Origin of the sequence: Flavobacterium sp. UBA7680, from assembly GCF_002482975.1 — a bacterium.
GTDB lineage: Bacteria > Bacteroidota > Bacteroidia > Flavobacteriales > Flavobacteriaceae > Flavobacterium.
This window is the reverse complement of record NZ_DLHA01000050.1, coordinates 115,344-173,014: the sequence shown is the minus strand read 5'-3', so window position 1 is coordinate 173,014 and position 57,671 is coordinate 115,344. Positions and strand designations below refer to the sequence as shown.

Annotated in this window: 49 protein-coding genes (2 of these 49 cut by a window edge); 26 read left to right on the top strand and 23 right to left on the bottom strand. The window is 32.7% G+C overall.

Translation table 11 applies throughout. From position 1 onward, the window contains the following. A protein-coding gene (gene mscL, locus B3C18_RS20890) for a large conductance mechanosensitive channel protein MscL (protein WP_291151296.1) crosses the window boundary here: on the bottom strand, positions 1-289 show its 5' portion. It extends 86 nt beyond the left edge of the window; 289 of the gene's 375 nt are visible here — the first part of the coding sequence; the start codon lies at positions 287-289; the stop codon falls past the left edge of the window. A gap of 68 nt (positions 290-357) precedes the next feature. Continuing rightward, positions 358-2,826 (bottom strand): bifunctional UDP-N-acetylmuramoyl-tripeptide:D-alanyl-D-alanine ligase/alanine racemase, encoded by a 2,469-nt coding sequence (locus B3C18_RS20885; protein ID WP_291151293.1) that lies wholly within the window; start codon positions 2,824-2,826, stop codon positions 358-360. A gap of 371 nt (positions 2,827-3,197) precedes the next feature. Here B3C18_RS20885 and B3C18_RS20880 point away from each other — a divergent pair, with 371 nt between their 5' ends. Further along, on the top strand, positions 3,198-3,803 hold the full coding sequence (locus B3C18_RS20880; protein WP_291151290.1) for a hypothetical protein: 606 nt from the start codon (positions 3,198-3,200) through the stop codon (positions 3,801-3,803). Here the strand turns inward: B3C18_RS20880 and B3C18_RS20875 are convergent. Continuing rightward, the gene (locus B3C18_RS20875; protein WP_291151286.1) at positions 3,798-4,505 is read right to left on the bottom strand and encodes a porin family protein; all 708 of its coding nucleotides are present in this window, start codon (positions 4,503-4,505) and stop codon (positions 3,798-3,800) included. The genes B3C18_RS20880 and B3C18_RS20875 overlap by 6 nt on opposite strands. A gap of 214 nt (positions 4,506-4,719) precedes the next feature. Here B3C18_RS20875 and B3C18_RS20870 point away from each other — a divergent pair, with 214 nt between their 5' ends. The 4 genes from B3C18_RS20870 (at position 4,720) to B3C18_RS20855 (ending at position 11,070) form a co-directional block, all read left to right on the top strand. Next, positions 4,720-5,073, top strand: coding sequence for a hypothetical protein (locus B3C18_RS20870; protein WP_291151283.1), 354 nt, complete (start codon positions 4,720-4,722; stop codon positions 5,071-5,073). 149 nt (positions 5,074-5,222) lie between these two features. Further along, positions 5,223-7,430 (top strand): TonB-dependent receptor, encoded by a 2,208-nt coding sequence (locus B3C18_RS20865; protein WP_291151280.1) that lies wholly within the window; start codon positions 5,223-5,225, stop codon positions 7,428-7,430. A 260-nt stretch (positions 7,431-7,690) separates the two neighbouring features. After that, positions 7,691-9,799, top strand: a complete 2,109-nt coding sequence (locus B3C18_RS20860) for a prolyl oligopeptidase family serine peptidase (RefSeq protein WP_291151278.1) — start codon at positions 7,691-7,693, stop codon at positions 9,797-9,799. A gap of 278 nt (positions 9,800-10,077) precedes the next feature. Further along, positions 10,078-11,070, top strand: coding sequence for a Gfo/Idh/MocA family protein (locus B3C18_RS20855; protein ID WP_291151275.1), 993 nt, complete (start codon positions 10,078-10,080; stop codon positions 11,068-11,070). A 313-nt stretch (positions 11,071-11,383) separates the two neighbouring features. Here B3C18_RS20855 and B3C18_RS20850 read toward each other — a convergent pair whose 3' ends face one another. Together B3C18_RS20850 and dnaE are read right to left on the bottom strand one after the other, a co-directional pair. Continuing rightward, a complete protein-coding gene (locus B3C18_RS20850; protein WP_291151272.1) occupies positions 11,384-12,316 on the bottom strand; it encodes an outer membrane beta-barrel protein in 933 nt (310 codons plus the stop codon). A 177-nt stretch (positions 12,317-12,493) separates the two neighbouring features. Then, the gene (dnaE, locus tag B3C18_RS20845; RefSeq protein ID WP_291151270.1) at positions 12,494-17,032 is read right to left on the bottom strand and encodes a DNA polymerase III subunit alpha; all 4,539 of its coding nucleotides are present in this window, start codon (positions 17,030-17,032) and stop codon (positions 12,494-12,496) included. A gap of 504 nt (positions 17,033-17,536) precedes the next feature. Between dnaE and B3C18_RS20840 the strand changes: the two genes are divergently transcribed. From B3C18_RS20840 to leuB, 6 genes are all read left to right on the top strand, one after another. Then, positions 17,537-18,340 (top strand): SDR family oxidoreductase, encoded by an 804-nt coding sequence (locus B3C18_RS20840; protein WP_291151267.1) that lies wholly within the window; start codon positions 17,537-17,539, stop codon positions 18,338-18,340. Positions 18,341-18,411: 71 nt separating this feature from the next. Next, positions 18,412-19,329 (top strand): helix-turn-helix domain-containing protein, encoded by a 918-nt coding sequence (locus B3C18_RS20835; protein WP_291151264.1) that lies wholly within the window; start codon positions 18,412-18,414, stop codon positions 19,327-19,329. 518 nt (positions 19,330-19,847) lie between these two features. Further along, positions 19,848-21,242 carry a 3-isopropylmalate dehydratase large subunit gene (leuC, locus tag B3C18_RS20830; RefSeq protein ID WP_291151260.1) on the top strand — a complete coding sequence of 465 codons (1,395 nt, stop codon included), beginning with the start codon at positions 19,848-19,850 and terminating at the stop codon, positions 21,240-21,242. A 166-nt stretch (positions 21,243-21,408) separates the two neighbouring features. Then, complete coding sequence (gene leuD / locus B3C18_RS20825) at positions 21,409-22,005, top strand: 3-isopropylmalate dehydratase small subunit (RefSeq protein ID WP_291151257.1); 597 nt, start codon at positions 21,409-21,411, stop codon at positions 22,003-22,005. A gap of 254 nt (positions 22,006-22,259) precedes the next feature. Further along, on the top strand, positions 22,260-23,780 hold the full coding sequence (locus B3C18_RS20820) for an alpha-isopropylmalate synthase regulatory domain-containing protein (RefSeq protein ID WP_291151254.1): 1,521 nt from the start codon (positions 22,260-22,262) through the stop codon (positions 23,778-23,780). A 172-nt stretch (positions 23,781-23,952) separates the two neighbouring features. Continuing rightward, positions 23,953-25,014, top strand: coding sequence for a 3-isopropylmalate dehydrogenase (gene leuB, locus B3C18_RS20815; RefSeq protein ID WP_291151252.1), 1,062 nt, complete (start codon positions 23,953-23,955; stop codon positions 25,012-25,014). Positions 25,015-25,155: 141 nt separating this feature from the next. Here leuB and B3C18_RS20810 read toward each other — a convergent pair whose 3' ends face one another. After that, on the bottom strand, positions 25,156-25,515 hold the full coding sequence (locus B3C18_RS20810; protein ID WP_053471494.1) for an RNA recognition motif domain-containing protein: 360 nt from the start codon (positions 25,513-25,515) through the stop codon (positions 25,156-25,158). A 125-nt stretch (positions 25,516-25,640) separates the two neighbouring features. Next, positions 25,641-26,135, bottom strand: a complete 495-nt coding sequence (locus tag B3C18_RS20805) for a DUF6252 family protein (RefSeq protein ID WP_291151248.1) — start codon at positions 26,133-26,135, stop codon at positions 25,641-25,643. A gap of 189 nt (positions 26,136-26,324) precedes the next feature. On the opposite strand from B3C18_RS20805, the gene B3C18_RS20800 reads away from it, so the two are divergent. The 4 genes from B3C18_RS20800 (at position 26,325) to B3C18_RS20785 (ending at position 28,822) form a co-directional block, all read left to right on the top strand. After that, the gene (locus B3C18_RS20800) at positions 26,325-26,897 is read left to right on the top strand and encodes a 30S ribosomal protein S16 (protein WP_291151246.1); all 573 of its coding nucleotides are present in this window, start codon (positions 26,325-26,327) and stop codon (positions 26,895-26,897) included. Positions 26,898-26,912: 15 nt separating this feature from the next. After that, the gene (gene rimM / locus B3C18_RS20795) at positions 26,913-27,437 is read left to right on the top strand and encodes a ribosome maturation factor RimM (protein WP_291151244.1); all 525 of its coding nucleotides are present in this window, start codon (positions 26,913-26,915) and stop codon (positions 27,435-27,437) included. 185 nt (positions 27,438-27,622) lie between these two features. Next, positions 27,623-27,976, top strand: coding sequence for a four helix bundle protein (locus B3C18_RS20790; protein ID WP_291151241.1), 354 nt, complete (start codon positions 27,623-27,625; stop codon positions 27,974-27,976). Positions 27,977-28,114: 138 nt separating this feature from the next. Next, on the top strand, positions 28,115-28,822 hold the full coding sequence (locus B3C18_RS20785) for a tRNA1(Val) (adenine(37)-N6)-methyltransferase (RefSeq protein ID WP_291151238.1): 708 nt from the start codon (positions 28,115-28,117) through the stop codon (positions 28,820-28,822). A gap of 45 nt (positions 28,823-28,867) precedes the next feature. Here B3C18_RS20785 and B3C18_RS20780 read toward each other — a convergent pair whose 3' ends face one another. From B3C18_RS20780 to B3C18_RS20750, 7 genes are all read right to left on the bottom strand, one after another. Beyond that, positions 28,868-30,499: a S41 family peptidase gene (locus tag B3C18_RS20780; RefSeq protein WP_291151236.1), complete on the bottom strand. Its 1,632-nt coding sequence runs from the start codon at positions 30,497-30,499 to the stop codon at positions 28,868-28,870. A 41-nt stretch (positions 30,500-30,540) separates the two neighbouring features. After that, entirely contained in the window at positions 30,541-31,836 is a 1,296-nt protein-coding gene (locus tag B3C18_RS20775; RefSeq protein ID WP_291151233.1) for an HlyD family secretion protein, read from the bottom strand. Between the two features lie 2 nt (positions 31,837-31,838). Beyond that, positions 31,839-34,031: a peptidase domain-containing ABC transporter gene (locus B3C18_RS20770; RefSeq protein ID WP_291151231.1), complete on the bottom strand. Its 2,193-nt coding sequence runs from the start codon at positions 34,029-34,031 to the stop codon at positions 31,839-31,841. A gap of 139 nt (positions 34,032-34,170) precedes the next feature. Further along, complete coding sequence (locus B3C18_RS20765; RefSeq protein ID WP_291151229.1) at positions 34,171-35,835, bottom strand: hypothetical protein; 1,665 nt, start codon at positions 35,833-35,835, stop codon at positions 34,171-34,173. Next, positions 35,807-36,811 (bottom strand): grasp-with-spasm system SPASM domain peptide maturase, encoded by a 1,005-nt coding sequence (gwsS, locus tag B3C18_RS20760; protein WP_291151226.1) that lies wholly within the window; start codon positions 36,809-36,811, stop codon positions 35,807-35,809. Before gwsS ends, B3C18_RS20765 begins: the two co-directional genes overlap by 29 nt. Positions 36,812-36,999: 188 nt before the next feature. Further along, positions 37,000-37,968, bottom strand: coding sequence for a grasp-with-spasm system ATP-grasp peptide maturase (gene gwsG / locus B3C18_RS20755; RefSeq protein WP_291151223.1), 969 nt, complete (start codon positions 37,966-37,968; stop codon positions 37,000-37,002). Positions 37,969-38,027: 59 nt separating this feature from the next. Further along, a complete protein-coding gene (locus B3C18_RS20750) occupies positions 38,028-38,153 on the bottom strand; it encodes a hypothetical protein (protein ID WP_291151221.1) in 126 nt (41 codons plus the stop codon). A 236-nt stretch (positions 38,154-38,389) separates the two neighbouring features. Here B3C18_RS20750 and B3C18_RS20745 point away from each other — a divergent pair, with 236 nt between their 5' ends. After that, positions 38,390-38,734, top strand: coding sequence for a helix-turn-helix domain-containing protein (locus B3C18_RS20745; RefSeq protein WP_291151218.1), 345 nt, complete (start codon positions 38,390-38,392; stop codon positions 38,732-38,734). 318 nt (positions 38,735-39,052) lie between these two features. Here B3C18_RS20745 and B3C18_RS20740 read toward each other — a convergent pair whose 3' ends face one another. Together B3C18_RS20740 and B3C18_RS20735 are read right to left on the bottom strand one after the other, a co-directional pair. After that, positions 39,053-39,229 carry a hypothetical protein gene (locus B3C18_RS20740; protein WP_291151215.1) on the bottom strand — a complete coding sequence of 59 codons (177 nt, stop codon included), beginning with the start codon at positions 39,227-39,229 and terminating at the stop codon, positions 39,053-39,055. 43 nt (positions 39,230-39,272) lie between these two features. Beyond that, positions 39,273-40,835, bottom strand: coding sequence for a vitamin K epoxide reductase family protein (locus tag B3C18_RS20735; RefSeq protein ID WP_291151213.1), 1,563 nt, complete (start codon positions 40,833-40,835; stop codon positions 39,273-39,275). 259 nt (positions 40,836-41,094) lie between these two features. On the opposite strand from B3C18_RS20735, the gene B3C18_RS20730 reads away from it, so the two are divergent. Further along, on the top strand, positions 41,095-41,244 hold the full coding sequence (locus B3C18_RS20730) for an rSAM-modified peptide (RefSeq protein ID WP_291151210.1): 150 nt from the start codon (positions 41,095-41,097) through the stop codon (positions 41,242-41,244). Between the two features lie 28 nt (positions 41,245-41,272). Here B3C18_RS20730 and B3C18_RS20725 read toward each other — a convergent pair whose 3' ends face one another. Beyond that, positions 41,273-43,033 (bottom strand): AraC family transcriptional regulator, encoded by a 1,761-nt coding sequence (locus B3C18_RS20725; RefSeq protein WP_291151208.1) that lies wholly within the window; start codon positions 43,031-43,033, stop codon positions 41,273-41,275. 170 nt (positions 43,034-43,203) lie between these two features. Here B3C18_RS20725 and B3C18_RS20720 point away from each other — a divergent pair, with 170 nt between their 5' ends. From B3C18_RS20720 to B3C18_RS20710, 3 genes are all read left to right on the top strand, one after another. After that, on the top strand, positions 43,204-44,385 hold the full coding sequence (locus B3C18_RS20720) for an acyl-CoA dehydrogenase family protein (protein WP_053471504.1): 1,182 nt from the start codon (positions 43,204-43,206) through the stop codon (positions 44,383-44,385). A gap of 86 nt (positions 44,386-44,471) precedes the next feature. Further along, a complete protein-coding gene (locus B3C18_RS20715) occupies positions 44,472-45,254 on the top strand; it encodes a DUF3050 domain-containing protein (RefSeq protein ID WP_291151204.1) in 783 nt (260 codons plus the stop codon). Between the two features lie 63 nt (positions 45,255-45,317). After that, positions 45,318-46,085 (top strand): SGNH/GDSL hydrolase family protein, encoded by a 768-nt coding sequence (locus tag B3C18_RS20710; protein WP_291151202.1) that lies wholly within the window; start codon positions 45,318-45,320, stop codon positions 46,083-46,085. Positions 46,086-46,241: 156 nt separating this feature from the next. Here the strand turns inward: B3C18_RS20710 and B3C18_RS20705 are convergent, their stop codons facing one another. From B3C18_RS20705 to B3C18_RS20680, 6 genes are all read right to left on the bottom strand, one after another. Next, entirely contained in the window at positions 46,242-47,261 is a 1,020-nt protein-coding gene (locus B3C18_RS20705) for a hypothetical protein (protein WP_291151199.1), read from the bottom strand. Then, positions 47,239-48,867: an NAD(P)/FAD-dependent oxidoreductase gene (locus tag B3C18_RS20700; protein WP_291151196.1), complete on the bottom strand. Its 1,629-nt coding sequence runs from the start codon at positions 48,865-48,867 to the stop codon at positions 47,239-47,241. The genes B3C18_RS20705 and B3C18_RS20700 overlap by 23 nt, the downstream gene beginning before the upstream one ends. Then, positions 48,842-50,362, bottom strand: a complete 1,521-nt coding sequence (locus B3C18_RS20695; protein ID WP_291151193.1) for a polyamine aminopropyltransferase — start codon at positions 50,360-50,362, stop codon at positions 48,842-48,844. The genes B3C18_RS20700 and B3C18_RS20695 overlap by 26 nt, the downstream gene beginning before the upstream one ends. Beyond that, positions 50,355-50,570: a DUF350 domain-containing protein gene (locus B3C18_RS20690; RefSeq protein ID WP_291151191.1), complete on the bottom strand. Its 216-nt coding sequence runs from the start codon at positions 50,568-50,570 to the stop codon at positions 50,355-50,357. The genes B3C18_RS20695 and B3C18_RS20690 overlap by 8 nt, the downstream gene beginning before the upstream one ends. A 194-nt stretch (positions 50,571-50,764) precedes the next feature. Continuing rightward, positions 50,765-51,994: a DUF4178 domain-containing protein gene (locus B3C18_RS20685; RefSeq protein WP_291151188.1), complete on the bottom strand. Its 1,230-nt coding sequence runs from the start codon at positions 51,992-51,994 to the stop codon at positions 50,765-50,767. 3 nt (positions 51,995-51,997) lie between these two features. Further along, positions 51,998-52,360, bottom strand: coding sequence for an S-adenosylmethionine decarboxylase family protein (locus tag B3C18_RS20680; protein ID WP_291151185.1), 363 nt, complete (start codon positions 52,358-52,360; stop codon positions 51,998-52,000). 219 nt (positions 52,361-52,579) lie between these two features. On the opposite strand from B3C18_RS20680, the gene B3C18_RS20675 reads away from it, so the two are divergent. The 6 genes from B3C18_RS20675 to B3C18_RS20650 all read left to right on the top strand — a co-directional run. Further along, positions 52,580-52,966 carry a helix-turn-helix domain-containing protein gene (locus B3C18_RS20675; protein ID WP_291151182.1) on the top strand — a complete coding sequence of 129 codons (387 nt, stop codon included), beginning with the start codon at positions 52,580-52,582 and terminating at the stop codon, positions 52,964-52,966. Between the two features lie 161 nt (positions 52,967-53,127). Next, the gene (locus B3C18_RS20670; RefSeq protein WP_291151180.1) at positions 53,128-53,952 is read left to right on the top strand and encodes an AraC family transcriptional regulator; all 825 of its coding nucleotides are present in this window, start codon (positions 53,128-53,130) and stop codon (positions 53,950-53,952) included. Between the two features lie 69 nt (positions 53,953-54,021). Further along, positions 54,022-54,987, top strand: coding sequence for a nitrilase family protein (locus tag B3C18_RS20665; RefSeq protein WP_291151178.1), 966 nt, complete (start codon positions 54,022-54,024; stop codon positions 54,985-54,987). 73 nt (positions 54,988-55,060) lie between these two features. After that, entirely contained in the window at positions 55,061-55,567 is a 507-nt protein-coding gene (locus B3C18_RS20660) for a GNAT family N-acetyltransferase (RefSeq protein ID WP_291151176.1), read from the top strand. Between the two features lie 190 nt (positions 55,568-55,757). Continuing rightward, the gene (locus B3C18_RS20655; protein ID WP_291151174.1) at positions 55,758-57,242 is read left to right on the top strand and encodes a sensor histidine kinase; all 1,485 of its coding nucleotides are present in this window, start codon (positions 55,758-55,760) and stop codon (positions 57,240-57,242) included. Between the two features lie 188 nt (positions 57,243-57,430). Continuing rightward, positions 57,431-57,671 carry the 5' end (the start) of an OmpA family protein gene (locus tag B3C18_RS20650; protein ID WP_291151171.1) on the top strand. The gene runs 770 nt beyond the window's last position, so only the first 241 of its 1,011 coding nucleotides appear in the window; it begins with the start codon at positions 57,431-57,433; its stop codon lies beyond the right edge, outside the window.

Genomic DNA, 57,671 nt, shown 5'->3' with positions numbered 1-57,671 from the left:
TAAGTTTGTTTATTCCTTTAATAACTAAGAATAAAACAAAAGCGACAATAGCAAAGTTAATTACTGCCGACAGAAAGAGACCATATTTTACACCGCCAAAAGCCGTAAGATCTTGAATTTTTTCTAAATGTGCAGCTTCTAAAGCCGGTTTTAATACTAGTGGCGTAATTACATCTTCAATAAATGAACTTACAATTTTACCAAATGCTGCTCCAATAATTACTGCAACAGCAAGATCAACCACGTTGCCTTTTATTGCAAATGCCTTAAATTCTGAAAAAAATCCCATATTGTATCTATTTACATTTATAATAAGTGAATACCGAAAATACGCAATTTTCTTGAAAGTTCTTAAAATTATCTAAAAAATACCCTCTTGACACGCTGCGAAATACTCGTCATAATCTCATACGGAATGGTTTTTAAAGCATCGGCCATTTCGATAACGGTTGGGCTTTCGCCAAAAATAATTACCGAATCGCCTTCTTTACAATCAATATGACTTACATCAACCATTAACATATCCATACAGACGCTTCCTACGATATAGGCTTTTTGATTTTTAATTGTTACAAAACCAACCTGATTGCCCCATAATCTCGAAATTCCATCCGCATAACCAATTGGAATTGTGGCAATTTTGGTTTCTTTTTCGGCCATAAAACGACGTCCATAGCCTACGCTGTCGCCACTTGGAATAGTACGAACCTGCGAAATAATCGATTTTAAGGTTCCCACATTTTCCAGATATTTTTGTTCTGACGGGTCGTTTGAAACGCCGTATAAACCAATTCCTAAACGAACCATATTATATTGTGCATTTGGAAAATTGCTAATTCCGGATGTATTTAAAATATGACGAATTGGATTTATGTTTAATTCTGTCATTAATTTTGAAGATAATTTTTCGAATAAATTAATCTGTTTAATGACAAAATCATAATGATTTAAATCGTCGCTTGTTGCCAAATGCGATAAAATACTTTGAACACGAACGGTTGAATTTCCTTTTAAAGTTTCAATTAACTCATCGATCGTATTGTCTTCAAAACCTAAACGGTGCATTCCGGTGTCGACTTTGATATGAATTGGAAAATCTTTTAAATTCTTTTCTCTGGCAATTTTCAAAAAGGCATTTAATCCTTTTATACTGTAAATTTCAGGTTCTAGTTTATATTGAATTATCGACGGAAAACTGGTCGATTCGGGATTCAAAACCATAATTGGCAGTTTGATTCCGCCGTTTTTCAGTGAAATTCCTTCATCGGCGAAAGCCACACCTAAATAATTTACTTTATTATGTTCGAGTAATTTTGCAATTTCAAGTCCGCCGTTTCCATAACCAAAAGCTTTTACCATAACCATGATTTTTACATCGTCGGCTAATTTTGATTTGAAATAATTTAAATTGTGATTTATGGCATCCAGATTAATTTCGAGAACCGTTTCATGTGTTTTTTCCTCCAGCAGCGAAACGATTTCTTCAAACTGAAACGATCTTGCTCCTTTTATTAAAATGGTTTCATTATTGAAATTCAGGTTTTCAATTTCGGCAATAAATTCTGCCGTATTTTGAAACATCGTACTGTTTGGAAATTTAGCTGCAAAAGATGAAATTGTCGTTCCAATTCCAATAACGCGGTTGATTTTATTGTCTGAAATTAACTGAGCAACTTTAGAATAGAGTTCTTCGTTTGAAAATCCACTTTGAAAAATATCTGATAATATAACAGCTTTTGAAGCATTCTTTTTCTGGCTTTCTAAAAAGTCTAAAGCAATTTTCAACGATTGAAAATCTGAACTGTAACTATCGTCAATTAAGCTGCAATTGTGAATTCCGTTTTTAACTTCAAGACGCATTTCGACCGGATAAAGCAATTTTACACGATTTTGAATAACCTCGAAATCATAGTTAAAACGCAGTAAAACCAATAAACAGGAAATGGTATTTTCTATAGAAGCCGAATCGCTAAACGGAATTTCTAAATTGAAAACTTCGTCTTTATATTGGTATTTAATTATTGTAGCATCGTTTTTAGTTTCTTTCATCAGAATAAAAACATCGGCAGAAGCGTCTGTAAAACTCCATGAAAATAACGTTCTGTTTTGAAGTGGAAATTCGGCAGAAAAATCTAAAAGACATTGATCTACCAATTCATTTTTTTGATAGATTATTACGGCTGATTTTTTGAAAAGCAGTAATTTTTCTTTGATTTTTTGAACCAGATTTTCAAAACCTTCATCGTGCGCAGAACCTATACTGGTTAAAACGCCAATATTAGGTTTGATGATTTTTTCGAGATTAACCATTTCGTTAACCGTTGAAATTCCGGCTTCGAAAATTCCTAAATTATGTTTTTCATTTATAGCAATAACAGAAAGCGGAACGCCAACTTGTGAGTTGTAACTTTTTGGGCTTCGGATAATATTATAGTCGGGACTTAAAAGGAAATTAAGCCATTCTTTTACGATGGTTTTTCCGTTACTTCCGGTTAAACCAATTATAGGAAAATCGAATAAATCACGATAATAACCCGCCAATTCCTGAAGTGCTTTGCGCGTATTTTTTACGACGAAAAAATTGGCTTTTCCTTTTACATTTTCGGGAATATACTGAACAACAAAATTCTGAACGCCTTTTTCTATCAATTCTGAAATATACAAATGAGCATCATTATTGACCCCGGAAAGAGCAATAAACAATGTTTTAGACCCGTTTTGCAAAGAACGGCTGTCGATCGAAATATGATCAACAAAAATATCAGAATCTGAACCTATCCATTCGGCGTTAAAAACCGGAATAAGGCTTTTTAAATTTATGCTCATTTAGAAATTTCTTTTTGTCAAATTTAAAAAAAGGTTTGCCACGAATTACACTAATATTTCTTAATTTATTTTGAAATGTAAAAAAGGGAGTTGCCACGAATTACACTAATTTCCACGAATTATTTTATTTGTTGGATGGTTAAAATATTAGCCACAGATTAAACGGATTTAAAGGATTTTCAATCTGTGAGAATCCTTTAAATCTGTGGCAAAAAATTAAAAAAATAATTCGTGGAAATTCGTGCAATTCGTGGCAAAAAAATAAATATTCGTGGCGAGAAAAAAATGCTAATAATTTGTGAAAATTTACTCCGTTAATTGCAAAAAACATTAATTGCTTATATTTGTTCAATACCACAAAATAATACGTTTTGAAAAAAATACTTCCATTATTCTCCTATATACTTCATCCGATTTTTATATCGATGTATGCCACATTATTATACCTTTATTGTAAAGAAGATATTTTTACAACGCAGGAAAAATACTTTGTTCTGTTTCAAATTTTGGTTATTACCATTATCGTTCCCATTTTGTTTTTCATGCTGTTACGTTCGACTGGACACGTAAAATCGATGATGCTTCCAGAAAACTCCCAGCGTCGCATTCCGCTTATTTTACAATGCTTTTTATATATTTTATTAGTAAAAAGAAGTATTGTCATTACTCGTTATCCTGAACTACATTTCTTTTTTTTGGGAGCGTTGTTTAGTACAATATTAGCATTGGTATGCTCACTTTTTAAAATTAAGGCCAGCCTGCACATGACTGCTATTACAGGGTTTACAATCTTTGCAATTGGGTTAAATATTCATTTACAAATGCACAATCCGTATTGGGGCGCGCTGTTAATTTTATTTTCTGGAATTGTAGCTTCATCCCGATTAGAAATGAACGCACATACACCAAAAGAAATATCAATTGGTTTGTTAATTGGCGTTTTACCGCAGATATTATTTTTGTATTTGTGGTTATAAAATGTAGAATATTAATCCTGCATTCAGCGTTTTCATGGTTACTTTTTCTCCGCTTAATGTGGTAACGCCGTCTTTAAACAGCGGACTCAAACCATAATACAAATAAACATTCCAGGTATTGTAACCCGCAGAAATATACGGCCCGTATTGGAATTTATTAATAGCGTCATTATTTTTTATACGATAGGTATTTTCGCCGTCGTCTAAAATGGAAGTATTAGAGAAGATATAACTTAATTTTACTCCGCCATAAATTCTCCAGAATTTTGTGCTTTCGTAAGTTGAATTACGCCATCTAAATTCTATCGGAAATTCTACAGCGTATTGTTTGTAACGATTTGAAGCAATTTCTCCTGCATCGACAACATTATAAACTACGGCTCCGGCTCCATCTTTTGAAATACCAAAATTTTGAAAGTAGTTTTGATAGCTCAATCCTACACCTGCTGCAATTGAAACTGTTCTGGATTTATTGATTGGCATGTCGCGTAAAAACCCGCCCGAAAGTCCAAGGGAAAATTTGTTTTGTTTGAATTTTTGAGGAATATCTGTAAACATATTATAGGTTACAGAAAAATAAAACTGATCTTCTCTATACAAAGAATCTATTTTAACTATAGGTTTTATTTCTGCTTTGACATCTTCTTGCGAAAAAGCATTAAAAAATGAAACTAAAAACAAACAGCTAAAAAGAAATCGCATATAATTTTTTGAGTTTAAAAGAGGTTCTATAAAATAAACGCTTAATAGAATCGATTTATTTCACTTACAAATATAATATAATGATAGTTCAGGGAACGATTAGAAAGCAATTATTCTGTTTTTGATGACGAATATTTGTGTTTGCTGAACTTTTTTCAAAGAATCTGCATTAGAATTCAAAAAATGAATTTGATCTTTTATACCTTTGTCCTGTATGAAGAAAAAACAGCTCATATTAAGTTTCTCTTTTGCTGTCACAATATTGTTCTCAATATTGTTTCAGTCCATACACAGTTATGAGCATATTGTAAAGCAGCTTTCAGAAAAACAATGTCACCACAATTATAATGATCCAAGTGGCGAAATAACGCATCAGCACCATAATTACGACCTTTGTTACGTTTGTAATTTTGCTTTTGGAAGTTATATTGTTCCAGAAACTTTCTCTTTTCAATTTCATTCTTTCAGCAGCGAAATTCCTTATTTTTTCCCGCTGTCAGAAAAGATTTTCTCTGTTTCAAAAAGTTCGTATTTATTACGAGGTCCTCCCGCTGCTATAGTTTCTTAATAATTCAACATCTCTTTTTTTAAAATCTAAATTCAAAACAACTTTGAGTTTCCTAATCCTGTTTATTAAATTGGGATTAGAATGCTGTACTGTTCGTTTAATTTTCATTTAAAAGAAGAAAATCCAATTAACTATAGCAAAATTTTCAAATGAAAAAATTAATAATTGCCCTTGTTTTAGGGTTTTCGGGCTTGCTTTCTGCCCAAAATTCGGTTTCAGGAACAGTAACTGATAATCAAAACCAGCCATTACCGGGCGTTTCTGTTTACGCTTCAGAATTGCATAAAGGAACAACGACTGATGCAAACGGAAAATACGAATTAAACAATCTTCCAAACGGAAATTTACGCCTGTCTTTTTCTTATGTTGGATACGCTACTCAAAATAAAAACATCTTAAAATTAGTAAAACAAAATACCGTTGATGTAACGCTCGAAGAGTCCATTTTAGAAATGGATGAAGTTGTGGTTTCTACGCCTTTCAACAAATTGCAATCGCAAAACGTAATGAAAATCGAGCATGAAAGCATTAAAACTTTACAGCAAAAAGGAACTTCAACTTTAATTGAAGGTTTGGCTACAATTCCCGGAGTTTCGCAAATTTCTACCGGAACATCTATTGGTAAACCGGTTATTCGCGGATTGAGCGGAAATCGTGTTTTAGTATATTCTCAAGGCGTTCGTATCGAAAACCAGCAGTTTGGAGACGAACATGGTTTAGGTTTAAACGATGCCGGAATTGAAAGTGTTGAAGTTATTAAAGGCCCGGCATCGCTATTGTACGGTTCTGATGCTTTAGGAGGAGTTTTATACTTTAATCCTGAAAAATTTGCTGATGCGGGTACTTTTAAAGCTAATTTCAGCCAAAAATATTTTACGAACACAGAGGGAAGTAATTCTTCTATTGGATTAAAAACATCTACTGATAATTGGAAATTTCTGGCGCGTGGAAGCTACAACACTCATTCTGATTATAAAATTGCCGATGGAGACCGCGTAACAAATTCGCGTTATAATGAAACTGATTTTAAAACCGGAATTGGTTACAGTAATTCAAGTTTTTCAAGTGTTTTAAGATACAATTATAACAAACTAGATATTGGAATGCCTGAAGATGGAATTGCAGAACAATCTTCAAGCAAAGACACGCAGTTTCCGAGACAGGGAATTTTTAACCATTTATTGAGTTTGAACAATGTAATCTTTTTTGAAAACTCAAAATTGGATGTTGATTTAGGTTATATCTCAAATGACAGAAGTGAATTTGAAGACAGTAATGATGCTTCACTTCACATGAGATTGAATACTTTGAATTACAATTTAAAATACCACTTTCCTAAATTCGGAAAAATCGAGACTATTTTTGGGGTTCAGGGAATGCATCAAACGAATAAAAATTCGGGCGAAGAATATTTAATTCCAGATGCGACAACGAATGATTTTGGTGCTTTTGGAACTGCCAATTACGAATGGGACAACAGCGTTTTACAAGCCGGATTACGTTTTGACAACAGACACATTACTTCTGACGCACACGGAACTGAAGGTGAAGAAGGTTATTTCCTTCCTCTTGACAAATCTTTTGACAGTTTTAATGCTTCTTTAGGATATAAAACAAAACTGGCTGAACCGCTTACGGTTCGTTTAAATGTTGCAACCGGATTTAGAGCGCCAAACTTAGCGGAGTTAACTTCAAACGGGGTTCACGAAGGAACAAATCGTTACGAAATTGGAAATGCTGATTTGAAAACAGAACAAAACGTTCAGACTGATTTGAACTTAGAATACAAAAACACACATTTTGAGTTTTTCGTTAACGGATTTTATAATCACATAAACAATTATATCTACACTTCGCCAACCGGAGAAACTCGTGACGATAATGATGTTTTTGCTTACATTCAGGATAATGCTCAATTGTACGGAGGTGAAGTTGGTTTACACTTTCACCCGCATCCGCTAGATTGGTTACATTTTGAAACTAGTTTTGAAACCGTAACGGGTAAAAAAGACAATAATGATTACTTGCCGTTGATTCCTGCCAACAACTGGAATAATACGCTTAGAACTGAATTTAATATCAAAAACTGGTTAAGCGAAGGTTTTGCTTCTTTAAATGTTTCTTCAACTTTCAGCCAGGATAATGTGAGTGGTTTCGAAACTGCTTCTAAAGGGTATACTTTGGTAAATTTAGGTTTTGGAGGAACGGTAAAATTGGGTAAGACGGCTTTTGATATCAACCTGAACGGAAACAATTTATTCGACAAAAAATACATTGCACACCTTTCAAGATTAAAAACAGACGGAATCCCAAATATTGGAAGAAACATCGTTCTGGGCGTTAATTTCAATTTATAATTTTATTTAACCGCAAAGAGCGCAAGGAGTTTTTCGCAAAGTTCGCAAGGTTTTATTTAAGCTTTGTGATTAGAAAATATCCTATAGTATTTGAAAAATCTCGCAAAGACGCAGAGACGCAAAGTTTTAAAATTCTTTGCGTCTCTGCGTCTTTGCGAGATTAAAAACATTGCGTACTTTGCGAAAAGACTTTGTGTCTTTGCGGTTAAAAAATATCTCACAAAAAGTGCTATTTTTGTTACAACTGTTAATCAAAAACTATGAAAAAAACCTTTCTTATAATGGCAATTACAACTGCAGGAATTTCATTTGGACAAAATAAGATTCAATACCCGGAAACAAAAAAAGGAGAAACTGTCGACGTATATTTTGACACAAAAGTAAGCGATCCGTATCGTTGGCTTGAAGATGATAAATCTGCTGAAACCGGGGCTTGGGTAAAAGCTGAAAATGAAGTAACTTATGGATATTTAGATAAAATTCCGTTTCGTGAGGAACTTAAAAAACGAATGGAAAAGCTTTGGAACTACGAAAAAATAGGTGCTCCGTTTAAAGAAGGAAAATCTACTTATTATTATAAAAATAACGGGCTTCAAAATCAATCTGTTGTTTATAGAAAAGATCAAAATGGAAAAGAAGAAGTTTTTCTGGATCCGAATACTTTCTCAAAAGACGGAACCACTTCGCTTGGAGGTTTAGATTTTTCTAAAGATGGAAACAAAGCGGCTTATTCTATTTCTGAAGGAGGAAGTGACTGGAGAAAAGTGATTATTATAGATGCTGTTTCTAAAAAAGTTTTGGAAGATACTCTTGTTGATGTAAAATTCAGCGGCGTTTCATGGCTTGGAAATGAAGGTTTTTATTATTCTAGTTACGATAAACCAAAAGGAAGCGAGCTTTCTGCAAAAACAGATCAGCACAAATTGTATTTTCATAAGTTAGGAACTTCTCAAAAAGAAGATAAAGTAATTTTTGGTGCAGATCAAAAAAGAAGATATGTTGGCGGTTATGTGACCGAAGACAATCATTATTTGGTAATTACAGCTGCTAATTCGACTTACGGAAATGAACTTTATATTAAAGATTTAAAAACGCCAAACAGTCCGATTATTACTATTGTAGACAACTTCAACAGTGATAATAATATTATCGAAAACGAAGGAAGTAAATTGTTTATACAAACGGATTATAACGCTCCTAACGGACGCGTGGTTTCGGTAGATTTCAGCAATCCGAAACAAGAAAACTGGAAAGATTTTATTAAAGAAACAGAGAATGTTTTATCTCCATCTACAGGCGGCGGCTATTTCTTTGCTAATTATACAAAAGATGCTGTTTCGTTAGTTTTACAATACGATTACAGCGGAAAACTAGTTCGCGAAATTAAACTTCCTGCTGTTGGAACTGCCGGAGGATTTGGTGCAAAAAAAGAAGAAAAGATTTTATACTACAGCTTTACAAACTATACAACTCCGGGAACGATTTTTTCTTTTGAACCAAAATCTGGTAAATCAGAAGTGTATCAAAAACCAAAAGTTGATTTTAAAAGTGAAGATTACGAGTCTAAACAAGTTTTCTATACTTCAAAAGACGGCACAAAAGTTCCTATGATTATTACGTATAAAAAAGGAACAAAATTAGACGGTAAAAACCCAACGATTCTTTATGGTTATGGCGGATTTAATATTAGTTTGACGCCTGCTTTTAGTATTTCAAATGCGGTTTGGATGGAAAATGGAGGAGTTTATGCGGTTGCCAATTTAAGAGGCGGCGGTGAATATGGTAAAAAATGGCACGATGCAGGAACAAAGCTTCAAAAGCAAAATGTGTTTGATGATTTTATCGCTGCTGCAGAATATCTAATTGCTCAAAAATATACTTCATCTGATTATTTAGCGATTCGCGGAGGATCTAATGGCGGTTTATTAGTGGGCGCAACAATGACACAGCGTCCTGATTTAATGAAAGTTGCTTTGCCTGCGGTTGGTGTTATGGATATGCTTCGTTACCATACTTTTACAGCTGGTGCGGGTTGGGCGTATGATTACGGAACGGCTCAGGATAACAAAGAAATGTTTGAATACTTAAAAGGTTATTCTCCAGTTCAAAACGTTAAAAGCGGTACTAAATATCCGGCAACAATGGTTACAACCGGAGATCATGATGATCGTGTTGTTCCGGCGCACAGTTTTAAATTTGCTGCTGAATTGCAAGACAAACAAGCGGGAGAAAATCCTGTTTTAATTAGAATTGATGTAAAAGCGGGTCATGGCGCAGGGAAATCTGTTGCGGCTACAATCCAGGAAAATGTAGACATTCAAGCTTTTACTCTTTATAATATGGGATTTAAAGCTTTGCCTAAGAAGTAAGACTTTAAACGCTTAATTTTTAGCCACGAATTCACGAATTATTTTTGTGAGTTTGTGGCTATTTTTTTGCCACGAATTACACTAATTAGCACGAATTTAATTGATTGGAATTTGTAGAGTGCTTTTTTTGCCACAGATTAAAAGGATTAAATGGATTTTATAATCTGTGAGAATCATTTTAATCTGTGGCAAATATTATAACCACAAAGAATTAGTGAAAATTAGTGCAATTCGTGGCAAACCTTTTTTTAAATTTGAATAACTAAAATAACCAAACGATGAAAATTATAAAATGGGGAATTATAGGCTGCGGGAATGTAACGGAAGTAAAAAGCGGGCCGGCTTTTCAGAGGGCTCCGAATTCTGCTTTAGTTGCTGTGATGCGAAGAGATGCAAAGCTTGCCGAAGATTACGCCAAACGTCATAATGTCCCGAAATGGTATTCGAATGCAATCGATTTAATAAATGATCCTGAAGTCGATGCGGTTTATATTGCTACACCGCCATCTTCTCATAAAGAATATACTCTTTTGTGTGCCAAAGCCGGAAAACCTGTATATGTTGAAAAACCTATGGCTTTGACTTTTGAAGAATGTAATGAAATGATCAGCGTGTGCAAAGAACATAATGTTCCGCTTTTTGTTGCTTATTACAGAAGAGGTTTACCTCGCTTTCTAAAAATAAAAGAGATTATCGACAAGGGAAAATTAGGAAACATACGTCATGTAAATTCTGTTTTATATCATCCATTTGAAGCTCGTTACGACGACGAAATCAATCTTCCGTGGACGGTTTTACCGCATATTTCAGGTGGCGGAATTTTTGTTGATCTGGCTTGTCATACTTTAGATTTTCTGGATTTTGTTTTAGGTCCGATAAAATCTGTTCGCGGACATGCGACTTCTCAATTACAAGCTTATCCTGCTGAAGATTCGGTTTCGATGTCATTTTTATTTGAAAACGGAATTCACGGATCTGGTTTATGGAATTTTGCCAGTTTTGAGCGTTATGACAATACTGAAATTGTGGGTGATAAAGGTAAAATCTCGTTTTCGACTTTCGGAAATGATCCCATTCATATTCAATATGCAAATGGAGAAAAAGAAAGTATTACGATAGAAAATCCGCTTCATATTCAACAGCCGTTTATAGAAACTGTAATGGCTGAGCTTTTAGGTAAAGAAGGGGCTTCTCCGTCAAAAGGAATTTCAGGAGCAAGAACGACTTGGGTTATTGATGAAGTTTTGAAGGAGTTTAGGAATTCGAAATAATTTCAATTGCCTCCAGCTTTAGCTGGAGGATAAAAATTAAAACATATTCAAAGGCTTTAGCCAAAAACGTTTGTTTGGCTAAAGCCTTTTTAAATTCAATTCTATCAACCTCCAGCTAAAGCTGGAGGCAATTTAATAAAGCTTGTCATTTCGACTGAAAGGAGAAATCGCACTAGAAACTCGACAAAAATTGGCGATTCTCTTTGTGGATTCCCGAGTGCGATTTCTCCTTCCAGTCGAAATGACAAAAAACAAAAAGGATATTCTTGCGAATATCCTTTTCTTCAAAAAACTATAAAACTTCTATAAAAAATTATAGGCTGTATTTAAGACCAAAAGTAAATCCTAAACCAGAAATTCCAACATAAGAACTGATATCATCAGTTGCTCTTGTATTGTCAAAACCAGCTGCATTAGTTACTTTACTATTTGAACTAGTATTAATTTGTTTTACATATTTAGTATGGCTTGCAGAATATGATGCATCTTGACGGAAAGCTGTAGGTGTGTTTAATTTATCTACACCGTTTTCAGTATATATTTCTGTTTCTTTTGTTTTTCCGTGTACTGTAAAGTTACGGTACTCTAATTCAGCAAAAAGAGAGATATGTGTTCCTAATTTATAAGATGTTCCTAATGCTGCAGTAAATCCAACAGTTGGGTTTGGTTTAATTACATCTTTTGAATAAGTTTCTGTTACTCCTGCTGGGTTAGTATATGTTCTAGTAGTTTCAATATCTAATGTACCGTGAACAGGAACAATAACTCCAACTTTAGTATAAGGTTCAAAACCATGAGTTTCTCCTAAAAATAAAACGATTGCAGGAGCAATATCATAAGCTTCAAGTTTTCCTACCGCTTTACCAGTTGCAAAAGTAGGTCCTGCAGCTACCAATCTATGAGTTGTTTCAACCATAGTTTTATCAGCACTATTAAAATAGTTAAATCCTAACTCAACACCCAAACGCGGCGTAAAACGATATCCAGCAGTTAAACCTGTACGGAATCCTTGTCCGAAAGAACCATGATTAGTTTCTCTAGAAATTAAAGTCGTACCATCTGGTCCATAAACATCTGTATTTGGTAATGCCCCAGATACAGTTGGGAATTCAGCAGCAGCAGTTTGGATGAAATATGACCCACCCAATTTAAAGTACCAGCTTTCTGGTTTGTCTGTTTTTTCTGTCTGCGCCATAGTAACCATAGAGCAAACTAATAGTCCTAATAAAAATAGGTTCTTTTTCATAATTCTGATTTAATTAATTTATACAAACTTAGAATTTTTTAACATATTCTTATAATTTGCATTGTTAGACTTGGAACGAAATCGTTGTAATTTCGGGCAATATTACTAAAAAAGTATTATGCATGCATATTTTTAACACTAAAATTTTACATTCAATTAAATTTTAACTGTTAAAATTTAGTTCAGCTTAAAATTTATCTGCATTTTCTCTAATTCCTGAAGAAGTTCAGCCGAAATCCTAATTTTTAACCTTCTGCTTGGCATCGTTAATTTAGTTACTACTTTCACTTCTTCGACTTCTTTTACTTCCTGCATTTTAGCTTCTCCGGCAACCGTTTCATTATCATCATTTTCATCTTCAAAAACAGCATCTTCACTGTCTTCAAATTCGCTTGTAGTTTCAACCTCAACTAAACGCTTGACATTTTCGATTTCCATGATGTCAAAACTCACGGTATTATCGCCTTTATTTTCATTGAATAAATGACTTAATTTATGAATAAACTCAGGCTGAAGATCTTTGATATTTAATAACAGAATCAGTTTTTTGGCAAATGCTTCTAAGATATCCTGAAGCTGTCGTACCTCAACAAACTGCATTCTAGGTTCTGATTTTTTACCTGTATCATGATTTACCCAGCCGTCTTTGATCAATATTTTTAAATAGGCAAAATTATTCTGAATTAGGAAATGGCGGAATTTCAAGTATTCTTCACCAAAAATCTTAAACTCAAAACTTTCGTCATATCCTTCTAAGTTAAATACAGCCCAGCCTTTTCCGTTTTTGGCTACACGATGCTGTACGTTATTAATGATTCCGGCAAAGTTTAAATTTTTACCTACATATTCATTCATGCTTTTCAAGGCTTCTAATCGGGCGTTGCAGAAGTATTTCATCTCAAATCTAAAATCATCAAGCGGATGTCCGGAAATGTAAATCCCTACAACCTCTTTTTCTTTCGCCAGTTTTTCCATTGTACTCCAGTCTTCGCATGGCGGTACAACAGGTTCTGCAATTTGCACTTCGCTCGCTTCTCCAAATAAACTTACCTGCGATGAATTTTCATTTTCCTGAAATTTCGATCCGTAACGCATCGCTTTTTCATAGAATGTAATTCCGTCGCCATCATCGTGGAAATATTGTGCTCTGGTTGTTCCTTCAAAAGAATCAAAACCACCAGCCAATGCTAAGTTTTCAATTGCTTTTTTGTTGGCTGCACGCAAATCAATTCGTTTCGCCAAATCAAAAATTGATTTATATCTTCCGTCTTTTCTGTTTTCTACAATAGTTTCAACAGCTCCGGAACCAACACCTTTAATAGCGCCCATTCCGAAACGAACAGCGTAACTATCGTTTACTGTAAATTTATAATATGATTCGTTTACGTCTGGCCCCAAAACCTGTAATCCCATACGTTTACATTCTTCCATAAAAAACGAAACCTGTTTGATATCGTTCATGTTATTCGAAAGAACCGCCGCCATATATTCGGCCGGATAATGCGCTTTTAAATAAGCCGTTTGATACGCAATCCATGCATAACAAGTCGAGTGCGATTTGTTGAAGGCGTAACTCGCAAAAGCTTCCCAGTCTTTCCAGATTTTCTCCAGAATCTTGGCATCGTGACCTTTTTGTGCCGCTTGTTCTACGAACTTTGGCTTCATTTTATCCAGTACGTCTTTTTGTTTTTTACCCATCGCTTTACGCAAAACGTCGGCCTCACCCTTTGTAAATCCTGCCAAAGACTGAGACAAAAGCATTACCTGCTCTTGATAAACCGTAATTCCGTAGGTTTCTGATAAATATTCGGCGCAAGCATCTAAATCGTATTTAATTTCCTCATCACCATTTTTCCTTCGAACGAAAGACGGAATATACTCTAAAGGTCCCGGACGATAAAGTGCATTCATGGCAATTAAATCTCCAAAAACCGTTGGCTTCAGGTCTTTCATATATTTCTGCATTCCGGGCGACTCGTATTGGAAGATTCCAACGGTTTCACCTCTTTGGAAAAGCGCATACGTTTCTTCATCGTCGATAGGAAATGTATCGGGATCCAGATCAATATTTGTTCTGTATTTTACCAGTTTTACGGTATCTTTTATCAGCGTAAGGGTCTTCAAACCCAAGAAGTCCATTTTCAGCAATCCGGCACTTTCTGCAACCGAGTTATCAAACTGCGTTACATATAAATCAGAATCTTTTGCTGTTGTTACCGGAACGTAATTCGTAATATCAGATGGTGTAATAATAACTCCACAGGCGTGAATTCCCGTATTACGCATTGATCCTTCAAGGATTTTTGCCTGCTGAATCGTTTCTCCTGCCAAATCACCTTCATTGGCAATGGCGATTAATTCTTTTACATTATCAAATTCGTCAGAACGAAGTGCTTTTTTGACTTCCTCTTCACTCTCAGAAATAAAACGCGCCAAATTCCATTTTGACGGCATCATTCCCGGAATCAGTTTTGCAATTCTATCGGCTTCAAATAATGGTAAATCCAGTACACGAGCCGTATCACGAATCGCTGATTTGGTTGCCATTTTACCATATGTGATAATCTGTGCAACCTGTTTTTGACCGTATTTATTGATTACATAATCCATTACACGACCACGACCCTCATCATCAAAGTCGATATCAATATCGGGCATCGATACACGGTCAGGATTTAGGAAACGCTCAAAAAGTAAGTCGTATTTAATGGGGTCAATATTGGTAATTCCGAGACAATACGCAACGGCTGAACCCGCTGCAGATCCACGGCCGGGACCTACCGATACATCCATTTTTCTGGCCTCGGCAATGAAATCCTGTACAATCAAAAAGTAACCCGGATATCCTGAATTCGAGATCGTCAATAATTCAAAATCCAGACGTTCCTGAATAGATTCTGTAATTTCTCCATATCGTTTTGCTGCACCAACCATTGTAAGGTGTCGCAAGTATTTATTTTCACCTCGAACACCTCCGTCAGCTTCATCTTCTGCAACAAAAAATTCTTCGGGAATATCAAATTTCGGAAGCAATACATCTCGGTAAAGCGAATATCCTTCGACCTTATCAATAACTTCCTGAATGTTTATAATTGCTTCTGGCAGATCAGAAAAGAGTTTTTTCATCTCTTCTTCTGACTTGAAATAATATTCCTGATTTGGAAGTCCGTAGCGATAACCACGTCCACGTCCAATAGGTGTTGCCTGCTTTTCACCATCTTTTACACAAAGTAAAATATCGTGCGCATTGGCATCTTCTTTATTTAAATAATAGGTATTATTGGTCGCAATTAATTTGACATTGTGTTTTTGTGAAAATTCAATCAGGGTTTTGTTTACACGATTTTCATCTTCCTGATTGTGGCGCATAACTTCTAAATAGAAATCTTCACCAAATTGTTCTTTCCACCAAATTAACGCATCTTCGGCTTGGTTTTCACCAATGTTCAGGATTTTACTCGGAATTTCTCCGTATAAATTCCCAGACAAAACCATGATATCTTCTTTGTATTTTTCGACTATATTTTTGTCAATCCTCGGCACATAATAAAATCCTTCGGTATAAGCAATCGAAGCCATTTTTGCCAAATTATGATATCCCGCTTTATTTTTAGCCATTAAAACAACCTGATAACCGTTGTCTTTTTTGCTTTTGTCTAAATGGTTTTCACAGATATTAAATTCACAGCCTACAATTGGTTTTACTTCCGTTTCGGTTGGTTCTTCTCCGGCTTCAACTAAAGCTTTATTTTTTCCAGATGCTGCTTTGTTGTGGTTCATCACGGCGCTCACAAAGTGAAAAGCTCCCATCATGTTTCCGGTATCGGTCATAGCAACGGCCGGCATTCCGTTTTTGGCTGCAGCCGCAACAATATTTCCAATTCCAATAGTCGATTGCAAAACCGAAAACTGCGTATGATTGTGTAAATGTGCAAATTTTGCCGCTTTGAAATCTGCTTTATCAGATTCTGAAACGGTAGTTTGATTATCGTCAACTTGTAAAGCTTTAAGCTGTTCTCTGATTTTATCAGAAGCTGCTTTTAAGTTGATGTGTTTTAAACCAATTAAAGGAAATTCCTGTGGATTTCTTTCCTGAAAGTCCTTGAAATAACCCTGCGGAACGTCTAATTCTTCTTTTGTAAAAACTTCTCTTCTAACTAATTCCAGGAAACAACGCGTAGTTGCCTCAACGTCGGCAGTTGCGTTGTGCGCTTCCGCAAAAGGTTTATCGAAAAGATAGCTGTGTAATTCGGTCAACGTTGGAAGTTTGAATTTTCCTCCACGACCTCCCGGAAGCTGTAATAACGAAGCAGTAACTTCGGTACAAGTATCCAGAACCGGCATCGAACTCATTTGAGATTCGACTCCCATTCTATGGAATTCGGCTCCCATAATATTAACGTCGAAACCTAAATTCTGTCCAACAATAAATTTGGTTTTGCTTAAAGCAATATTGAATTTCTCCAAAACTTCGGCCAGCGAGATTCCATCGGCTTCAGCCAATTCAGTTGAGATTCCGTGAATACGCTCGGCATCATACGGAATATTAAATCCTTCTGGTTTTACCAAATAATCCTGATGTTCAATAAGCTGTCCCATTTCGTCATGAAGCTGCCACGCGATTTGAATACAGCGAGGCCAGTTATCAGAATCTGTAATTGGGGCATCCCAGCGTTTTGGTAATCCGGTTGTTTCGGTATCGAATATTAAATACATAGAGTTGTAAAAAGTCAAATTTTAAAATTGCTTCGCCAGTTCGCTTCGCTCGTGTCGAAATTCCAAGTCTGTCATATTGCAACACATTGACAATATGAAACATAACAAAATACGAAATGAAAAATGGAAGAAGTTCAAATTTACGCTTTTTTTACAGAAATAACGAAACTAAAGTTGTTAACAAAAGCATCAAATAAAACTGTCAAATGCAATTCTTAAAATTTTAAACACATAGAAACATAGATTTTAGTTTTGTAAAAAAAGAGACTTTAGAAAATCTAGATTTTCACACATAGCTATGTGTATTTTAAATAAGTGAAACGCCTTTGTAGACAAAAAAAAACTATGTTTCTATGTGTTAAAATAACTACACCCAAAGTTTTTTAACTCAAAAAACTCCGATTATTCATTTTGGATACTCATTAGACCAAAATGAACACTTTTAAGCTTTACTGTATGCTGAACTTTGCTTCATCAAATTATAACAATTAAAAAATAATAATCATGAAAACAATTTTTATCACAGGCGCATCATCAGGTTTAGGAAAAGCAACAGCAAAATTATTTCAAGCAAAAGGCTGGAATGTAATCGCAACAATGAGAACTCCTGAAAAGGAAACTGAACTTGCTAGTTTAGAAAACGTAACCCTTTTACCATTAGACGTTACGAATTATGACCAAATACAAAGCACGGTTCAAAAAGCTATTGCATTAAGCGATATTGATATCGTTTTTAATAATGCTGGTTACGGATTAATTGGCCCTTTGGAAAGTTTTAACGATGATCAAATCACAAAACAATTAAATACTAATTTATTAGGAACGATTCGTGTAACGAATGCTTTTATTCCGTATTTCAGAGAAAAAAGAAACGGTTTATTTATCTCAACTACTTCTATCGGCGGATTGATTTCTTTTCCTTTAGGATCTGTATATCACGCAACAAAATGGGGATTAGAAGGCTGGAGCGAAAGTATGGCTTATGAATTGAATCCGTTTGGAATCAATATTAAAACGGTTTCTCCAGGCGGTATAAAAACAGAATTTTTACACGGTTCACTTGACACTGGAGTTAAACCTGAATACCAGGCAATGGCAGACAAAATGTTTGAAAATGTAGATGTAATGTTTGAAATGGCATCGACTCCAGAACATATTGCCGATGTTGTTTATGAAGCTGCTACAGACGGAAAAAACAAACTTAGATATGTGGCGGGAGAAGATGCAAAAGCGCTTTACCAACAAAGACTGGAACAAGGTGATGAAGTTTTTCGTGCTTCATTTGGTAAACAATTTTTGGGAGCCTAATTTATTACTAATACCGCTCAGGTTTTGATAATCTGTGCGGTATTAATTTTCATTTTTTATACCTTTATATCATGGAAAAGAAAAACAATACTCCAACCAAAATTTCCTCTGTTTCGCAGTTTCATACTTTGTTTGATCTGCCAAAACCACTGCATCCCATGATCAGTTTGGTTGATAATAAAATACTGGCTGTCAAAGCGGAAACGAATAACTATTTTTTACTCGATTTTTATAAAATATCTTATAAATATTCGACGAATGGTAAAATGGGTTACGGTCAGGGTTATTATGATTTTAACGAAGGCGGTTTGATGTTCACTTCTCCTAATCAATTGATTTTTACAGATAATGAAGAAGGAACGGAATATCATGGCTATACGTTATTTTTTCATCCGGATTTTATTAGAAATTATCCTTTAGGGAAAAACATTAAAAAGTATGGCTTTTTCTCCTATGATACTAATGAAGCGCTGCATCTTTCTGACAGTGAAAAAACAACGATTCTAGGCTTATTAAATAATATTGATAATGAACTTCATACGGCTATTGACGAAATGAGCCAGGATGTTATTATTTCCTATATTGATGTTTTGCTGAATTACAGTAATCGTTTTTACAAACGCCAATTTATTACCCGAAAAACGGTCAGCAATGATTTATTACTTAAAGTAGAAAATACTTTAAATGATTATTTCAATAGTGCCGAAACCTTACAAAGAGGTTTACCTTCAGTCGATTTTCTTGCTTCACAAGTAAATGTTTCCAGTCATTATTTAAGCGATATGCTTCGCAATTTAACTGGACAAAATGCACAGCAGCACATTCATTCGAAATTAATAGAAAAATCAAAAGATTTCCTAATGACTACCAATCTTTCGGTGGCGGAAATTGCTTATCAATTGGGTTTTGAATATCCTCAGTCGTTTAGTAAACTGTTTAAAAAGAAAACCAATCTTACTCCATTAGAGTTTAAAAATTCCCTGAATTAGTCTTTAAAATTATTCTCTTCAAAAAAGCCCTTTTTGTCTTAAAAAAGCATAAAATTTCATAAAAATACACTTCTTGGATGTCGTAGTATTTAGATGGTTTATTGAATCTAAATAACGTCATAAAAACTCTTTTAAAAGCCTTCAAAAACCTAAAAAGCATTCTTTTTGCAAAGAAATCAAAACTAACAATTATTACTATTTTTATTCATTTTGTTAGATTTTTTCAATTAAATTCTTATATTTTATAGTGATTTTGAAATAAATTTGCAAACTATTAAAACAAAAAACAATCAAAGAAAATTAAAGTCGAAAAAGAAAAACAAAGTCATTTTATAAATCATTTTTCTGCCAAAATTGAAGCCGCAAAAGCGGTTTAGCAATTTGTATTTTAGTTTGGGTATCGTATATAATGAAATATCGAAATTGACGCTTTTGTATCTTTTTTTACTTTTGTTTTGCTATTATAATGAACAGGAAATTGCTGTGGTTATAGAAATTACAATTAAAAAAAATAAAAAATGAGTAAGACATTATTTGACAAAGTATGGGATTCACATGTAGTGCGTAAAATTGAAGATGGACCAGATGTGTTTTTTATTGACCGCCATTTCATTCACGAAGTTACGAGTCCTGTTGCTTTTTTAGGATTAAAATCAAGAGGCGTTAACGTTTTATACCCACAACGTACTTTTGCAACTGCAGATCACAATACCCCAACTATAAACCAACATTTACCAGTTCAGGATCCTTTATCAGCAAATCAGCTTCAGGCTCTTGAAGATAATGCTGCTGAATACGGAATTTCACACTGGGGATTAGGTCATCAAAAAAATGGAATTGTACACGTAGTTGGTCCTGAAAACGGAATTACTTTGCCAGGTGCTACTATTGTATGTGGTGATTCGCATACGTCTACTCACGGTGCTTTTGGAGCAATTGCTTTTGGTATCGGAACTTCTGAGGTTGAGATGGTTTTGTCTACTCAATGTATTATGCAGCCTAAACCAAAGAAAATGCGTATTAACGTAAATGGTAAATTGAGCAAAGGTGTTGGTCCAAAAGACGTTGCACTTTATATTATTGCTCAGTTAACTACTTCTGGAGGAACAGGTTATTTTGTTGAATATGCTGGTGATGTTTTTGAAAACATGACTATGGAAGGTCGTATGACGGTTTGTAATTTAAGTATCGAAATGGGTGCTCGTGGCGGAATGATCGCTCCTGACCAAACTACTTTCGATTTCCTTGAAGGAAGATTATACGCTCCAAAAGGTGAAGCTTGGACAAAAGCTGTTGAATACTGGAAAACTTTAAAAACGGATGCTGATGCTGTTTTTGATGCTGAATTAAACATCAAAGCTTCAGACATTGAACCAATGATTACTTATGGTACTAACCCAGGAATGGGAATTGGTATTACAAAACATATCCCAAGTGCAAAAGAAGTTGAAGGTGGTGAGGAAACTTACAAAAAATCTTTGGCTTACATGGGCTTCCATGAAGATGATGTAATGATTGGAAAACAAATTGATTATGTTTTCTTGGGAAGTTGTACAAACGGACGTATTGAAGATTTTAGAGCTTTCGCAGAAATTGTAAAAGGAAGAAAAAAAGCAGATAATGTTACGGCTTGGTTAGTTCCGGGTTCTCACGTTGTTGAAGCACAGATTAAAGAAGAAGGTATCTTAGATATTCTTACTGAAGCTGGTTTCGTATTACGTCAGCCGGGTTGTTCTGCTTGTTTAGCAATGAACGACGATAAAGTTCCTGCCGGAAAATATGCGGTAAGTACTTCAAACAGAAACTTTGAAGGCCGTCAGGGTCCTGGTTCGAGAACGCTTTTAGCAAGTCCGATTATGGCTGCTGCCGCTGCTGTTACAGGAAAACTAACTGATCCGCGTGAATTATTTTAGATTGCAGAGTTTAGATTTTAGGTTTCTCGCTTTGTGAAATCTTCATCTAAATTTCTTCAAATAAAATTGATCAACATTATTTAATACAAAACATTTTTAGGTTCTAATTTTTAAGTTTTCAAAAGAAATCTAAAATCTAAAATCTAAAATCCTAAAATTCCAAAAAATGGCATACGATAAATTTACTATACTTACCAGCAGTGCAGTGCCACTGCCAATTGAGAACGTTGATACAGATCAAATTATTCCGGCTCGTTTCTTAAAAGCTACAAAACGTGAAGGTTTTGGAGATAACCTTTTTAGAGACTGGAGATATAACGGCGATGATACTCCAAAAGCTGATTTCGTTTTAAACGATTCTACTTATTCTGGAAAAATTCTTGTTGGAGGAAAAAACTTCGGTTCTGGATCTTCTAGAGAGCACGCTGCGTGGGCAGTTTACGATTACGGTTTTAGAGCTGTAGTTTCTAGTTTCTTTGCAGATATCTTTAAAGGAAACTGTTTAAATATTGGTGTTTTGCCAGTACAAATTAGCCCAGAATTTGCTGAAACTATTTTCAAAGCAATCCAAGCTGATCCTAATACAGAACTAGAAATCAACTTGCCAAACCAAACGATTACTTTATTGTCAACTGGTCAGCAAGAATCTTTTGCTATTAACGGATACAAAAAGAACAACATGATTAATGGCTTTGACGACATTGATTATTTACAAAACATTAAAGAAGATATTGTGGCTTTCGCCGATAAACTTCCTTACTAATAGAAATCTCATTCAGGATATTAGACCCGACAGGTTTCAAAAACCAGTCGGGTCTTTCTAAATTAAATGAGAAAACATAGAACACGGATAAAACAGATTTGCTATCGCAAAAACACAGGTTAACGCGGATTTTTATTTTACTTAATTAAGAATCCGTTTTTATCAGCGTCTTCGCAAAGCGAATCCGTAAAATCAGCGTCAAAATTAAACATGGATATCAATAAAAATCCAACGTTAGAAATTACAATATCAATATGGAAAAAAGAAAAATTGAAATAATGGATACGACGCTTCGTGATGGTGAACAAACCTCAGGAGTTTCATTTTCTGCTGCAGAAAAACTAACCATTGCGCAATTATTGCTGGAAGAATTAAATATTGATAGAATCGAAATTGCTTCGGCACGCGTTAGCGAAGGAGAATTTCAAGCTGTAAAAGGCATTACTTCATGGGCTGAAGAACGCGGCTATATTAACCGAATTGAAGTTCTTTCGTTTGTTGACGGCGGAGTTTCGATTGATTGGATGAAAAAAGCCGGTGCCAAAGTACAGAATTTATTGACCAAAGGTTCAATGAACCACTTAACACATCAGTTAAAAAAAACACCAGAGCAGCATTTTTCTGAAATCGCTCAAATCATCGCTTTAGCAAAAGAAAATAATATTGAGACGAATGTTTATTTAGAAGACTGGAGCAACGGAATGCGAAATTCGCCTGAATATGTGTTTCAATTTCTGGATTTCTTATCTACACAACCCGTAAAAAGAATTTTACTTCCGGATACTTTAGGAGTTTTAATTCCATCTTTGGCTTTTGAATTTATTTCTAAAATCAGAGCAAAATATCCAAATATTCATTTTGATTTTCACGCTCATAACGATTACGATTTAAGTGTTGCCAATGTTATGGAAGCTGTAAGAGCCGGCATTAACGGACTTCACGTAACGGTAAACGGAATGGGAGAACGTGCCGGAAACGCTCCGCTTGAAAGTACGGTTGCGGTAATCAATGATTATCTGCCAGAAGTAAGCATCAACATCAAAGAAACTTCTTTATATACGGTAAGCAAATTAGTTGAAACGTTTACAGGATACAGAATTCCTGCCAACAAACCTATTGTAGGCGATAATGTTTTTACACAAACTGCCGGAATCCATGCCGACGGAGACAACAAAAACAACTTATATTTTAATGATTTGCTTCCAGAACGCTTTGGAAGAAAAAGAAAATACGCTTTAGGAAAAACTTCTGGAAAAGCCAATATCGAGAAAAATCTTCAGGAATTAGGTTTAAAATTAAATCAGGAAGATTTGAAATTGGTTACCCAAAGAATCATTGAACTAGGCGATAAAAAAGAAACCGTTACTAAGGAAGATCTTCCATACATTATTTCAGATGTTTTGGACAGTCATACTTACGAAGAAAAAATAAAAATCGAGTCCTATATATTAGTACACTCAAAAGGAATGCGTCCGTCAACGACTTTGTGTTTAAAATTTGGCGAAGAAATTATCGAAGAAAATGCTCAGGGCGACGGTCAGTTTGATGCCTTTATGAATGCTTTATCAAAGATTTATAAAAGCAAAAAATTAACGCTTCCAAAATTAATTGATTATGCCGTAAGAATCCCACCAGGAAGTAGTTCTGATGCCTTGTGCGAAACGATTATTACCTGGGTAAACAACGGAAAAGAATTTAAAACTCGCGGATTAGATTCAGATCAAACTGTTGCAGCGATTATTGCAACGCAAAAAATGTTGAATGTAATAGCTTAAGGTACTAAGTTGCTAAGATTCTAAGTTGCTGAGATTTTTTCTTTGAGCTTAGAACCTTAAAAACTCAGAATCTTAAAAAATCAACACCTAGTTACTAATACGATAAGCAGAAAAAACTTAGAATCTTAGCAACTCAGAACCTTAGAACCTTAAAATAATAAATACTTAAAAAATGAAATTTAACATAGCCCTTTTAGCAGGAGACGGAATTGGTCCTGAGGTAATAAATGAAGCTGTAAAAGTATCTGATGCTATTGCAAAAAAATTCAATCACGAAATCACTTGGACTCCTGCTTTGACTGGAGCTTGCGCAATCGACGCAGTTGGAGTTCCTTATCCAGACGAAACGCACGAAGTTTGTATGAAAGCCGATGCGGTTTTATTTGGAGCTATCGGCCACCCAAAATATGATAATGATCCAAGTGCACCTGTTCGTCCTGAGCAAGGTTTATTGTTAATGCGTAAAAAATTAGGATTGTTTGCTAACGTTCGTCCAACATTTACTTTTCCTTCTTTAATTGATAATTCTCCTTTAAAAAGAGAAAGAATCGAAGGAACTGATTTAGTTTTCTTAAGAGAATTAACGGGTGGAATTTACTTTGGAGAAAAAGGAAGAAAAGATGGTGGAGAAACTGCTTTTGACAATTGCGTTTACACACGTGAAGAAGTGCAGCGTTTAGCTAAAAAAGGTTTCGAATTAGCAATGACACGTTCTAAAAAATTATGTTGTGTTGATAAAGCCAACGTTTTGGAAACTTCACGTTTATGGAGAGAAACCGTTCAGGCAATGGAAAAAGATTATCCTGAAGTTACGGTTTCTTACGAATTTGTTGATGCTGTTGCAATGCGTTTGGTTCAATGGCCAAATTCTTATGATGTATTAATCACAGAAAATTTATTTGGAGATATCTTAACTGACGAGGCTTCTGTAATTTCAGGTTCAATGGGATTAATGCCTTCTGCTTCTGTTGGAGAACATACTTCATTATACGAACCAATCCACGGATCTTATCCTCAGGCAACCGGGTTAAACATTGCTAATCCATTAGCGACTATTTTATCTGCAGCCATGATGTTCGAAGATGCTTTTGGTTTAAAAGACGAAGCTGAAGCTATCAGAGCTGTTGTAAACAAATCTTTAGAGCAAGGAGTTGTTACCGAAGATTTAGCTTCAAAAGGGTCAAAAGCATACAAAACAAGCGAAGTTGGAGATTGGCTTGTAGCGAATTTATAATAAACATATAATCGTAGAGGCGCACAGCAGTGCGTCTCCTCGGTATGTTAGACGCACTGCTGTGCGCCTCTACAGAAAAAATACCGCATAAAAAAAGGGATCAACTTTCGTTGATCCCTTTTATATATTTAGAAAAAAATATTAATATCCTCCTCTGTTACCACCACGGTCATTTCCACCACGGCTGTTTCCTCCACCATAACCTCCGCGTGAATCTCCACCACGGCTGTTATTGTTGAAGCTTCTTCTTTCACCTTCAGGTTTCGGTTCAGATTTATTAACTACAATTGAACGACCTTGAACAGTAGCTCCGTTCAATTCATCAATTGCTTTTTGAGCTTCAGCATCGTTTGGCATCTCAACAAAACCAAAACCTTTGCTTCTTCCAGTAAATTTATCAGTGATAATTTTAACTGAATCTACTGCTCCGTAAGCCTCGAAAGACTCTCTTAAATCTGCTTCCTCAATACTGAATGGAAGGCTTCCAACAAAAATGTTCATATGTACTTATTTATAATAATGTAGCAAATGTAGTCTTATTTTTCCGTAATCTACTATATATTAGTTTATTTATGTTTTTATTTTGATTTTGAAAATCAGCTCATAAAACGCCGTATTTGCAAAAGTTACATCTGATGATGAACAATATCACTTACTTGAATTGGAACTTTATAGAAAACTCCTTCTGTAAAGTTAATTTTTGGATTTTCGGTATCGCTTTCATCTTCATTCATTGCCGTAAATTTAAATGTTCCCGAAATAGTATTATTATTCGTATCGTATTCTGTTATAATAATTTGTCCGTTACCAATATTTGTTCCTGTAGAAAATGAAGATAATTCGGCAGGCAGCGTATTTTCGTAAGATGCTTTTGAAGTTTCATTAACTCCTAAAAGAAAAGTTTGTTCTGCAGAAGAAGCAGTTTGCAAAATAACTTTTTCGTATCCTAAAGATCCCTCAATAAATACAGTTCCGTTTGTACCAAAATAAGCTTTATACGTTTGAGCTCTCCAGAAAACATTATTTTTCAGGGTTTGAAAAGCAGGATTATTAAATTTTACATCTTCTGTACAAGATGTAAGCAGTAGTAAAAAAGATAAGAAGTAAAAATATTTTTTCATATATTAAAATGAATTTAATGCAAAAGTATCGCATTATGAGGTAAATATTGAAATTTAAAAGTCAAAAAAAGCTAAAAATCTGTCTTAAATACATTTAATACCTTTTGAAACGGATAATTGATAAAAAAATTATATCTTTGCGCCCTTAATTAACAGAGGTCGAGTACCTCAAAATTTAATCATACGATTATGTCAGTAAAAATTAGATTACAAAGACACGGTAAAAAAGGAAAACCTTTTTACTGGGTTGTAGCTGCAGATGCACGCTCAAAAAGAGATGGTAAATACTTAGAGAAAATCGGTACTTACAATCCAAACACAAACCCAGCAACTGTTGAGTTAAACCTTGACAGTGCAGTTAAATGGTTACACAATGGTGCACAACCAACTGATACTGCTAGAGCAATTCTTTCTTACAAAGGTGCTTTATTGAAACACCACCTAGATGGAGGTATCCGTAAAGGAGCTTTAACTCAAGAACAAGCTGATGCTAAATTAGCTGCTTGGTTAGAGGCAAAATCTGGAAAAGTTGATGCTAAAAAAGACGGTTTATCAAAAGCGCAAGCTGATGCTAAAGCTAAAGCTTTTAAAGCAGAACAAGAAGTTAATGCTAAACGTTTAGCTGCTGCAGCTCAGGCTGAAGCTGATGCTATCGCTGCTGCAACTCCTGCAGTTGAAGAAGAAGTTGCTGAAGTAGAAGCAGAAGCTGCTACTGAAGAAGCTCCTGCTGCTGAAGAGAATAACGAAACAACTGAAGCATAATTTTACTTAGCGAGAATGCGTAAAGAAGAATGTTTTTATTTAGGTAAAATCGCTAAAAAATTTAGTTTCAAAGGTGAAGTTCTGATCTATTTAGACACAGACGAACCTGAGTTATACGAAAATCTGGAATCAGTGTTTGTTGATCACAACAAACACTTGGTTCCTTTTTTTATTGAAACAAGTTCTTTACACAAAAACGACTTTCTAAGAGTTCGTTTTGAAGATGTAAGTACAGAAGAAGAAGCCGATGCACTTGTTGGAAATGGCGTTTATCTTCCTTTAACCATGCTGCCAAAACTTACCGGCAACAAATTTTATTTCCACGAAGTTATTGGTTTTGAAATCGAAGACCAGCGTTTAGGTGTTTTCGGGAAAATTACTTCGATTAATGATTCTTCGGCACAACCTCTTTTTGAAGTTTTGAATGGTGAAGTAGAAATCTTAGTTCCAATGATCGACCATTTCTTGGTAAAAATTGACCGGGAAAACAAAAAAGTAATCATGAACCTTCCTGAAGGATTGGTTGAGATGTATCTTTAAGTTTAGAAATTCCAATTTTTAAATCCCAAATTCCAAACCTGAAAAGGTTAAATTCCAAATCCCAAAACTGGAGAGAAATTCCAATAAAATAAATTTGGAAGAAAAAACTTATATTTAAGTTGTTTTCACTATTTTTAAGCCCCAACAATTGGAATTTGGAATTTTAAAATTTTGGGATTTATACAATGAACAAACCATACGATTTAGAAGAACGAACATTTTTGTTTGCAAAAGAATGTAGAAATTACATTAGAAGCTTATCGAAAACAATATCAAATATTGAAGATGGCAAACAATTAATTAGATCATCTGGTTCAGTTGGAGCTAACTATATTGAAGCAAACGAAAAACTTGGGGAAAAAGATTTAGTTTTTAGACTCAAAATATCTAGAAAGGAAGCTAAAGAATCTAAATATTGGTTAAGATTACTTCACGAATTAAATCCAGATCAAAGATCAGCTTCTGATTTACTATTATTCGAAATAGAAGAATTAAGAAAAATTTTATCTGCAATAATTACTAAAACTACAAAGCAATAAATGACAATTTAATCTTATTTTTGCGCTTCTAACTACATAATTTAATCCGTATTGCATTTGGAATTTGGAATTTCTTTCTTGGAATTTCCCTTTTTAAAATTGGAATTTGGAATTTAAAATATTGGAATTTCTTTTTTTATGTTTCAGTTCAAACAATTTTCTATTAAACAAGACAAAACTGCAATGAAAGTTGGCACTGATGGCGTTTTACTTGGTGCTTGGGCTCCCATTCATCATAATCCTTTTAGTGTTTTAGATATTGGCGCAGGAACTGGCATTATTGCTTTAATGCTTGCACAGCGAACTCATGCTGAACAAATAGATGCGCTTGAAATTGATGAAGAGGCACATGAACAAGCTGTAGAAAATTTTGAAAGTTCACCTTGGGGCGATCGTTTATTTTGTTTTCATGCCGGATTAGATGAATTTATTGAAGAACCGGAAGACGAATACGATTTGATTGTTTCAAATCCTCCTTTTTATGCTGAAGATTATAAAACAGAGAACGAACAACGCGATTTAGCGCGTTTTCAGGATGCAATGCCTTTTGAAGAAATTATTGAAGCAGCTGATTTACTTTTATCTGAAAACGGAATTTTAGCCATAATTCTTCCTTACAAAGAAGAAGAAAAGTTTATCGCTTTAGCAAAAGAAGCTGAATTATATCCATCAAAAATTAGCCGAGTAAAAGGAACTCCTACCTCATCAATTAAAAGAAGTTTATTGGCTTTTAGCCGAAATGAAACTGCTGAAATCGAAATCGATGAATTAACAATCGAAATTGACAGGCATGTTTATACTCCTGAATATATTGAGTTGACGAAGGATTTTTATTTAAAGATGTAAAGCATCTTTGTCAAAACTTGAAACTTTGACAAAGATTTACAAATCTCATTTACCATTTTTAGCAAAAAGAATGGCTCTTTCTAAAATTTCGTCTCTCCCTTGCTGAATTCCTAATATAGTTGGTTTCACTTCAATATCTGGAACGATTCCTATTCTTTGTGTTTCTTTCTTGTCAGAATAAAAAACGCCGTAAGTTGTAAACGAAGTCCAGATACCTTTTATAATTTCGAATCTGTAATTTGCTCCGTCTGAACCTGCAGTTTGACTTCCAATTACAGTAGCTTTTGGAGCAACTTTTAGTGCCATTGCTGTAAATTCAGAATGGCTTATTGATTTTTCATTCACCAAAAGAATAACATTTCCTTTATAATAATCAGGATTAATTTTTCCGCAGGGCGTATCTTCTTTTCTCCAAATATAGCGTCCCGGCGAACTTAAATCAGCATCAATAGATTTTACAAAATTTTTCGGTTCTGGATTTAAATATTCTGCAATTGCAAAATTAGTTCCCTGAGGGTAATTTCGAATATCAAAAATAATAGCTTTAGCATTTTTAAACTGTTCCATCATAACTGGAACATCATCTGGAGTTAAGACAGCCAAATTAGCATAACCAATATTATTCTCTAAGAATTTATATTTCTCACTTTTGTTCTCGTAATTAATATTTAAATCTTTATACTCATATTTATTTATTGTCTTTTTTGACGTTTTATCATTTCTTACAAATTCAATTTCACTAACATCTGTACGACTATAAAAAATTGGGTATTCATTATTTAAAATTGCAGTATAATTGGACCCTTCAATATATTTTTGATTCTCTTTTATAAGATCCCCAATTGATTTACCCTCTATTTTAGTAATAACATCCCCTATTCTAATATCGTTTATTTTGCATAAAGATTCGTTTTTGAATCCGGTAACTATTGCTTTATCATCAATAATTTTAACATCAAAAGAAATCCCGTGGCGCCCAAAAATATCAAATAATTTATTTGCCCCAAATAAAGCATGCGTATCATTTAATTTAGCACTAAATTCTTTTAATGATAAATAATAATCAGTTTCAGAAACAGGATTAATCGTTCTTGGTAAAAATTCAATTAAAGTCAAATCCCAATTTTGATCCATTTGATATTTGTACGGAAAAAAGTACTCAACATAATTCCAGAAACGAAATAAAAGCAAAAGTCGAAAGTTTTTATCTTTATCATTAAATTCTGCATATTCAACTTCATTTCTGAATTCAATTCCCTGTTCAACATAATATTGTTTTCCCTGAATTTTATTTTCCTCAATAAATTTAAGCTTTTGCGAAAGACTTTTAGAAAATAATTCTGAATTCTGTGTCCATGAAAGGTCAAAATTCTTGTCAAAATAATCAATCTCTTCATTTAGAATTTCAGCTTTATAAGCTTTAACTTTCCCTAACGAATTAATCCATTTTTCAATAGTATTTGAGAATTCTATATCCGTTTTTGCTTCTTCTACTTTTGGTAATATTTTAAAAAGCTGCTCATCCCAATCAAAATTTCCATTTGCGACATTAGGATGATAATATTTTAGAAATCCCCAAACTTTGCAGGTTGCAGCAAGTTTCTGCGTTTCGGTTATGGGTTTTGAAAAGGAATTTTGAAATAATAAAATAACTACAATGATTATAGTTTTTTTCATTTAAAAATTGGTTTTGGTTAGTTGATAGTTTGTGGTTGTTTTTAAACTTGTTCAAAAATACTTTTAAACTGATATAAGATTCTTTCTATTAAGCGCAAATCTTCCGTTACGATTTCTGCACTTCCTTTCATTTCCTGCTGAAACAGAATTTGTTTGTTATAAGAAGTTTTTAGTCCTTCTGGTAAAGCAACATCTATCAATAAATTTCCATCCTTATCCGGAACCAGAGAAATATTCTGAATCTTTCCTTTTAAAACTCCAAATTCCCTGTCCGGAAAATTAGCCAGTCGAATATTGACTCTCTGCCCTGTTTTTATCTTTCCTGAGTTTAAAGCCGGAGCTTTTACTTTTCCTATAAAACCATTTTTAGCATCGGGAATAATTGAGAAAACATTATCACCCAAATTTATGGTTTGGTTTTCTGTCCAAACCTGTAAAAAGGTAACTTTTCCACTAATCGACGATTTTAAGGCATAAGCCAGCTCCCAGTCTTTTATCACTTTTTTTAGCTGATAAAACGACTGCGCCATGTTTCTTCCCAGATTAACTTCTTCTTTAGTGCTGTTTGCCTGCGAGCTCTGACTCGATTTTGTGTTATCTATAAGGGAAGATCTCAATTGAGAAATCGATGATAATAAGCTTCTGTAACTCTTTTGCGCCTGCAGGAAACTTAGTTTTTTAACTTCCATTTCCTGAGCTGAAATAATGCCTTTATTGAATAATATTTCAAAACGGGCCACTTCATTTTTTTGAAGCTGGAGCTCGCTTTCATTGATTACTTTTTGCTGCTGCAGAATTTCTAATCTTTCCTTTATTTGGATTTTTTCAGAAACCTGTGCCCTGTTTTCAATTGCAAAAGGCTGCAGATCATGATTTAATTCCTGTGCCTGATAATCTTTTTGAAAAACAGCATAGGCGCTTTCAATTTCTCCCAGCTGTGTGTTTTTTAATTTTGAAAATGGAAACTCTGTTTTCGCATCATTTATATTATAATTATCAACGATACTTTTCAGCAGAAAAACATCGTTGTAATTTGCCGTATTTTCTATAATGGCAAGTGTGCTGTTTTTAGATACAATCGATTTGTTTTTAACTAAAATAGCCTCAATGCGGCCAGATGATTTGGCAACAATTTTCTCCGGCGGAATATTAGTTGTAATCACAATTTCGGTATTAACAACATCAGGATATTTTATAAACCAGGAAACAAAAAAGAGCATCAGTATGATTACGAAAATTAGAACCGTTCCCCAGCGGATCATCCAGTGCGGTACTTTGGTGAGAATGTCCTGAACTTCCTCGCTTCTTAATTCGAATGTGCTGTTATCTTCTTCCATGATTAATTTCCTAACTGCAATTGATTTTTAACCAATTCAAAATAATTTCCTTTCTGTTCCACTAATGAGGAATGTGAACCTATTTCGATAATTTTTCCTTTTTGCAAAACCACAATCTGATCTGCATTCATAACCGTGCTTAAGCGGTGCGCAATTACAATTACGGTTTTATCTTTAAAGAAAATATCCAGTTTCTGCATAATCACTTTTTCATTATTGGCATCTAGAGCGGAAGTGGCTTCATCAAAAAATAATATTTCCGGATTTTTGTAAACCGCTCTCGCAATTAAAAGTCTTTGTTTTTGTCCTGTACTCATTCCGGTTCCTTCGGCTCCAATTTTAGTATTGTAGCCTAAAGGAAGTTCGCTTATATATTCTTTGATATTGGCAACCTCTGCAGCATAAACCAATCGTTCTTTGTCTACTTTATCTACTCCAAAAGCAATATTATTAGCTATTGTATCGCTAAAAATAAAACCTTCCTGCATTACAGCTCCAATGTTGGATCGCCAGGCTTTCTGCGAAATGTTTTTTAACTGTGAACTGCCAATATTGATTTCGCCTTTTTCAGGTTCATAAAACTTAAGAAGCAGTTTCATTAAAGTCGTTTTTCCGCTTCCGCTGACTCCCACTATTGCGGTTACTTTATTGGCCGGGATCACAAGACTTAGGTCTTCTAAAACCGGAATATCTGATCCTAAATATCTATAAGAAAGATTTTTGATTTCGATATCTGCATCATACGGGACATCATTGGTCTGATGGATTTCCTGCTGGGTTTCATCCTCTTTCTCGTGAATTTCAGATAACCTAGCCAGTGATATTTTAGCATCCTGCAATTCTCTCACAAATTCAATAAGCTGTGTAATCGGCCCATTTAAACTCCCTACAATTGAACTTATAGCCAGCATTACTCCTAGGGTAATCGAACCATCAATTACCAGTTTAGCGGAAAGAAATATGATAAAAATATTTTTCAACTGATTAATTATTGATGAACCTGTTGCTTGAGTCTGTTCTAAAACCAAGCCTTTTATTGAAACCCTAAATAATCTTGCCTGTATATACTCCCAGCCCCAGCGTTTTTGTTTTTCGGCATTGTGGAGTTTAATTTCCTGCATACCGTTAATGAGTTCCATTACTTTACTTTGTTCCTGAGAAACCTCTGCAAAACGCTTATAATCCAAAACCTCCCTTCTTTTCAGAAATAAGGTAATCCATCCAAAATAAAAAACACTTCCTACAAAAAATACTAAAAATATCTGGAGATTAAAATAAGCTAAAACTCCCCCCATGACAAACATATTAATTACAGAAAACAATACATTTAGAGAGGACGTGGTCAGTATTTTTTCGATTCTTCTATGATCATTAATACGCTGCATAATATCTCCTGTCATTCTCACATCAAAAAAGGAAATAGGCAGATTCATTAGTTTAATAAAGAAATCTGAAATTAAGGAGATATTTATTCTGGTTGAAAGGTGCAGCAAAATCCAGCTTCTGATAAGTTCTAAACCAGTTATTCCTGCAAAAACAAATAACATTGCAAACAGGATAAGATATATAAAATGAATGTTTTGGTTTTGAATACCAATATCAACTATACTTTGGGTTAAAAAAGGAAAAATCATCTGCAATAAACTGCTGGCCAAAAGTCCAATAATTAATTGAACTAAGAATGATTTATATCGCCAGACATATTGAGACAACATTCCAAATCCTAAACCTTTATTGTCTTCTTTATCAAATTCTGACTGAAAAAATTTTGGTGTGGCTTCTATAAGTAAAGCAATACCTTCTTTAGTAGAATCATCGGCATTGTTTCCGATCCAGAATTTTAGAAAATCTTTTTTATTATATTCAAGTAATCCAAAACCGGGATCTGAAATATAGTAAGTCCCCTTTTTTATTTTATAAAGTACTACGTAATGATTTTTGTTCCAATGCAGAATACATGGCAGAGGCGCTTCTTCAAGTCTTTCTGCATTTAACTTTACACCCAGTGTTCTGAAACCAATTTTCTCGGCGGCATCGCTTAAAAAAAGCAAATTACTCCCCTCACGAGTTGTCTCACTGCTGTCACGCAACTCCTGAATGTTGATTGTTTTACCATAATGTTTGGCTATGATCTTTAAACATGTTGGGCCGCAATCTTTAAAATCTGCCTGTTTGTAATGGGTGAATTTTTTCAATTCTGATATTTGGGTTTATTTTACAGCAATATTATATAAAAATTCTTAAATATTTAGACAATTGTTAAAATCAACCACCTTAAAGCCTCTATAAAAATAACTTTTCAATGGGGTAAATATTTATTTTTTATATAAAAAACTATTTAACTTCAAAATTGTCAAATTGAAATCGTTGATTATTTACTGATTTTATCACAACATGATATTTACCTACTGGAAAACTAAACTCAATCTTATTTCCTTTTGGCTCCACAAGCGATGCATAAATAGGAACTAATAAATCTGTATTCTTGGTTTGTTCATATTCATTTCCATTGTAAATTTCTAGTAACAATTCTTCTTTACTAAAATTTTTAAAGTCATTGTTTTGAACAAAAACTGTTTTGAAAGCTTTATCAGGATAAACCCTAGTTAAATTTGTTTCTAGATTATTTATTACAAAATAATCTGCACTGGATTTCATTAAAGTGTCCTTCTCAAAAACTGATTTAGGGATTAAAACAAGATTTTCTTTTGTTTTACTAATTAGTGCTTCTTGGTTGATTGTAATAGGATTTATTTTAGAAAATTCTCTAAAATAGCTTGCCATGAGGCGTTTTTTTCCTTCTTTTTCAATATGTCCATGGCCGGCATAAACAAATATTTTTGCTTTTGGATCATTTTCTAATATTTTCATTATATTTTTTGCCTGCCCAATCTCCCTGTCAATACTATTATCATAATTTTCGTGACCTAAAATATTAAATCCCATTTTTTTTGCTTTTCTTACAAAATGTCCAAAATAAGGTTCTTTAGTATATAGACCATTTTTAGAGTTAGGGATAATTGTAGTATCTCCTTCTCTATTAGGAGTAAATGCTTCAATTGATAAATATGTAAATCCGTTTTGTTTTAAAATATCTAAAAGCTGCATCGCAAATAATCTATGTTTTGGATAAAAATGACCTTCATTAAGCATAATAACTTGATTATTTTTTGCCAGTTCTGAAATTGATGTAAAAACAGAATCATTTTTTTTAACCTCCTTTAGTGATAAAGCAAGCTTTATTGTTTTATCAAAGTGATCTTTTTCATTCTCATGATTACTTATCAATTCATTATATTCTTTATTATTTGACATAAAAGAATTAAGAGTCATAATGAATGTCTTTTTCCAAATACTTCTTTTAGGATTTGTAAATGGCGCTTTTTGCAACTTATCCCTTCCTTGAAGAAAGTTTATACAATTATTCGTATAATAATTAAAAATATTAAAAGACGTAATTTTTTTTAAATTAGTCGAATCTAAATAAACTCTTTGCATATTTTCATTGTTTATTTTCAAAACATTTCCTCTATCTTTCAAAGATTTTGTAAGACAAATTATTTTTTTTTCGCCTTTTTGTTTTTCACATATCGCTACTCCATTTATAATATCATTTTTTATAAGTCTTTCATGTGATAATGTATCAATTGGATTTTCGACTTTTTCAAAAAAATAGTACATGTCAATTTCATTATCTGTTTTTTTACTGTGCAATATTAAATTATCAACAGAAACTTCCTTAATATCTCTCAATTCATTTTTAAGTTCACTTTTTTTTACCTTAGAAAGATCATCATAAATAGTATTTCCTAAAAAATCAATTGAAACATCAATTGAGTTGTTATAAAATAAATCCCCTTTATTTTTTTCACCTATAATATAATTATGACTAATAATTTCTTGTTTTATGGTTTTACATCCCATGATAAGAAATAAAAAAATTATTAAAATAAAAAATTTAGCTAAATTATTAATTCCATTTACCTTGATAGGGGTCATAATTACATGTTGTTTTAAATTTATAACTGAGTTCTTCTGAATCCACTTTATATGGTATTCTATTATCCGGACAGATATAACGAAATTCGCAATCTTTACAAACATCAATTTGATCTTTACTTACTCTCCAAAACAAATTGAAATCTTGCTCTAACATTATTTCATTTATTTCGTCTTTTTGAATGTTTCCGTATATATTTAAATCTTCTTTATACTTTTTTATATTCCCTAAAGAATCTATAAATAAAGTTTTATTAAACATTAAATTATATTTTAATGCTTCATTGTATAAATCAATATCTAAAACAAAACTATTTAGATTTTCTATTGTCTTTCCGTATAGTACTTCTTCAATTGGTGATTTTTCAAAGCTCAATTTTTCACTAGAATTATAGTTTTCTATTTGGTCATTAAAATTATAAAACACAACATCTAAAATTCTTGGGTTATCTTTTATAATTAATTCTAATTGCAATAAAATCTCTTCATTATATTCTAAATACAAAGCAATTGCCTTTATTTTTGAATCTTCCAAAATGTCTAGAACCTTAATGAGACTTTCAATATCATTATTTATTAAAATGATTTTTATAGAATTTAAACCTAATTTATTAACTTCGAGTCTAAGAAAATTATCCAAATAAATAGATTCCTTTTCAATTTCAATACAAATATTATCAAGGATAACGGGATTAAAAAAATCATTACTTATAGCAGGATAAGCGCTAATTTCATTTGATAAAATTATCAACTCATTATCCAAAAAATATCTTATGTATGATTTTAATATTTTCTTACTGGCATTATAATCCGCAAACAGATCGTAAATATTTTTCTGTGAATATTCTTCTATAATATCTATTATCTGATTTGGCACTTTATGAATAATTTTTCTTTGGAAATCAACAATAATTCCATTTTTTATCCCTTTTACCGGTATACAGCATTGAAATAATTTAAATTGATAACTTTCCATTCTTTTTAACATACAAAGGTTTAGAGGATGATTTACAGCTTAATTTGGATGTTTGATAATATCTTGATTCGACATGATAATTTTCTGAGGGATTTTGTTTAACCCTAGGCTGATAATCAAACACTTCTGAAAATTCCATTATGATAGGCAAAGGCATTTCTATATTAGTTTCAACTAATTCTTTTACTTTAATCATTAGTATTTTTAATTAAAAAGTCAGCAACTTTCTTGTGTAGATTATAATTGCATGGTTTACTAGTCATTCCAAATTGTCCGAATGGATTAACTTCTAAAAAATAAAATTTTCCATCAACTACAGATTTAATCAAATCTAAGGAACCAGTATTCAAACCAATACTTTCCATAAAAGTTGTTATTATCTTTTCCTGCATTTCAGGTAATTTATATGGAACAAATCTATTTGGATTTTTGTCATCATAATTTCTAAAATCTAATTTAGTTTTTTCATTATTCTGAGAAAAAATTGCCATCGAATAACATTTCTTATCTAAATAAAAAACTCTAATTTCAATTTCTTTATCAATATATTCCTGAAATAAGGAAGGAGAAAAGTTGAGGGGCAATAGTTCAATGTTTTTTATTGTATGAGTAGCTAGAGTAAATACATTATTTTTATATTTTACGTGTCTAGCCTCACCAATAGATTTTGTAATAATTGATTTGTTATTCTGGTGATAAAATTCTATTAATTTTAATTTGTCGTTAGTAATTAAGGTTTTAGGAATATTGAGCCCTATTTTGTTTGCTTGATTTAGAATTTCAATTTTAGAGAAAACAGAAGGTTTTTTACATAATATCTTTTTATCCTTTAATAAATTTAGAATTAGGTTATGAATATTTCTAAACTCTGCATACATATAATCTAGAAGATCATTATTTACTCCTAATTTCCTTTCGTAATCAATCAAAAAACCAAATTTGCGATACCACACAAGCTTTACATCTTTTAGAAATACTTTTTGGGAATAGTGTTCGAAATAAGTTTGTGATAAGTCCTTTGGATTATGATAAAAACTGGTTATACCTTGCATTAAATCTTCATCATTTAATCTAAAAAAAGGTGTCTTATTATATGTTAACCATTCAATAACACCATTTGTATCATAGTCGGTAGGGGTACTTAATATCAAGATCATATCAATTCTTTAAAAAAAGTCCAGTATAAAAAATACCGGACTTTAATTTTCAATTTAGTTTAGTAGTCAGTATGAACGTCACAAACTTCTGTCCCTTGATAAACAATAGTCATAGAAGGTTCTTTTCCACCATAGATAGTTTTAATTTCCACTTTTTCGCATTCGAAATTTTCTAATTTTTTCATGATTCTTTTTATTTATATTATTAATATTTTGGAAAACAATCTCAAGTTAATCATATACTTTGCGCATAAGTTATGATTGAAATTTTGAGAAAAATTTTACTTTTCAAAATTCATTAAAATAAAAATTACACAATCATTTTTTGTAGGAAATTTTTAGGCTATTTTTAGGAAATTCAAAAAAAATATTCTAAATTTATTAAGAAATAACTGTATATTAGCTTTTATTTTATATGCAGATGGAACATGAAAATTTAATAAAAGCCAGAAAAGAGAAAGGTCTAACACAAAAGGAAATGGCAGAAATGCTTGCTATGGAACAAACGACTTATTCTAAAAAAGAAAGAGGAATTTCACGTATACGCGAAAACGAATGGGCAAGCTTTGCTAAAATTTTAGATAAAGACATAGAAGTCCTCAAAAGAAAAACTAAAGAGTTACCAAATAATCATGAATATGATCATATAACTAACCTCAATGTTATTGAAATGATCATTAGATATACTCAAAAGCTAGAAGAAGAAAACTTTTTACTAAAGGAATTAGTAAAAAAAACAATAATGACAAAAGGACAAAAAAAATAGAGAGGAAAAAATTTCCTCTCTACTAAATATTCAATATATTTTAGTAATACCAATTTCTCTAGGAGATGGCACTTGATCAGCCCTAACCAAATAAAACCGACCCAAGTGACCAATTATCCTGAGAATCCCGACACCAATCATCAATGTTGGGATAAATTGCTCAATGTTCCACGATCGAGCGCCTACAAATTAAAAAAAACATGACTAAATTTTAAAAAGGCTTTATTGTATATTACTTTAAATAATTTAAAAAATTGGCAGCAAAAAACAGTTTAAAATTCTCTGCCGGATTCTACATAACAATAACCGTACAGTTTTTTAGATTGCTACAGAATAATTTAATTCTGAAAAATAATCTGTACAATCATCATACGCTATTATTGAATTTGCATCACATTTAGATGATACTTCTTTACTAAAGATATCAATGATAGTTTTTTGTTCACTAGCACTTATTTCTTGCGTTCCTTCCAGATTTAATATATTTTTTAGCATAACTGTAAATTTTTAATTGTTAGAGAATTTATCAAATGTCAAACTAGGCTATTCTTTCTAGTACTGTTGTTTCTTTTTCCTCGACAAAATCGTTTAAAAAGTATTTCAATTCGCTTAATTCATATTCATTAGGAAACAACCTTTCATTAACAATTTTTACCGGAGTGTAATTGAAGTTGTTTTTAGAACACCACTCGTATTGTTTGTTTATTTCCTGATTTATCATCATGCTGACATTGTCAACATTCCATTTTTTCAACCATTTTTTCAAACTCATTTTTTTAATATGCCAGTCTGAAATGGCTTCTACCGTTTTTCCCGGAGTTGATCTGTTTATCGTTAAAAGTCTTTCAACAACTGCTTTATATGGATTGTCTATATTTTCAGGGTTAATATTGAATAAAACACTTAAATATATTTTATCCGGAAATTTTAAAACTAAATCAAAAGCTTCCTGAAACGTTTTATGACAATGAACACAACTTGGACTTATTATTATGGCCAGTTTTACAACTGCACTTCTGTTTCCAAAATTTAACCCTCTTAAATCTTCAAATCCATTTTGATGAGAAACTTTTTTAGATAAAAAGTTTAGCAGTGAATAGTTTCTTTTGAATTTTTTAAGCTCCTTTAAAGAGTTTTCATTATTAAGAACATCTTTAGCAATTGATTTTACAACAAATGCAATTGGTATTAGAAGAATTAAAGAAAACAAAAAAGGAAAAATGGTACCAAAACTAAAACTCAACGTAAATAAGTCAGATGAAAACCAAATTATACTTTGTGTAAATATTAAAAATGAAACCATTAAACACATAACACACCATCTTTGAAGTTCGAATTTTTGAATCCAAATTGAGGACACAATAATTGGAATCGCTAATAGACTTAAAAATCCAACAAAAATTGACGAGTTAGCAGGCTGTACTAATATTGAAATAAAGCTTGCTCCAAAAAACAAAAGCGGTAAGTCTGAAAAGCTAATCCATCTATTTTCATAATTCTCTCTAAAGCTCAAAACAGAGTTACAAGAAGAATTTGTACTTAAATTGCAAAAGTTCGTAATAAGATTGTTCTTAAAACCAAGTTTTTCCTGAACAATTAAAATACTCACAATTAATCCTAAAGCTGATGTTAGCAAAAACACAGTGCTAAAAATACTGTACGAACTATAAAAAAATGATAGCCCAGCTACAAGTATAAAAGGTATAAGATATTTTAACCAGTTTAATTCAACTTTTAAATTTTCTCTTGCCACTACATTATTTGGTTCGATTGCAACAATTACCCCATTCCAGTCTAGAAGGAATTTCTCGTATGAAATTTTTTGAACACCTTTTTTTATAGTGTTGATGCGAACAAAATCTTTTGCTTTTTCAACTAAGATTAATTCCTCTTTAAAATAAGCCAGAAAGTTTGTCGGTAAATCAACTATTTGTTCCTTTGGAACTCTTATAGCAGCATTCTCTATCGACAACAAATCAAACGAATCTGTTATCGCAAATAAACTTGGATAATTAGGGTGTGAAAGAAACAAGTCTTTAAACTCGTTTTTCACATCCGAATATCGGTTTATTTGTAGAAATTTTTGGATAAGTTTTAGCATCTTTGAAACCTGTTTTAAATCGAATTACAGTACAAAGATTGTTGTTTTTATTCGAAAAATATTGCTCAAAGCACACATTTTATATATTATACTACATACAATTTATAAATTATAGTAGTTATAATTTAATTATAAATAACTGATTTACAATTAATTAGCCTTTGGTTAATTTCAAAAAAGAGTTCAAAACCCAATTCTCGATCAAGAGGTTTGCATTTTCTTTAGTTTTGATAAATCAGTAACCGTAACATGTAAAAAGATGGCAAATATTAAATTAAATTTCGAAGATTTTGAGACAGAAAAGTTATCTAAAAATCAACAAAAAATGGTAGTAGGAGGAGATCCAATACCGCCGGGTAGTGGACCTGTTGATCCTGGAAAAGGAGCAGGAAATGGTGGTAGTAGTTAATCAGTATAATTTATTAACAAATAAAATTCTAAATATTATTCGCAAATTGAGCTGGAGATACTCCAGTTCTTTTGCGAAATGATTTAGCAAAAGATACTGCATTTTTAAAGCCTACACTTTCTGCAATAGCCTGCGTTGAATATTTTCGATACATATGGTTTGTGATCATCTCATTAATCACATAATTGATTTTTAATTCATTTGAATATTCCCCAAATGATTTACCAAATCTCTTATTTACAACATAGGATAAATAGGTCGTATTTGTTTTTATCTTTTTTGCTACATACGACAGCGTAAAATCGGCATTTAAATACTCTAATTTATTTTCAAGAGCTAATAGTTTTTCTACTATTTTATTCTCTTTTGCCTCATCAATACTTAAAGTTACATTCTCTTTTTTGAGATGGATTTCTTCCAGCTCAAACATTTCTTCTTCAAGTATTTCTTCCGGCACAATTTCAGAATTGTTTTTCTTTTCAATATTTGCTTTAAACTCCTCTATTAAAGCATTCATTTTTTTGTGCGCTTTATTTTTATCTCTTATATTTTTAATTAATAAAAAGACGATTGCCACAAATAACAAGACATAAAAAACTTTTAAACCTCTGCTTAGAAAAACTTCATTTTTATATTTTTTCTCTATACTAACCATTTCATCCGTCAAATCATCTACACCTTGCTTATAATTAACTTCAAGTGCTTCTGTATTTAACTTAGCTTCAAATTTTTCATAATTATCCAAATAAATTCTCGAGTGCTTATAAGCAAGTTCCGGTTTTTTCTGAATGTTGTAAATTTTGGCCTGATAAAAATTAGATTTGAGATAATCTATTTCATTAACTTGTGTTATTTCTGAAAGTGAATCGCATTTTTTAAAGAAAACAAGTGCTTTATCATACTTTTTTGTAGTAAAATAAACATCTCCCAGATTATAATTTGCAACACATAAAATGTCTTTCTGATTATTTTGACTCGACAAAAACACAACGTCATAATATGTTTTTTCTGCATTTTTGTAATCACCTTTCCAATTATAGATATTACCAAGACTTAATTTTGCTGTTATTTTATTCTGAGCAAAGTTTTGGGAGTAATTTATAGACTTTTTGTAATAAAATTCCGCAGAATCCAGCAAATGTTTCTTACTTACATTTTTCATGTAGTAACTTTCATAAGAGCTTCCTAAACCAGTATTGACATTACTTTTATAATTCAGTAACTGCTCTTTGGTAAAAACACCTTCATTTTGATCAATAAAATCATCAAGCTGCTTTAAATTCTTAATGGCCAGTTGATAATTACCAACTGCTTCATTAACTAATGCAATATTAGCTTTGAACTTAAATATCTGCTTGACATCATTAATTTGCATAGAAAGCTTAATTCCCTGCTGATAAATTTCAAGAGCTTTGCTAAAATTCCCTCTTTTCCATTCAGTCAAGCCACCGTAGTTATATATATAGGACTTTAGTTGTGTTTTATCCTTGGATTCAGGCATTTTTTCTAAGTAAAAAAATGCTTTTTTATATTTTTCCTGAGATTGTTTTACATCTCCTTTCATTTGCAGCAAACTTGATATCGCTGCATTTGCAAAAGCTAAATGTTTGTTATTATTAGATCGTGCTAATTGATTAGCATATACAAGGGCACTATCGACATTCGCATTAAAGTTTAGTCGAATTTTGTCCTGCAATATAAGATACTCCTCTTCAGTCAGTGCATTTATGTGTTGACCAAATGCAGTATTAAGAACAAAAAAAAATACAAAAGAGATGATCAGCCTCATTCAATTTATGTTTTTTTGGAATCTCAAAATTAGGTTATAAATTATCAATAAACTAAAATTAATTTACCTTATTTGTGATTATTTTTTAACTAATGTATAAAAATATAACAATTTAACTTTGTTTTGTTATATTTTTATTACGTAAATTTGTTTTGTAAAATTACTCAAAAATGAAACCAGACTTATTTCAAGCTCCAGATTATTACAACCTTGACGATTTGTTAACAGACGAACATAAATTAGTTCGAGAATCTGCACGTGCGTGGGTTAAAAGAGAAGTTTCTCCTATTATTGAAGAATATGCTCAAAAGGCAGAATTTCCTAAGCAAATTATAAAAGGGCTAGGAGAAATTGGCGGATTCGGTCCTTATATTCCTGTTGAATATGGAGGTGCCGGCTTAGATCAAATTTCTTACGGCTTAATTATGCAGGAAATTGAAAGAGGAGACTCTGGTGTAAGATCAACTTCATCAGTACAATCTTCTTTAGTAATGTACCCAATTTGGAAATACGGAAACGAAGAACAGCGTATGAAGTATTTACCAAAACTGGCAACAGGTGAATATATAGGATGTTTTGGTTTGACAGAACCAGATCACGGTTCTGATCCGGGAAGTATGATTACCAATTTTAAAGATATGGGAGATCATTATCTTTTAAATGGTGCCAAAATGTGGATTTCGAATGCTCCTTTTGCAGATATTGCTGTTGTTTGGGCAAAAAACGAAGAAGGAAGAATCCACGGTTTAATTGTAGAACGCGGCATGGAAGGCTTTACAACTCCTGAAACTCATAATAAATGGTCACTTCGTGCCTCTTCAACCGGAGAATTAATTTTTGATAATGTAAAAGTTCCAAAAGAAAACCTATTACCAAATAAATCTGGTTTAGGAGCTCCGCTTGGCTGTTTAGATTCAGCACGATACGGAATTGCTTGGGGAGCAATTGGAGCAGCAATGGATTGTTACGATACAGCTTTACGTTATGCTAAAGAGAGAATTCAATTTGGAAAACCAATTGGAGGAACTCAATTACAGCAAAAGAAATTGGCCGAAATGATTACCGAAATCACAAAAGCACAATTATTAACCTGGCGTTTAGGCGTTTTGAGAAACGAAGGAAAAGCTACAACAGCTCAAATCTCAATGGCAAAACGTAATAATGTCAATATGGCAATTCAAATTGCCCGTGAAGCCAGACAAATGTTAGGCGGAATGGGAATTACAGGCGAATATTCGATTATGCGTCATATGATGAACTTGGAAAGTGTTATAACTTACGAAGGAACTCATGATATTCATTTATTGATTACCGGAATGGATGTAACTGGAATTCCAGCATTTAAATCATAAACATCTATTAAAATATATATAAAAACAATATAAAAAAGCTTCTTCTAACCGAGAAGCTTTTTATATTTGCCCCAAAATTTACATAAATGAATATTGAAACTATAAATAATAGCATTCAACCTCAAAAAGAACAGCTTTTAAAACACTCATTATACAATAAAATCCAAACGATTGATGACTTACACAGCTTTGTAGAAAATCACGTTTTTGCTGTTTGGGATTTCATGTCTTTATTAAAAGCTTTACAAGCCAAACTTACTTGTACTACAACACCTTGGTTCGCTACTAAAAACCCTGAAACAAGATATTTAATCAACGAAATTGTTCTTGCCGAAGAAACAGATTTAAGTATCGACGGAAGAAGACAAAGTCATTATGAAATGTATCTTGAAGCCATGGAAGACTGCGGTGCAGACACTACAGAAATCAATAAATTTTTAGCCGAAGTAAATTCACTTCACAACATTTTTGTTGCTATTAAACAAAGTTCGCTTCATCCAGAAATAAAAGCTTTCCTTGATTTTACTTTTAGAGTGATTGAGGAAGGAAAACCGCATCAAATTGCCGCAGCATTTACTTTTGGAAGAGAAGATTTGATTCCGAGTATGTTTACCGAAATCCTGGGCAATTTTCAAAAAAATCTTCCAGATACAGATTTAAGTAAATTGCTTTATTATTTCGAAAGACATATTGAATTGGATGCCGATGAACATGGACCAATGGCAATGCAAATGATTACCGATTTATGTGAAGATGATGCTCAAAAATGGAAAGAAGTTGAAGAAGTTTCGATTCTGGCTCTGGAAAAACGTATCGGACTTTGGAATGCCATCGAAGAAGAAATTCTAATGAAAACAGAAATGGTCTAAAAACCATAAAAAGATATTTAACGTAACTATTTGTTTAAACAAGCCAATTAATTTAAACAAATTATGAAACCGCAATTCAAACAAATAGTTACCGTTATTCTTTCAGCTTTTCTATTAAGCTGCAGTCCAGAAGAATCTTCGTCAGAAACTCCTGTTTCGCCAGGATCTGTAACTCCTCCTCCAACAACACAAATTCCAACTACTCCAATTTCTAAATCCATAAATTATTTGGCTTTAGGAGACAGTTATACTATTGGGCAAAGCGTTTGCGAAACCTGCCGATATCCAGAACAGCTCAAAACGAGTTTAAAAGCACTTTATCCCGAAACGAGCTTTTCATTAAAAGTAATTGCTACAACAGGATGGACAACCAGTAATTTACTTACAGCCATAAAAGAGCAAAATCCAGAATCAAATTATGATTTGGTTACTTTATTAATTGGCGTAAACAATCAATATCAACACAGAGATTTTTCTATCTACGAAAAAGAATTTCCTGAGTTAGTTACAAAAGCAATTGCTTTGGCCAAAGGCGATAAAAAAAACGTAATTGTACTCTCAATTCCAGATTATGCTTATACTTCATTTGGAATGATGTTTGGAATCGAGGGAAGAATGAAAATCACCGATGAAATCAATAAATACAACACTTTTGCCGAAAACTATTGCATAATGAATAACCTAACATTTGTTTCTATTACAGATATTACAAGAAATGGATTGACCAATACAAGTCTTGTAGCTTCAGATGGTTTACATCCTTCAGAATCTGCTTATGCGATGTTTGTTGAACGTATGATGCCGAAAGTAAAAATAGCTCTTCAGGATTAATTTTTTACTTTAAAGAAGCAGAAATTTAATTTTCAAAAGACCAATTGTCCCGCTATACACTTTATCTTTTGTGGTCCCGATAGCTATCGGGACCACAAAAGGATGCCGTTTCTATCGGGGCTAGGCTAGAAATTTATTTCTTTTAAGACCTTTTGCTTACCGTTTAGATTTCCAGATAAATCCATCCAACAGATAATGTGTGAATTGAGGTACACTTAAAAGCGGAACTAATAAAAACTGCCAGCCAGAAAAATCAATAGTACTGATTGAAATGTTTTCGTTCCACACAAAAAATTCCCAAAAGAATTCTTCTGTAAAAGCGATTATCAGTAAAATAGCGAGATAAATGAATATGGCATTATAATTTTTTATAAAACTAAAAACTCCTGATTTCTTATTTTGACTGTTTTCAACTCCTTTAAAATAAACCAAAGCCATGTAAGGAATTCCGTGTGAAACTACATTTAGAAGTGTAAAAATGAGATCGTCATTGAAGTAAACAATACCAAAATACCATGAAAGTGCTGTTCCTAAAATAATGCAGTTTTTAGGAACATTAAAGAATTTATTTTTAACCGATACCAATGTGGTGCGAATAACATAAACGGATAAAATGGCGATGTAAACCCAAAACAAAATTGGCAGAATTGCTTTATTCTCAAATCGGAAGAATTCATTTTCAATAAACCAGTTGAATTTTCTTTCAGAAGAAAAGAACCAAAACAACATAGGGTAAACTGTAGATGCATAAATGGCCATATTGTCAATTATTACAGAAAACCTCGTTTTAGCCTCTTTGCGGGCATATAATCTCATGAAGCCATATTGTTGTCTAATAAAATGAAAAACAGCAACATAAGCCAAAAAAGACCAAAAAACAAGACTTCCAAACGAAAACAAAATTAAACCAATTGAAAAACAAATTACAGGTAATAAAATGAGCCTTTTTTTGTCTTTCTGAAATTCTTCTTTTACAAAATAAGTTTTAAATAAAGTGGCATAAACATGGGCAACATCAATAAAAACAATTAAAAAAAGCCAAGTGTAAAAAGAATAATCATTTTCGATTGCAGTAATATAATCCTGAAAAATAAAGATAATGGCCAGTACAAAAAATGATGGCCCAATAATGAACAATAAATCTGTTTTGGCTTTATGAATCCAGGGTTGTTCCATCTAAAATTTTGTTTACAGCATTAATTCCCTGATGAAAAGCTTCTTCAAAAATCGAAATTCCAGACAAGTCAGTATGTGCAAAATAAATTCGGTTTTCGATATCTTTTGCAGCCTTTTCTTTGGCTTGACCAAAAATAAAATCAGGAACTGGGGAAATCATTCCGTGTCCCAATAAAAAAACTTCCATGTCCTCAGTATAATTTTCAATATCGGGATGCGCGATTTTTAAATCATTAAAAACCAATTGTTTCCAGTGTTCTTTATCTTTTTTATAGATTTCTCTACGTGTTTTTCTTAAATCTCCAGATGAAAAACTATAATAATAAGTAATTACTTTTTTATCCTGAAACTGATTCAGAGTTTGGTGCTGTGCATACACATAACCCAAACCTTTGGCATCATAAATTACATTATCCCATGAAAGCGGAAAACTAAAATTATCTGATAAATCGTTAACAATTAAAGTCGCTAAAAGCCACGGCGTGTAGTGAAAATCTTTTGTAAATGATTTTCTATTTTTAATTATATATTGATTTACAAACTGTGGAGTTGTCATAACAGCTTTATCAGCAATAATTTCTACCGAAACTTTTTTAGCATCATCAAATGCCTGCACAATGACTTTATTGTTTTCTATTTTTACATCGTAAACCAAATGATTTTTAAGCGTTTTTTGTTCTGTGTATTTTTTTAGATGATGCGCCAATCTTGCATTTCCTTCGGGCCATGTCAAAACGCTGTCGTTTTTTTCTATAGTTGAATCTTGTTTTCTTCCGGCAAAATAATGAATTCCTGCCCAAGCCGAAACATAGGCGATTCCTAATCCAAAATCATCTTTGCAACAATAATCAATATAATTAAACAAAGGCTCTGATTTGAAATGATTATCCTCAAACCATTTTTGCATGGTGATTTTATCTAAAGCTCTGGTCTTTACATCTTTAGACGAAAGATAGATTGGTATATTAAATAAATATTTCTGATCTTCTCCTTTGGCAATTCTAAAAGCGTCCATTTGTGTAAAAAAGCGCTGAAATTCTTTATCATCTGCGACTGAATTTCCTTCTTTTGGAACAACTCCTTCCTGCCAGTTATTTTTATAAAATAAGCGTTCGTCTGGTGCAAAAGTCAACTGAAGTTCATCAAAAACTGGAAGTCCGTTTTTATTATAACCCAGAATGATTTTTTCTTCTTCAAGAAAATGTAAAAGTTCTTTATCCTGAAAATTTGGAAGCGGCAGATAATGTGCACCCAAAGGATATTTTGAATATTTATTTTGACCATTTGAAGAGTTTCCTCCTAAATGATCTGCCATTTCAATTACTAAAAAATCTGAGATTCCTTTTTTTTGAAATTGTCTCGCGGCACTCAAACCTGAAATTCCGCCGCCAATAATTAAATACGGGATTTTTATCTGCTGAGTCGGTTTCGGAAAATCCTTTATCCATAACCTATGCCCCAAAAGGTGATTTGTTCCTGACAAACGAATCATCAGAACAGCTATTTTATCAGAACAAAATTGAAGAAATGGAATTAAAAGCAGAGAAGCTGCAATTCCTTTTACAAAATTTCGCCTTCCCTTATTGCAGTTTTCCCCATTCTTCATCAAAATAACGTACTAAAATCTGGTTGTCTAAACGATTAATTTCAATTTGGTTTGAAATCATATCATTTGTAAAATAATTAAACCGGTCAAATTGATAATTGTAAAATTTCAATCTCGGAACTTTTCTTTTTACCTCATTAAAAGTTGTTCCAAAACCATTTATCGCAATTGTATAACCCCATTCGCCAAACGAAGGAACATAAGCATGATAGGCATCGACCTGCGGAAAAACCTGCATCACTGTTTTATTAATACACCAAAATGATTTTGGGGCAAAATAAGGTGAAGTAGTCTGAATTACAACAGCAGCATCTGGTTTTAAAATGCTTTTTATTGTTTGATAAAAGTTTAAAGAATATAACTTCCCTAAGCTATAATTTGACGGGTCCGGAAAATCTATAATCGCCGCGTCAAACTTTTCTTTGCAGCTTTTTGCCCAAATGTAAGCATCAGTATTTATTACGGTAACTTTGGGGTTATTTAAAGAGTTTTTATTGAAATCTGTTAATACATTATTGGTTTTAAAAAGTCTGGTCATTCCTTCATCAAGATCGACCAAAGTTACTTTTTGAACGTCTTTATATTTTAGGATTTCACGAACTGCCAATCCATCGCCTCCGCCCAAAACCAAAACATTTTTTACTTCTTTTGAAATTGACATTACTGGGTGAACCAAAGCTTCATGATAACGGTATTCATCGGCAGAACTAAACTGAAGATTATTGTTTAAATACAATCTGTAATCGCTTTTGTTGTGCGTTAAAACAATTCTTTGGTACGGAGTTGTGTTGGTATAAATAATGTTTTCGCCATACAATTTTCCTTCCGAATAAGACAAAATCGAATCTGAAAAGATAAAAGCGGTCAATAAAATCGCAAATGAAAAAATGGCTTTTATTCTTAAGAAATAAGGTTTTTTTAATTCTTTTTTCAGCAGAAAACAAAGTGCAATTGCAATACTCACATTTATCATTCCGAAGAAAAGTGACGTTCCCATTATTCCTAATTTTGGCACTAAAACCAAAGGGAAAAGTATCGATGCCAGCAAAGCTCCGATATAATCGAAAGTAAAAACGTTTGAAACTAAATCTTTAAATTCTACTCTGTCTTTTAGAATATTCATTAAAAGCGGAATCTCTAATCCAACTAAAAAACCGGTTACAAAAACAAATAGGTAAAGAATAAACTGAAAAGATCCAACGCTTTCGAACAATAGAAATAAAACTACTGAACTTAAACCTCCAATCAAACCGACTAAAATCTCGATTTCGACAAAAGTATTCAGCAGGTTTTTATGAAAAAACTTTGAAAAAAAGGAGCCAATACCCATTGAAAACAGGTAAACCCCAATAATAAATGAAAATTGTTTTACTGAATCGCCTAATAAATAACTAGCCAGTGTTCCTGCAACAAGCTCATAAATAAGCCCGCAGGTTGCAATAATAAATACCGCAAACAGTAAAAGAAATTCAAACCTGAGAAATTTTTTACCCATGAATTGCTGCGCTAACAATCATCGAAATTCCGATGATAAATGCTGCCAAAACAATTGCAACAGCAACATTATTTTTCTCCACAACTTCTTTCCAGGTGTTCTCGGGAGTAATTTTTTCGATAATAAAATAGGCTGCCAATAAAATGATGATTCCTAAAACAGAAAAAATGATTGAATTAACGATAGGCTGCATATGTATTAATTCCATATTATTAAATGTTATTTGTGATAAAAATGATTTACTGATGAACGACCTGTTGGTTTATAATTTTCTGTCGTTTCACAATCGCAGATTCTGTTTCCTGCAAGGGCAAAATATAGGTAAACCCCAAAGCAAAACAGGCCTATTGTAAGAGGAGCTTTATTATTAAATATAAAATCAGAAATTTTCTTCATAACTATTTATTCGGTGAAAGGAGAATAAGAGCTGTCTGCCCATCTCTCTTTTTCAAAATTGTAACTAAAAAATCTTATTATTAAATAAATGACAATCAAAGCAATAATAACAATCCAGGCATTTCTGCTCGATGGTTCATTCCAGACCACATTAATACGCATTTCACTATTATTAACATCCTCAGGAGCTTTCATTGGCGTTATTAAAAGATGGTATTTTCCGGCCTTTACGCCACAAATATTAAACTCTTCAGAATTGCTTCCTTCCGTCCAGGATTCTCCATCTGTATATCCGTAATAGTATTCTATGTCTTTGCTGGCATAGATTTCTTCATTGGTTTGTTCGTTTACCAAAGCTACATTAATGTTTGCCCATGAATTATTAACCTCTGTAGAAACCTTAATCGTCATAGCAGCCGAACCTCCATTTATTACAAAAGCATCACTAGTAATCTCTCTGTTATCAAATTCACTAAATCGCAAGGTTTTAGAAAAAACAGTCTGCTCAAACTGATCTTTATAAATATACCAGTTTGAAGTAATGATTAACAACGCTGCAAAACAAAAAATAACAGCTGTGTTTGTAAGGTTGAATTTGCCCGGCTGAATCATGTTTACACCATATTGATACGGCAGTACAATCTCGTTAAAGGCTTTTTTAATTACTTCCTTTTTAACGTATTCGCCATAAAAAGCCGTTTCAACGCCATTCATTTTTTCAACAGAAATGATATAAGGCGGATTTATAAATTCAGCCAGATGGATAAATTTAGTTGGAAGTTCAAAGTCAAAAAAACCTTGCGCATCTATAATTTCAGCATCTGAATGTTCAAATAATTCGAAATCTCTGTCATCGTGCTTTAGAATTTTAACATCTTTTTTCAGCTCATCAATCTTTTCCATTTCGGTAAGCATCATCCAGTGTCCGCTTGAAAGAGAAAGATAAAGGAATTCTTTGGCTTCATTTTGCAGAATAAACTCCGTCCAGGTGTAACTTGGGTGGACATTTTTTTTAAGTATACCCGTAACCTTATAATTGCTTCCTTTTAAAAATCCGATATCACCAATTTGGAGCGGAAAATCTGTGGGAACATTTTTGTATTTTGATTTTCTGCGAAAGCTTCCCTCCTTATCACGGGCATATAAACTGTGACAAGTTGGACAAACAAAATTTATTACCTCAAAACCAACCTCTAATTCGGTTTCTGCATTACAATCGTAACAAGGAATTTTCATGCTTTATCGGTTAATTTCAAAATCTTTAATAATTTTTCCATCAAAATAAGTGATGTAATCGGCCATAACATTTCTTACCTTCTCTGAATTATCCTGAAGATAATTACACAAATAAACATCTAAAGTAAGCTGATTGTATTCTGGCCAGGTATGTATGCAAATATGAGATTCTTTTAAACAGAATGAAATTGTAAAGCTATCGTTTTCAAAATCATGGACAACCACTCCCACTTTTTCAAGTTCATATTTTTCTAAAATAGATTCTGTTATAGCAACAAAGTCCTGACTATTGGTTAATTTAGAAATCTCATCGACATGCAGCGTTACCAGTTTATGAAGTCCTGGCGAATAAGGAAGTAAATCCATTAAAATTATATATTGACAACAGCGCCAAATATATAATAATTTAATTAATAAAATAATCTAAAAAAAGTGTTTTCAAATCATCGAATTAGAAGTTTTGTTTTTAATTAAATTTGTCTCAAAATTACATTTCAGATAAATAACAAACCGTATCTTACAAAAACGAGCCTGTTTTTTACTAAAATCTATTTTTCTTTAAAAATTTTTAAATACCTTTGATTCATGAGCACAGTAACAAAACCATATCATATAGGGCGAAAAATTAGCCGTATTCGTGAACTTAAAGACATGAAACAAGAAGCTTTGGCACAAGCTTTAGGAATGAGTCAACAGGCTGTTTCAGTTATGGAAAACAGCGAAATCGTAGACGAAGAAAAACTAAAGGATGTTGCAAAAGCACTTGGAATGACTGTTGAAGCAATTAAAAACTTTTCGGAAGAAGCCGTAATCAATTATTTTAATAATATTTACGATAATGCAGCTTTTAACAAACATTATAATGAGTGTACTTTTAATCCTTTAGATAAAGTTGTTGAACTTTACGAACGTTTAGTTCAGGCTGAAAAGGATAAAAATGAATATTTGGAGAAATTATTAAAAGAGAAATAAATCTTTTTATAAAATATAATCTATTACAAAAAGAGATCTCAAAATTTGAGATCTCTTTTTTTGCGTTTATAATTCTAATCTTCTATTTACTACTTCATCTTTATTGAGCTAGAAAAGGATTTTCATTTTCGAAGAAAAAATATATTTAATTTTGCTTAACCATGCAAGTCTCACCATCAAAAGAGTTATCACAATATATTAAGCATTATCTGTTTTTAGATAATACAGAAACTGCTGTGCAAAAATTCCGTCTGTTTTCTGATGGAAATACCGGTCTTGTGTTCTCTGTAAAAAGCAAACTCATTTCTGGAATTAATAAATACGAAGTCAAAGAATATTTACCTGCTTCGTTTTTATACGGACAACTTAACGGTTTTAAAGATCTTTATTCTGAAAATGAAATAACACTCATAATTGTCGTTTTTCAACCCAGCGGAATAAATCAATTATTAGGAATTCCTGCCAGTGAATTTCACGATTCGATTATTCCTGTTGAAGATATATTTGATAAAAAAATTACAGCGCTTCAGGATAGCCTGATTCAACAAAATAACCAAATACGAGCTGAACTGCTTAATTGTTTTTTTAGATCATTAATTAACGCAAAAAAGTCTTCAAATCAATTTATAATAGATCATTCTTTAAACTTTATCATCGCTTCCAAAGGACATTTCTCTATAAAACAATTAGTTGAATACACCGGATATACCGAAAGACATCTGGAAAGAAAATTCCAAGAATGCATCGGATTAAATCCGAAGAAATTTGGCAATGTTGTAAGACTGCATCATTTCCTAAAATTATTAAAAGACAAACCTGACAACACTAATCTGACAACTATTTGTTACGATGCCGGATTTTCAGATCAATCACATTTAATAAAAGATTTTAAAAAACATACCGGAATAACCCCAACCGAATATGTATACAGCACTGGTAAATTAACCAATAATCTTATAAAAAGATTTCCTTCTTCATCATTCTAAAATGTCGGTTTTGTACAATTTATAAAATATTGCCCATGCTATTTTTGACTAAAATTAATAGCATACAATATGAAAAATTTAAAAATTGCTACTGCTCAGTTTGAGCATAAAAGCGGCGATAAAAACTACAACTTAACTGTAATCGAAAAACTTTCTCAAAAAGCAGCAATTGAAGGCTGTGATGTAATTTCGTTTCACGAATGCTCCATTACTGGATATACATTTGCAATGCATTTATCAAAAGAACAAATGCTGGATTTGGCAGAAAGTATTCCCAGTGGAGAAAGTATTCTAAAACTGACTGAAATTGCTAAAAAAAATGATATTGTAATTTTAGCCGGACTTTTTGAAAAGGATGAAAATGGTAATTTATTCAAAGCACAGGTTTGCGTTGACAAAAATGGTTTAGTAGCCAAATACAGAAAACTGCATCCGTTTATAAATCCTTATTTAACGCCTGGTGACAGCTACTGTATTTTTGAAATCAACGGCTGGAAATGCAGCATTTTAATTTGTTACGACAATAATATTATAGAAAATGTTCGCGCTGTAAGACTTTTAGGTGCCGATATTATTTTTATGCCTCATGTAACAATGTGCACACCTTCTACCCGACCGGGCGCTGGTTTTGTATCGCCACAACTTTGGGAAAATCGCGAAACAGATGTAACTTCACTACGATTAGAATTTGATGGAATGAAAGGCCGTAGCTGGTTAATGAAATGGCTTCCGGCAAGAGCTTATGACAATGGAGTTTATGTAGTATTTTCAAATCCAATTGGTATGGATGATGATCAACTAAGAAATGGTTGTTCTATGATTATAGATCCTTTTGGCGATATTCTGGCAGAATGCCGAACTTTTGACGATTCTTTTGCAGCGGCTGTACTTACTCCAGAAAAATGCATTCAGGCTGGAGGAAATCGTTATATAAAAGCTAGAAGACCAGAATTATACAAAGATATTATTGGTCAAGATCACGAGTCAGAGCAAAATGTTGTCTGGTTAAACTCTGATAAAAAAAGCATAAATTAAATATTTCACCTGCTGAAAGCTGCTGAAAGATTTATCTTTGAAGATTCATTAATCTACAGAATAAAGCCCAAAAATGGAATTTTTTAAAACTACAATCCAAGATATCGATGCTGTTTTCGACATTTATAATGAAGCTACATCTTATCAAAAAACAGTAAATAATAAAAGCTGGAGAGGTTTTGAAAGAGCATTAATAGAAAAAGAAATTGCCGAAAATCGTCATTTTATAATCAAAGAAGGAAATGAAGTTGCGTGTACATTTGTATTAACTTTTGATGATTTAATCATTTGGAAAGAAGCCAGCAAAGATCCGGCAGTTTATTTACATCGTATTGCCACAAACCCAAAGTTTAGAGGCCTCTCGTACGTCAAAAAAATTATAGAATGGGTTAAAGTATACGCCAAAGAAAATGGCAAAGAATACATTCGGCTTGATACGCACAGCGGTAACGAAAGAATAAATAAATATTACACCAGCTGCGGTTTCGAATACAAAGGAATAAGTACGATCGAATGGACAAATGAATTACCGGAACATTATAAAGAAGGCTCTTTTAGTTTGTTTGAAATTAAACTTTAAATCCTTTTCTATCAAAAAAAACAATTTCTTGATAAATTCTCAGAAAACAAAAAAAGAAAGAAAAGACTTATGATATTTAAAATAAAAATATGAGCGATGGCTTTATTTCCAAATTAAAATTGCACTAATTATATTTAAAACAAAGGCATTAAATTCAGTTAGGCTATATTTGAGATAAATGCATGCGAAAATGAGTAAAAAAAAGATTGCTTCGTCTAAGGCTATTACTTTTTCAGAAAAGATTAAAGCAAATCATAATGATGAATTGCTGCTTGTTAATAAAAGATTGGCACAGCAAATCGAAGAACGAAAAAAACGCGCGGCAGAATTAATTATTGCCAATGCTGAACTCGCTTTCCAAAATGAAGAAAAAGAAAAACGTGCGGCAGAATTGGTTATAGCAAACACCGAACTTGCTTATCAAAACAAAGAAAAGGAAAAACGCGCTGCTGAACTTGTCATTGCCAATATTGAACTTGCTTATCAAAATAAAGAAAAAGAAAAACGGGCAGACGAATTAAGTATTGCTAATTCTGAGCTGATCTTCCAAAATAAAGAAAAAGAAAAGCGTGCTGCAGAATTGGTTATTGCCAATATTGAACTCGCTTATCAAAATAAAGAAAAAGAAAAAAGAGCAGACGAATTAAGTATTGCTAATTCTGAACTGATCTTCCAAAATAAAGAAAAAGAAAAGCGCGCTGCAGAATTGGTGATTGCCAATACCGAACTTGCTTATCAAAACCAGGAAAAAGAAAATCGTGCCGCTGAACTTGCTGTTGCAAACAAAGAATTAATCTTTCAAAATAAAGAGAAAGAAAAACGTGCCGCAGAATTGGTAATCGCCAATAAAGAATTAGCTTATCAAAACAAAGAAAAAGAAAAACGTGCGGCGGAACTTCTTATTGCCAATGAAAAACTTACTTTTCAGAACAATGAAACAGAAAAACGGGCTTCCGAATTAAGCCTTGCTAATAAAGAACTTGAGGCATTTACATATATATCAACCCATCATCTTCAGGAGCCTTTACGAAAAATTCAGGTTTTTTCGAACCGAGTTACCACAGATGAATATCAAAATTTAACAGAAAAAGGAAAGTATTATTTTGATCGTATAGAAGTATCGGCCTCTCATATGCAGGCGCTTATAAATGATTTATTGACTTATTCACGTACAAATGTTACTGAAAAGACATTTGAAAACATCTCTCTTCACACACTTATAAACAATGTACTGGAAAATTTAAAAGACGAAATAGCAGCAAAAAAAGCTATTATCGAAGTATCCGGAAATTGTAAAGCAAATATAATTCCGTCACAATTTGACCAATTATTATGTAATCTAATAAGCAATTCACTTAAATTTTCGAAACCCGAAACTGCACCCCATATAATTATAGAAACCCTTTATACCAAACCAAAAACTAAAACAAAAAAGAAATCTCCAGCTGATTATTGCCACATTACAATTAGCGATAATGGCATTGGATTTGACCCGCAGTTTGAAGCCCGTATTTTTGAAATGTTTCAGCAGCTTAACAGCAAAAGTGATTATAAAGGAACTGGTATTGGCCTTGCCATCGTCAAAAAAATTGTAGAAAACCACAATGGAATTATTACAGCGACTGGAAAATTAAATCAAGGAGCTAAATTTGATATTTATATCCCAGTAGCGTAATAAAAAAGCCTTTTGTAAGTAAATTTCATATTCTAAAACTGAAGCTCTTTTATCATTAAGTGATTCATTTCATTACTTAATCTTCACAATTTTAAACCATTACATTAAAAAAATAATGATTTCGAAATAGATTTTTTTTTGTGGGAATTTTTCACTTCGTTATCTTTGATAATCAAAAAACGAACTATATGAAAATCAAAACCTTAACATTAAGCATTGTGATTGCTAGTATGGCTTTTGCATGCAATTCAAACAAAAAACAAAGTGAGGAGAATGCAACTAATATAGATTCTACTCAAACAACAAGTACAGAACCTCAAACAACGGTTTCTGCAAAAAAATTCGACATTAATTCTGTTACGGTTTCAAACAAATCACTTGGCTCTTTTCCCTATTTTAATTTACCCGAGAATTATGAAGGAACGCCTA

Bases quoted from the DNA above. Each gene is read 5' to 3' on its own strand.
- B3C18_RS20715 (WP_291151204.1), top strand. From the start codon at position 44,472: ATGAATATTGAAACTATAAATAATAGCATTCAACCTCAAAAAGAACAG.
- B3C18_RS20730 (WP_291151210.1), top strand. From the start codon at position 41,095: ATGGCAAATATTAAATTAAATTTCGAAGATTTTGAGACAGAAAAGTTA.
- dnaE (WP_291151270.1), bottom strand. From the start codon at position 17,032: ATGTATTTAATATTCGATACCGAAACAACCGGATTACCAAAACGCTGG.
- B3C18_RS20720 (WP_053471504.1), top strand. From the start codon at position 43,204: ATGAAACCAGACTTATTTCAAGCTCCAGATTATTACAACCTTGACGAT.
- B3C18_RS20840 (WP_291151267.1), top strand. From the start codon at position 17,537: ATGAAAACAATTTTTATCACAGGCGCATCATCAGGTTTAGGAAAAGCA.
- B3C18_RS20820 (WP_291151254.1), top strand. From the start codon at position 22,260: ATGGAAAAAAGAAAAATTGAAATAATGGATACGACGCTTCGTGATGGT.
- B3C18_RS20765 (WP_291151229.1), bottom strand. From the start codon at position 35,835: ATGACCCCTATCAAGGTAAATGGAATTAATAATTTAGCTAAATTTTTT.
- B3C18_RS20735 (WP_291151213.1), bottom strand. From the start codon at position 40,835: ATGCTAAAACTTATCCAAAAATTTCTACAAATAAACCGATATTCGGAT.
- B3C18_RS20800 (WP_291151246.1), top strand. From the start codon at position 26,325: ATGTCAGTAAAAATTAGATTACAAAGACACGGTAAAAAAGGAAAACCT.
- leuB (WP_291151252.1), top strand. From the start codon at position 23,953: ATGAAATTTAACATAGCCCTTTTAGCAGGAGACGGAATTGGTCCTGAG.
- B3C18_RS20680 (WP_291151185.1), bottom strand. From the start codon at position 52,360: ATGGATTTACTTCCTTATTCGCCAGGACTTCATAAACTGGTAACGCTG.
- B3C18_RS20870 (WP_291151283.1), top strand. From the start codon at position 4,720: ATGAAGAAAAAACAGCTCATATTAAGTTTCTCTTTTGCTGTCACAATA.
- B3C18_RS20750 (WP_291151221.1), bottom strand. From the start codon at position 38,153: ATGAAAAAATTAGAAAATTTCGAATGCGAAAAAGTGGAAATTAAAACT.
- B3C18_RS20790 (WP_291151241.1), top strand. From the start codon at position 27,623: ATGAACAAACCATACGATTTAGAAGAACGAACATTTTTGTTTGCAAAA.
- B3C18_RS20660 (WP_291151176.1), top strand. From the start codon at position 55,061: ATGGAATTTTTTAAAACTACAATCCAAGATATCGATGCTGTTTTCGAC.
- B3C18_RS20855 (WP_291151275.1), top strand. From the start codon at position 10,078: ATGAAAATTATAAAATGGGGAATTATAGGCTGCGGGAATGTAACGGAA.
- B3C18_RS20810 (WP_053471494.1), bottom strand. From the start codon at position 25,515: ATGAACATTTTTGTTGGAAGCCTTCCATTCAGTATTGAGGAAGCAGAT.
- leuC (WP_291151260.1), top strand. From the start codon at position 19,848: ATGAGTAAGACATTATTTGACAAAGTATGGGATTCACATGTAGTGCGT.
- B3C18_RS20675 (WP_291151182.1), top strand. From the start codon at position 52,580: ATGAGCACAGTAACAAAACCATATCATATAGGGCGAAAAATTAGCCGT.
- B3C18_RS20740 (WP_291151215.1), bottom strand. From the start codon at position 39,229: ATGCTAAAAAATATATTAAATCTGGAAGGAACGCAAGAAATAAGTGCT.
- B3C18_RS20665 (WP_291151178.1), top strand. From the start codon at position 54,022: ATGAAAAATTTAAAAATTGCTACTGCTCAGTTTGAGCATAAAAGCGGC.
- B3C18_RS20685 (WP_291151188.1), bottom strand. From the start codon at position 51,994: ATGAAAATTCCTTGTTACGATTGTAATGCAGAAACCGAATTAGAGGTT.
- B3C18_RS20670 (WP_291151180.1), top strand. From the start codon at position 53,128: ATGCAAGTCTCACCATCAAAAGAGTTATCACAATATATTAAGCATTAT.
- B3C18_RS20780 (WP_291151236.1), bottom strand. From the start codon at position 30,499: ATGAAAAAAACTATAATCATTGTAGTTATTTTATTATTTCAAAATTCC.
- gwsS (WP_291151226.1), bottom strand. From the start codon at position 36,811: ATGGAAAGTTATCAATTTAAATTATTTCAATGCTGTATACCGGTAAAA.
- leuD (WP_291151257.1), top strand. From the start codon at position 21,409: ATGGCATACGATAAATTTACTATACTTACCAGCAGTGCAGTGCCACTG.
- B3C18_RS20690 (WP_291151191.1), bottom strand. From the start codon at position 50,570: ATGGAATTAATACATATGCAGCCTATCGTTAATTCAATCATTTTTTCT.
- B3C18_RS20695 (WP_291151193.1), bottom strand. From the start codon at position 50,362: ATGGGTAAAAAATTTCTCAGGTTTGAATTTCTTTTACTGTTTGCGGTA.
- B3C18_RS20835 (WP_291151264.1), top strand. From the start codon at position 18,412: ATGGAAAAGAAAAACAATACTCCAACCAAAATTTCCTCTGTTTCGCAG.
- B3C18_RS20785 (WP_291151238.1), top strand. From the start codon at position 28,115: ATGTTTCAGTTCAAACAATTTTCTATTAAACAAGACAAAACTGCAATG.
- gwsG (WP_291151223.1), bottom strand. From the start codon at position 37,968: ATGATCTTGATATTAAGTACCCCTACCGACTATGATACAAATGGTGTT.
- rimM (WP_291151244.1), top strand. From the start codon at position 26,913: ATGCGTAAAGAAGAATGTTTTTATTTAGGTAAAATCGCTAAAAAATTT.
- B3C18_RS20725 (WP_291151208.1), bottom strand. From the start codon at position 43,033: ATGAGGCTGATCATCTCTTTTGTATTTTTTTTTGTTCTTAATACTGCA.
- B3C18_RS20705 (WP_291151199.1), bottom strand. From the start codon at position 47,261: ATGGAACAACCCTGGATTCATAAAGCCAAAACAGATTTATTGTTCATT.
- B3C18_RS20745 (WP_291151218.1), top strand. From the start codon at position 38,390: ATGGAACATGAAAATTTAATAAAAGCCAGAAAAGAGAAAGGTCTAACA.
- B3C18_RS20700 (WP_291151196.1), bottom strand. From the start codon at position 48,867: ATGAAGAATGGGGAAAACTGCAATAAGGGAAGGCGAAATTTTGTAAAA.
- B3C18_RS20850 (WP_291151272.1), bottom strand. From the start codon at position 12,316: ATGAAAAAGAACCTATTTTTATTAGGACTATTAGTTTGCTCTATGGTT.
- B3C18_RS20860 (WP_291151278.1), top strand. From the start codon at position 7,691: ATGAAAAAAACCTTTCTTATAATGGCAATTACAACTGCAGGAATTTCA.
- B3C18_RS20655 (WP_291151174.1), top strand. From the start codon at position 55,758: ATGAGTAAAAAAAAGATTGCTTCGTCTAAGGCTATTACTTTTTCAGAA.
- B3C18_RS20875 (WP_291151286.1), bottom strand. From the start codon at position 4,505: ATGCGATTTCTTTTTAGCTGTTTGTTTTTAGTTTCATTTTTTAATGCT.
- B3C18_RS20865 (WP_291151280.1), top strand. From the start codon at position 5,223: ATGAAAAAATTAATAATTGCCCTTGTTTTAGGGTTTTCGGGCTTGCTT.
- B3C18_RS20885 (WP_291151293.1), bottom strand. From the start codon at position 2,826: ATGAGCATAAATTTAAAAAGCCTTATTCCGGTTTTTAACGCCGAATGG.
- B3C18_RS20805 (WP_291151248.1), bottom strand. From the start codon at position 26,135: ATGAAAAAATATTTTTACTTCTTATCTTTTTTACTACTGCTTACATCT.
- B3C18_RS20710 (WP_291151202.1), top strand. From the start codon at position 45,318: ATGAAACCGCAATTCAAACAAATAGTTACCGTTATTCTTTCAGCTTTT.
- B3C18_RS20775 (WP_291151233.1), bottom strand. From the start codon at position 31,836: ATGGAAGAAGATAACAGCACATTCGAATTAAGAAGCGAGGAAGTTCAG.